39 protein-coding genes and 1 riboswitch are annotated in these 49,993 nt (G+C 72.9%); of the genes, 8 read left to right on the top strand and 31 right to left on the bottom strand.

Annotated features, from left to right (window positions below):
• Positions 1-128: 128 nt before the first annotated feature.
• From AB0P17_RS37190 to AB0P17_RS37125, 14 genes are all read right to left on the bottom strand, one after another.
• Complete coding sequence (locus AB0P17_RS37190) at positions 129-2,042, bottom strand: DUF2264 domain-containing protein (protein ID WP_365818357.1); 1,914 nt, start codon at positions 2,040-2,042, stop codon at positions 129-131.
• Complete coding sequence (locus tag AB0P17_RS37185) at positions 2,039-3,067, bottom strand: hydroxyacid dehydrogenase (RefSeq protein ID WP_365818355.1); 1,029 nt, start codon at positions 3,065-3,067, stop codon at positions 2,039-2,041. The genes AB0P17_RS37190 and AB0P17_RS37185 overlap by 4 nt, the downstream gene beginning before the upstream one ends.
• Before the next feature lie 69 nt (positions 3,068-3,136).
• Positions 3,137-4,045, bottom strand: a complete 909-nt coding sequence (locus tag AB0P17_RS37180) for a carbohydrate ABC transporter permease (RefSeq protein WP_365818353.1) — start codon at positions 4,043-4,045, stop codon at positions 3,137-3,139.
• The gene (locus tag AB0P17_RS37175; RefSeq protein WP_365818351.1) at positions 4,042-5,079 is read right to left on the bottom strand and encodes a sugar ABC transporter permease; all 1,038 of its coding nucleotides are present in this window, start codon (positions 5,077-5,079) and stop codon (positions 4,042-4,044) included. The genes AB0P17_RS37180 and AB0P17_RS37175 overlap by 4 nt, the downstream gene beginning before the upstream one ends.
• A gap of 53 nt (positions 5,080-5,132) precedes the next feature.
• The gene (locus AB0P17_RS37170; RefSeq protein ID WP_365818349.1) at positions 5,133-6,485 is read right to left on the bottom strand and encodes a sugar ABC transporter substrate-binding protein; all 1,353 of its coding nucleotides are present in this window, start codon (positions 6,483-6,485) and stop codon (positions 5,133-5,135) included.
• Between the two features lie 92 nt (positions 6,486-6,577).
• Positions 6,578-7,726 (bottom strand): substrate-binding domain-containing protein, encoded by a 1,149-nt coding sequence (locus tag AB0P17_RS37165; protein WP_365818347.1) that lies wholly within the window; start codon positions 7,724-7,726, stop codon positions 6,578-6,580.
• A 105-nt stretch (positions 7,727-7,831) separates the two neighbouring features.
• Entirely contained in the window at positions 7,832-9,838 is a 2,007-nt protein-coding gene (locus tag AB0P17_RS37160) for a hydantoinase B/oxoprolinase family protein (RefSeq protein WP_365818345.1), read from the bottom strand.
• A 58-nt stretch (positions 9,839-9,896) separates the two neighbouring features.
• Positions 9,897-11,984 (bottom strand): hydantoinase/oxoprolinase family protein, encoded by a 2,088-nt coding sequence (locus AB0P17_RS37155; protein WP_365818343.1) that lies wholly within the window; start codon positions 11,982-11,984, stop codon positions 9,897-9,899.
• 2 nt (positions 11,985-11,986) lie between these two features.
• Positions 11,987-12,925, bottom strand: a complete 939-nt coding sequence (locus AB0P17_RS37150) for an ABC transporter permease (RefSeq protein WP_365818341.1) — start codon at positions 12,923-12,925, stop codon at positions 11,987-11,989.
• Positions 12,918-13,796, bottom strand: a complete 879-nt coding sequence (locus tag AB0P17_RS37145) for an ABC transporter permease (protein ID WP_365818339.1) — start codon at positions 13,794-13,796, stop codon at positions 12,918-12,920. The genes AB0P17_RS37150 and AB0P17_RS37145 overlap by 8 nt, the downstream gene beginning before the upstream one ends.
• Positions 13,793-15,100: an ABC transporter ATP-binding protein gene (locus AB0P17_RS37140; protein WP_365818337.1), complete on the bottom strand. Its 1,308-nt coding sequence runs from the start codon at positions 15,098-15,100 to the stop codon at positions 13,793-13,795. The genes AB0P17_RS37145 and AB0P17_RS37140 overlap by 4 nt, the downstream gene beginning before the upstream one ends.
• Positions 15,067-16,197, bottom strand: coding sequence for an ABC transporter substrate-binding protein (locus AB0P17_RS37135; RefSeq protein WP_365818335.1), 1,131 nt, complete (start codon positions 16,195-16,197; stop codon positions 15,067-15,069). Before AB0P17_RS37135 ends, AB0P17_RS37140 begins: the two co-directional genes overlap by 34 nt.
• A gap of 177 nt (positions 16,198-16,374) precedes the next feature.
• Positions 16,375-16,496, bottom strand: a riboswitch (SAM riboswitch).
• A 224-nt stretch (positions 16,497-16,720) separates the two neighbouring features.
• Positions 16,721-18,064 carry a jacalin-like lectin gene (locus tag AB0P17_RS37130; RefSeq protein ID WP_365818361.1) on the bottom strand — a complete coding sequence of 448 codons (1,344 nt, stop codon included), beginning with the start codon at positions 18,062-18,064 and terminating at the stop codon, positions 16,721-16,723.
• Between the two features lie 230 nt (positions 18,065-18,294).
• Complete coding sequence (locus AB0P17_RS37125) at positions 18,295-19,173, bottom strand: alpha/beta hydrolase (RefSeq protein ID WP_365818333.1); 879 nt, start codon at positions 19,171-19,173, stop codon at positions 18,295-18,297.
• Between the two features lie 223 nt (positions 19,174-19,396).
• On the opposite strand from AB0P17_RS37125, the gene AB0P17_RS37120 reads away from it, so the two are divergent.
• A complete protein-coding gene (locus AB0P17_RS37120) occupies positions 19,397-22,831 on the top strand; it encodes a BTAD domain-containing putative transcriptional regulator (protein WP_365818331.1) in 3,435 nt (1,144 codons plus the stop codon).
• A 3-nt stretch (positions 22,832-22,834) separates the two neighbouring features.
• Here AB0P17_RS37120 and AB0P17_RS37115 read toward each other — a convergent pair whose 3' ends face one another.
• Positions 22,835-24,028 carry a helix-turn-helix domain-containing protein gene (locus tag AB0P17_RS37115; RefSeq protein ID WP_365818329.1) on the bottom strand — a complete coding sequence of 398 codons (1,194 nt, stop codon included), beginning with the start codon at positions 24,026-24,028 and terminating at the stop codon, positions 22,835-22,837.
• A gap of 325 nt (positions 24,029-24,353) precedes the next feature.
• Between AB0P17_RS37115 and AB0P17_RS37110 the strand changes: the two genes are divergently transcribed.
• On the top strand, positions 24,354-26,126 hold the full coding sequence (locus tag AB0P17_RS37110; protein WP_365818359.1) for an FAD-binding dehydrogenase: 1,773 nt from the start codon (positions 24,354-24,356) through the stop codon (positions 26,124-26,126).
• A 75-nt stretch (positions 26,127-26,201) separates the two neighbouring features.
• Here the strand turns inward: AB0P17_RS37110 and AB0P17_RS37105 are convergent, their stop codons facing one another.
• Together AB0P17_RS37105 and AB0P17_RS37100 are read right to left on the bottom strand one after the other, a co-directional pair.
• A complete protein-coding gene (locus AB0P17_RS37105) occupies positions 26,202-26,516 on the bottom strand; it encodes a hypothetical protein (RefSeq protein ID WP_365818327.1) in 315 nt (104 codons plus the stop codon).
• A complete protein-coding gene (locus AB0P17_RS37100) occupies positions 26,513-27,421 on the bottom strand; it encodes a phytanoyl-CoA dioxygenase family protein (RefSeq protein WP_365818325.1) in 909 nt (302 codons plus the stop codon). The genes AB0P17_RS37105 and AB0P17_RS37100 overlap by 4 nt, the downstream gene beginning before the upstream one ends.
• 109 nt (positions 27,422-27,530) lie before the next feature.
• Between AB0P17_RS37100 and AB0P17_RS37095 the strand changes: the two genes are divergently transcribed.
• Complete coding sequence (locus AB0P17_RS37095) at positions 27,531-28,424, top strand: helix-turn-helix domain-containing protein (RefSeq protein WP_365818323.1); 894 nt, start codon at positions 27,531-27,533, stop codon at positions 28,422-28,424.
• On the opposite strand, the gene AB0P17_RS37090 is transcribed toward AB0P17_RS37095, so the two are convergent.
• The gene (locus AB0P17_RS37090; RefSeq protein WP_365818321.1) at positions 28,405-29,655 is read right to left on the bottom strand and encodes a cytochrome P450; all 1,251 of its coding nucleotides are present in this window, start codon (positions 29,653-29,655) and stop codon (positions 28,405-28,407) included. The two genes, AB0P17_RS37095 and AB0P17_RS37090, sit on opposite strands and share 20 nt — an antisense overlap.
• 159 nt (positions 29,656-29,814) lie before the next feature.
• Here AB0P17_RS37090 and AB0P17_RS37085 point away from each other — a divergent pair, with 159 nt between their 5' ends.
• Positions 29,815-30,039: a ferredoxin gene (locus tag AB0P17_RS37085; RefSeq protein ID WP_365818319.1), complete on the top strand. Its 225-nt coding sequence runs from the start codon at positions 29,815-29,817 to the stop codon at positions 30,037-30,039.
• A 67-nt stretch (positions 30,040-30,106) separates the two neighbouring features.
• A complete protein-coding gene (locus AB0P17_RS37080) occupies positions 30,107-31,411 on the top strand; it encodes a cytochrome P450 (protein WP_365818317.1) in 1,305 nt (434 codons plus the stop codon).
• On the opposite strand, the gene AB0P17_RS37075 is transcribed toward AB0P17_RS37080, so the two are convergent.
• The 4 genes from AB0P17_RS37075 to AB0P17_RS37060 all read right to left on the bottom strand — a co-directional run bounded on the left by AB0P17_RS37075 (position 31,377) and on the right by AB0P17_RS37060 (position 34,907).
• Positions 31,377-33,074: an allantoin permease gene (locus tag AB0P17_RS37075; RefSeq protein WP_365818315.1), complete on the bottom strand. Its 1,698-nt coding sequence runs from the start codon at positions 33,072-33,074 to the stop codon at positions 31,377-31,379. The genes AB0P17_RS37080 and AB0P17_RS37075 overlap by 35 nt on opposite strands.
• Positions 33,075-33,253: 179 nt before the next feature.
• Complete coding sequence (locus AB0P17_RS37070) at positions 33,254-33,778, bottom strand: DUF6328 family protein (RefSeq protein WP_365818313.1); 525 nt, start codon at positions 33,776-33,778, stop codon at positions 33,254-33,256.
• A 196-nt stretch (positions 33,779-33,974) separates the two neighbouring features.
• Positions 33,975-34,406 (bottom strand): PPOX class F420-dependent oxidoreductase, encoded by a 432-nt coding sequence (locus AB0P17_RS37065; RefSeq protein ID WP_365818311.1) that lies wholly within the window; start codon positions 34,404-34,406, stop codon positions 33,975-33,977.
• A 90-nt stretch (positions 34,407-34,496) separates the two neighbouring features.
• Positions 34,497-34,907: a Fur family transcriptional regulator gene (locus tag AB0P17_RS37060; protein WP_365818309.1), complete on the bottom strand. Its 411-nt coding sequence runs from the start codon at positions 34,905-34,907 to the stop codon at positions 34,497-34,499.
• A 281-nt stretch (positions 34,908-35,188) separates the two neighbouring features.
• On the opposite strand from AB0P17_RS37060, the gene katG reads away from it, so the two are divergent.
• Both katG and AB0P17_RS37050 read left to right on the top strand, forming a co-directional pair.
• Positions 35,189-37,420, top strand: a complete 2,232-nt coding sequence (katG, locus tag AB0P17_RS37055) for a catalase/peroxidase HPI (protein ID WP_365818307.1) — start codon at positions 35,189-35,191, stop codon at positions 37,418-37,420.
• Between the two features lie 264 nt (positions 37,421-37,684).
• Entirely contained in the window at positions 37,685-38,380 is a 696-nt protein-coding gene (locus AB0P17_RS37050; protein WP_365818305.1) for a CBS domain-containing protein, read from the top strand.
• On the opposite strand, the gene AB0P17_RS37045 is transcribed toward AB0P17_RS37050, so the two are convergent.
• The 9 genes from AB0P17_RS37045 to AB0P17_RS37005 all read right to left on the bottom strand — a co-directional run bounded on the left by AB0P17_RS37045 (position 38,375) and on the right by AB0P17_RS37005 (position 47,706).
• Positions 38,375-40,810, bottom strand: coding sequence for a glycosyl hydrolase family 65 protein (locus AB0P17_RS37045; RefSeq protein ID WP_365818303.1), 2,436 nt, complete (start codon positions 40,808-40,810; stop codon positions 38,375-38,377). The genes AB0P17_RS37050 and AB0P17_RS37045 overlap by 6 nt on opposite strands.
• Positions 40,811-40,857: 47 nt before the next feature.
• Positions 40,858-41,157, bottom strand: coding sequence for a hypothetical protein (locus AB0P17_RS37040; protein ID WP_365818301.1), 300 nt, complete (start codon positions 41,155-41,157; stop codon positions 40,858-40,860).
• Between the two features lie 116 nt (positions 41,158-41,273).
• Positions 41,274-42,299: a 6-phosphofructokinase gene (locus AB0P17_RS37035; protein ID WP_365818299.1), complete on the bottom strand. Its 1,026-nt coding sequence runs from the start codon at positions 42,297-42,299 to the stop codon at positions 41,274-41,276.
• A 289-nt stretch (positions 42,300-42,588) separates the two neighbouring features.
• Positions 42,589-43,068, bottom strand: a complete 480-nt coding sequence (locus tag AB0P17_RS37030; protein WP_365818297.1) for a hydrogenase maturation protease — start codon at positions 43,066-43,068, stop codon at positions 42,589-42,591.
• The gene (locus tag AB0P17_RS37025; RefSeq protein WP_365818295.1) at positions 43,065-44,426 is read right to left on the bottom strand and encodes a nickel-dependent hydrogenase large subunit; all 1,362 of its coding nucleotides are present in this window, start codon (positions 44,424-44,426) and stop codon (positions 43,065-43,067) included. The genes AB0P17_RS37030 and AB0P17_RS37025 overlap by 4 nt, the downstream gene beginning before the upstream one ends.
• On the bottom strand, positions 44,423-45,274 hold the full coding sequence (locus AB0P17_RS37020; protein WP_365818293.1) for an oxidoreductase: 852 nt from the start codon (positions 45,272-45,274) through the stop codon (positions 44,423-44,425). Before AB0P17_RS37020 ends, AB0P17_RS37025 begins: the two co-directional genes overlap by 4 nt.
• 1 nt (position 45,275) lies before the next feature.
• Positions 45,276-46,085 (bottom strand): FAD/NAD(P)-binding protein, encoded by an 810-nt coding sequence (locus AB0P17_RS37015; protein WP_365818291.1) that lies wholly within the window; start codon positions 46,083-46,085, stop codon positions 45,276-45,278.
• Positions 46,082-46,537 (bottom strand): cyclic nucleotide-binding domain-containing protein, encoded by a 456-nt coding sequence (locus tag AB0P17_RS37010; RefSeq protein WP_365818289.1) that lies wholly within the window; start codon positions 46,535-46,537, stop codon positions 46,082-46,084. The genes AB0P17_RS37015 and AB0P17_RS37010 overlap by 4 nt, the downstream gene beginning before the upstream one ends.
• A complete protein-coding gene (locus tag AB0P17_RS37005; RefSeq protein ID WP_365818287.1) occupies positions 46,534-47,706 on the bottom strand; it encodes a 4Fe-4S dicluster domain-containing protein in 1,173 nt (390 codons plus the stop codon). Before AB0P17_RS37005 ends, AB0P17_RS37010 begins: the two co-directional genes overlap by 4 nt.
• A 457-nt stretch (positions 47,707-48,163) precedes the next feature.
• Here AB0P17_RS37005 and sulP point away from each other — a divergent pair, with 457 nt between their 5' ends.
• Complete coding sequence (sulP, locus tag AB0P17_RS37000) at positions 48,164-49,897, top strand: sulfate permease (RefSeq protein WP_365818285.1); 1,734 nt, start codon at positions 48,164-48,166, stop codon at positions 49,895-49,897.
• Positions 49,898-49,993 lie beyond the last annotated feature (96 nt).

The raw sequence follows: 49,993 nt of genomic DNA, 5'->3' as shown, positions 1-49,993 counted from the left end.
AGGTTTTTCCTGCCCTGTTCACCTGCAACGATGCACGGTCCCCGTCAGTTCCGATTTATTTCGAAAGACAGTGGCGGAGCGGCTACGACAGCAGCCGGGGGCACGGCGTCAGGGGCGGTTCCCCGTCCTCAGCCGTGACCGACCGTCAGCGGGTCGAAGGCGATCCGGGTCCGCGATCCGTCGTCGGTCCACCGGACCTCGATCGTTCCGCCGTCCACCGTCACCTCGCTCACCGCGCCGGACAGCGGAGCCGCGCCGGGCTCCGCCGTGAGTGTCGCGAGGGCGGCGAAGAGCGCCGTGCCCTCGGCCGGCCCGGTCAGTTCCGGCACCACCGCCCAGCGGGTGAACGCCGTTCCCTGCGGCGCCCGTCGCTCCTCCGGCTCCGCCGCCCAGCCGTGCAGCCCGCGCAGGGCGGACCGTACCTCCTCGCCGGGACCGGTCGCCCAGCCCGTCTGGCGGAGCCGCGCGCCCGGCGGGGCGCCCACCACCCGGTGCACCCGCAGCTCGTACCGCCCCCGGGCCACGGTGACACTCTCCACCCGCAGTCCGGGCACCATGGGCGCGCCGGAGGCGAAGACCGGGCGGTGCCAGGAGGCCGCCCAGCCCCAGCCGGCCCCGCCGCCCGCGCCCAGCGGGTGGATCCGGCGGCGGCCGCTGGAGCGGCCCGAGATCTCCAGCGCCACGTGGTTGTCGGCGACGTTGGCCGCGGCGGTGGGGCCGGTGCCGGTCGAGTAGGCGCCCCGGCTGTAGTGCGGATCGTCCGGCACCCCCGCCTCGCCCTCGTGCGGACGGATGTGGTCGCTGCCGTGGTTGTGCAGCCGTACGATCCCGTCCGCGCGGGTCGACTGGACGAGCAGGCCCGGTACGGGCAGGGCCAGCACCCGGTCGGGGCCCTCGCTCGGCGCGGGTTCCTCCGTGGCGGTCCACAGCGGATGGTCCTCGGGCGCGAGGAGCGCGACGAACGCCTTGGACGCCCAGTACGGGGAGGCGGGCCCCGAGTAGTACTGGAGCGTCGCGTCGTGCGGGCCGTGCCAGCCCAGGCTCAGCAGCCCGTCGTCACCGGTCGCCCCCCGGTCCAGGAAGTACCGCAGCGCCCCGCTCACCACCCGGCGCGACGCCCCGGGCGCGAGCGGCGTGTGTCCGGTGACGGCGCCGAGGCCGACCGCCGCGCCCGCCGCGAACCGGTAGGTGAGCGAGCGGCCGAAGTGCAGCGGCGCGCCGTCCGCGCCGAAGAGCAGGGAGAAGCCGTCGAGGTGGGCGCGGAGCCGGGCGCCGTGGTGCGCGGACGCCTCGGTGTCACCCGCGAGATGGGCGTCGAGCAGCGGATAGAGGTGCAGGGCCCAGCCGTTGTAGTGGTCGAAGGCGCGGCTGTCGCCGTCGGCGTACCAGCCCTCGCCCCGGTACCAGCTCTCCAGGAGGGTGAGCGCCCGTTCCCTGGCGCGCGCCGTCTCGGCGTCACCGCGGCCGACGGACTCCAGGAACCCGGCCACGGAGTAGGGGAAGAGATACCAGTTGTTGGGGGCGGGGGTGTGGCGCAGGGAGCCGCGCAGCCACTCCTCGGCGCGGTCCTGGACGCCGGGGTCCAGCCGGTCCCAGAGCCAGGGCGCGGTCAGCCGCAGGCCGAGGGCGACCGACGCGGACTCGACCATGGGCTGGCCCTGTACGTGGTGGTCGAGGATGAGCGGCCACGACTCGGTGTCGTCCCGGCCGGGGGTACGGGTGCCCGCCGCGAGCCCGTCCGCGTACCGTTCGAGCCAGCCGCCCGGGTCCTTGCCGCCCGCGCCCGCGACCCGGAAGGCGGCGGCCAGGAACGTACGGGCGTAGCCTTCGAGGCCGTCGGAGCGTACGCCGGAGCGCGAGGGCCGTCCCGGCAGGTCGAGCAGGGCGTTGCCGGGGGTGGCCCAGCGCCAGGCGGCGCGCAGCAGTCCGTCGGCGGCGGCCTCCCAGTGGGCCCGGGTGTAGCCGGTGCGGGGGCTCAGCACCCGGTCGTCGGAGGGGAGTTCGAAGGCGAGGGGGGTCGGGGTGACATGGGGTGCGGTCATGCGAGGAATGCCAGCCTTTCGCGTCGTACGGGGTGGACGAAGCCTTCGCCCGCCGCCCAGCGGGTGACCTCACCGAGCGCCAGGTCGGCGAGCCGGCGCAGCTCGTTGCCCTGCGAGCCCGCGAGATGCGGGGTGATGGTCGCGTTCTCGCACGTCCAGAGCGGATGTCCGGGCGGCAGGACCTCGGGGTCGGTGACGTCGAGGACGGCCCGGATGCGCTCGGCGAGCAGGACGTCGGTGAGGGCGTCCTGGTCGACGACGGCCCCGCGCGAGGTGTTGATGAGCACGCTGTCGGGGCGCATGGAGGTGAGGAGTTCACGGCTGACGAGGCCGCGCGTGGCGGGCAGCAGCGGGGTGTGGACGCTGACCACGTCGCTCTGTGCGAAGAGTTCTGCGAGTCCGACGGGGTGCGCACCGAGCGCGGTCGCCTCCGCGTCGCCGACGTACGGGTCGTGCAGCAGGATCCGCAGGTCGTACGGGCGGAGCAGTTCGATCACCCGGCGGCCGATCAGCGAGGCCGAGAGGATGCCCACGGTGCGGCCGTAGTTGCCGATGTGGGAGGGGATCCTCAGCCAGTCGCCGCGGTCGTGGGTGGCGCGCAGATCGCGGGCGCGCTCCAGCACCCGCTTGCCGGAGAGCAGGATCATCGCGACGGTGTACTCCGCGACGGGCAGGGCGTTGGCGGCGGCGGCCGAGGAGACCTCGATGCCGCGTTCCCAGCACTCCTCGGTGACATGGGAGCGGATCGTGCCCGCGGTGTGTACCACGGCCCGCAGCCGGGGCGCCGCCGCCAGCACCGCCGCGTCCAGGGGCGGGCAGCCCCAGCCGGTGACAAGGAGTTCCACGTCGGCGAGGGTGGCGCGGGCCCGGTCGGTGGTGAGGTCGTCGAGGACGGGTGGTGGGGTCAGCGCGCACACCGCGCCGAGGGCGGCCAGGCTCTCCGGATCGAGGACGGCCGCCGCGGCCTGGGGCGACATGGCGAGCGCGGCGCGCGGACGGGGGCGTGCGGTCGGGGTGGGGGGCATCTCTCTCTCCTGGTACGGGTGTACAGGACGGCGGTCCTGCCTGGCCGGGCGGCTGGTCCCGCGGCGCCGCTACTTGACGGAGCCCGCGGTGAGTCCGGACTTCCAGAAGCGCTGGAGCAGAACGAAGGCGACGATCAGCGGCAGGATCGCGAGCAGCGAGCCCGTGATCACCACGGGGTAGTACTCCGGGGAGACGGACGCGGAACTGTTCCAGGTGAAGAGGCCGAGGCTCACCGGATACAGGTCCTGGTCCGAAAGCATCACCATGGGGAGGAAGAAGTTGTTCCAGATGGTGGTGAGCTGGAAGAGGAAGAGGGTGACGAGCCCGGGGCCGAGCATCCGCAGGGCGACCCGTACGTAGGTGGTCAGTTCGCCGGCGCCGTCGACCCGTGCCGCTTCGAGGACTTCGTTCGGCACATACCCCTGGCTGAAGATCCGGCCGAGGTAGACGCCGAAGGGGTTGAAGAGCACGGGGATGAAGACGGCCCAGAAGGTGTTCACCAGGCCCGTGCCCGAGGCCATCAGGTAGAGCGGCAGCGCGAGGACGGTCTGCGGGACCATCACCGCGGCGAGGACCAGCCCGAACAGCTTCTCCTTGTGCGGGAAGTGGTACTTGTCGAAGGCGTAGCCGCAGGCGATGGAGATCAGGGCGCCGAGCGCGGCACCGACGACCGCGTACAGCAGGCTGTTGCCGTACCACCGCCCGTACAGCCCGCCGTCCATGGCGAACAGGTCCCGCACGTTCTGCACGAAGGAGAAGTTGCCCGCGCTGAGCAGGTCGCTGCTGAACAGGGCGTCGCGGTCCTTGCCCGCGGCCAGCACCAGCCAGAGCACCGGCAACAGGGTGTAGAGCACGGAGATGGCGACGACGAGGTTGACGACGGCCCGGCCGAGGAGCGGCGGGCGGGGCGGACCGCCGCGGGTGACGGCGGGCGGCGGGGTGCGCGGGGCGGTGCTCGTCGCGCTCGTGACACTCATCGGGCGGCCTCCTCTGGGGCGTTGGCGCGGTTGGTCCAGCGGGTGACGCCGTAGGAGAGGGCGACGGTGAAGACGAGCAGGACGACGGAGGCGGCGGCGGCCAGACTGTAGTTGTTACGGGTGAACGCCGCGTCGTAGATGTACATGCTGGGCGAGAAACGCGAGTTGATCATCGGTGTGGACTCGCTGAGCAGCATCGGCTCGGTGAAAAGCTGGAGGGCGAAGATGAGGGTGAACATGGCCACCATCACGATCGAGGGACGCACCAGCGGTGTCTTGACCTGGAAGGCGGTACGGACCGGCCCCGCGCCGTCGACGACGGCCGCCTCGATGACCTCGCGGGGTACGGCCTGGAGCGCGGCGTAGAAGACGACCATGTTGTAGCCCAGGTTGCTCCAGAGCGCGATGTTCACGATGGACGGCAGCACGGTGTTGACACCGAGGAAGTCGATGGTGATGTCGGCCTTGCCGAAGAACTCGATGATCGGGCTGATGCCGGGGGTGTAGAGGTAGAGCCAGATGAGGGCGGCGATGATGCCGGGCACGGCGTGCGGCAGGAAGAGGCCGAGCTGGGCCCAGGAACGCAGCCGTACCACCCCGGAATCGAGCAGCAGGGCCAGCGCGAGGGCGCCGATCACCATCAGGGGTATGTAGATCACGCAGTACAGGGCGACGGTGCCGAGTCCGCCGAGGAAGGTCGGATCGGTCAGGACGGCGAGGTAGCTGCGCAGTCCGACGAATACGGTCCGTTCGGGGCCGAAGCCGAGGCCCGGCTGGTCGTTGCTGAAGAAGCTCAGCCAGACGGCCGTGCCGACGGGGATCAGGAAGACCGTGACGAGAAGGGCGAAGAAGGGGGTCATCAGGACCCCGCACGCGCCGAGTTCACGGCGCCGGGCCGACTTCCGGGTGGAGCGGGCGGTGGTCGCGGGGCCGCCGGGGACGCCGCTCGCGGTGGACCGTGGGGTGGTGCCGGTGGCCGGGGGCGTGGGGGTGGCGAGGGGGCCGGACGCGGGGTTGGTCATGGGGGTGGTCACGAGGTGTCACCTGCCTCTCTGCTGCTGGGACGGGGATGAAGAGGGCGCGGTGCTCAGGTGCTGCGTTCGGTGGTGGTGAGGCCCAGGGCCTTGAGGTCCGGCATGGTGCCTTCCTGCGCCGCGCGCACCGCCGAGATCAGGGAGCCCCGCCCCCCGCTCGCCCGGGCGAACCCGTCCTGCATGACCCGCCCGGTGGCGGTCGACCGGGGGCCCCAGATCCAGCCGTCGCGGATCGTGTGCGCCTGCTGCTCGAAGAGGGTGTAGATGTCCTGACCGCCGTAGTAACCGCGGTCGAAAGCCTCGCGGCCGACGGCGATCAGACCGGGCGCCGCCGGGTACTGGCTGCTGGCGCCGCTGGAGAGCCGGGCCCGGAGCGAGTCGGGGTGGGAGATCTGCCACTCGATGAACTCCATGGCGGCCTCCGGGTGGCGGCTGTCCTTGGTGATCGCGAAGGTCGAGCCGCCGTGGGTGCCGACGGCGGGCCGGTCGACGTCCCACTGCGGGAGCGGGGCGATCGCCCACAGCCCCTTCTGGCCGGGCTGCTTGTTCATCTGCGCCCCGGCTTCCCAGGCCCCGGTGAGCCGGGTGAGGACGAGGCCGTTGCCGATCTGGGCGTCGCTCTGCCGGCTGTTGACGGCGTTCATGAAGACCAGGTCGTCGTCGATCAGCCGCTGCCAGTACGCCGCGACGCGGCGGGTCGGCTCGTCGGCGAGCGAGACGTTCCAGGCGCCGCCCGCCGTGTCGAACCACTGGGCGCCGGCCTGCCAGGACCACGCGCCGAACTGGGTGAAGCCGTCCGTGGGGAAGAGCACCAGCCGGCGGTCCCCGGCCTTGCGGCGTACGGTCCTGGCGAGGGACTCGAACTCCTCCCAGCTGCGGGGCACGTCGAGGCCGTACTTCTCGAAGAGGTCGACGCGGTAGTGCATCACCATCGGCTCGACGTCGAGCGGCAGACTGAAGGTCCGCTTCTCGAAGGTGGTCAGGCCCAGCGCCTGCGGCAGCAGCTTCGCCCGCAGCCCATCGCTGACCAGGTCCGTGATGTCCCGGGCGACGCCGTCGATGGCGAAGCCGGGGACCTGGGGATATTCCAGCGTCGCGACATCCGGGGCGTTGCCCGCCCGGGCGGCGTTGCTGAGCTTCGCGTAACCGCCGGCGTCCCCGGAAGGGATCTGCTGGAAGTCGACCTGGATGGTGTCGTGGGTCTTGTTGAACGCGTCCACGACTTCCTGGCTGCCGCGCAGCGCGGACCAGAAGGTGATGTGCGTGGCTTTTCCGCTGGTGCTGGTGGTGCTCGCGCTGCCCGATCGGGTGTCCGCGCCGCCCCCGGTGCAGGCGCCCAGGGCACCTGTCAGGGGCAGCGCGGCGATCGTGGCCAGCACGGATCGACGGCTCTGTCGACCAGGCATGGGGGCCTCCCGCGGCTCCGGTTCGAGACACGGGAATCCTGATCGGCTGATCACAATTGGTCAATAGACCGCTCAGAAGAAAGTTGAAACGGTCAAACGCTCACTTCTGTACGCGGATCGGGGACCAGGCGCTGCGTCGAGCCGCGTACCTTCAGCTCCGGCAGCAGCTCCATCCGGCGTACGGGGCCGGCCTCCTCGGGGCCCAAGGTGAGGCGGCGGACCAGGAGTTCGGCCGCCGCCCGGCCGACCGCCGCCTTCGGCGGGGAGACCGCCGTCAGCGGGGTGGAGCCCAGCGCGGCCACCACGTCGTCGTACGCCACCACGGAGCACTCCTGCGGCACCCGTACGCCCTGTTCGGCGAGGGCCTGGACGAGCATCAGGGCGTCCACGTCGCCGTGGAGCAGCGCGGCCGTCGCGCCGTGCTCGCGCAGCAGCGCCGCGAGGTCGAGCGGGGCGCGGTCGCGCGCGGCGGGGGCGGCGGGCGCGGGGCCCGCGTCGGGGGCGGAGAGCGCCACCGGCCAGCGGGTCACCTCCGGGCGGGCGGCGGCGATCTCGGCGAAGGCGGCGCGGACGCTGCGCGCCGTGGGGCTGTCGTCGCGGGCGGCGAGGACGATACGGCGGTGGCCGAGGCCGACCAGGTGGTCGACGGCGAGGTGCACCCCGTACCAGTGGTCGGAGCAGGCCACGTCGAGGGCGTGCAGCACGCTGCCGGGGCGCGGGCGGCGCTCCATCAGGACGGTCGGGACCCCGGTGGCGGCGAGCCAGCCGTAGTCGGCCTCCTCGTCGGCGGCGCCGCGCCAGCGCGGGGCGATCAGCAGCCCGCGCGCGCCGTTCTCCAGCGCCTGCTCCACCAGGGGGCGTTCACCGCCGGGTACCTTGGGGGCGATGTGCAGGGCGACCTGGAACCCGGCCGCCTCCAGGACCGGCCGGGCGCCGTGCACCGCCTCGTACAGGTAGGAGTGGCGCTCGGGGACGACCAGGGCGACCACGCCGCCCTCGGCGGGGTGCCCGGGCGGCCGGGGGTGCGGTGCGGTGGACTGCGGGGGCCGGGCGGCCCCGAGGGCGCGCGCGGTGCCGTGGGCGCGCCGCAGCCGGCCCGCCCTGGCCAGTTCCTCGACGTCCCGGCGTACGGTGACCACCGAGACCTCCAGCTCGGCGGCGAGCACCGTGACCTTGACCGCGCCGCGCGACTCCACCGCCGCGAGGATCCGCTGCCGCCTGAGTTCGACCGGCTCCCGCATATCGCCCTGCCCCCTTGCCCTCGCGCCGCCATCATCGCGCATCCGGTCGCCCGGGTGTTCGTTTGACTGTTTCGGATGAGCGCTTGGTGCCGCAGCATACGGGGGTCAGCCCGTGATCTCCTCCTCCAGGGCGGCGGTCCGCCGGTCGAGTACGGCACGGGCCTCGGCCACTTCGGCGGCGGAGGCGGCGGTGACCGGGAACCCGGCGGGCAGCGCGGCGAGCACGGCCGTGTGGACGGCGGCGCGGCGGGTGGAGCGGCGGGACGGCGGGAGCCGGAAGAGGGCGGCGACCAGCCGGTCGGCGGCCTCGGTGTCGTGGACCGCGTCCCAGGCGGCGCGCTCGGGTCCGGCCCCGGCGGGCGGGGCCGGCGGGGTGCGCCGCAGCTCCGCGGTGGCGGTCTCGTCGAGCACGGGACGGCCGTCGGCCCCGGTGGTGACGGCGACTCCGTACGTGGCCGCCGCGGCCCGTTCGGTGACCAGCCCGCGCCCGAGGTCGGCGAGGACGGCGCCCGGGTCACGGGTCCAGGGGTCCCCGTAGCCGCCCGCGCCGGAGGTGCGCAGGGTGACGGTGTCGCCGCGGCGCAGCGCGACCATGTCGATCTTGGTGTACCGGCGCTCGCCGGGCAGGCCCTCGTTGATGACGAGTTCGGCGGGCGCGCCCGGGCCGCCGCCCGCGGTGCCCCAGGGGCGGAAGCGCATCCGCTCCAGGCCGCGGGCGAGCAGCCTGCTGTCGTCGCCGAGGACGCGGAAGACGAGTTCGAGGCCGCAGCCGCCGCGCCAGCGTCCCGGTCCGCCGGAGTCGGGGCGCAGCGCGTAGCGGACGATCTCCGCGCCGATCTCGGTCTCGACGGTCTCCACGGGGTTGTTGGCGAGGTTGGAGATCCCGCTGTCGCGGCCGTCGACGCCGTCCGCGCCGTCCCGGGCGCCGGTGCCGCCGACCATGGGTTCGAGAACCTGGACGTTCTGGCCGCCGCCCGGCGCGCTCTCGGCGACGACGACGGGCACGACGAGGCCGCTGCTGGCGGCGGGCATCACCTCGGGCGCGGCGAGGCCGAGCGCCCCGCCGAGGGCGTCGTTGACGCGGGAGGCGGTGGCGTGCCGGATACCGACGGCGGCGGGCGGCGTGGCGTTGACGACGGAGCCCTCGGGGGCGGTGACGGTGACCGGCCTGATCAGCCCGCCGTTGAGCGGGATGCCCGGGTCGAGCGTGCAGATCAGGGCGAGGACGCGGGTGGTGATCCAGGCGTGGGCGCGGCCGTGGCTGGCGATGTTGAACGCGGCGTCGACCTGGGGGTCGGTGCCGGTGAAGTCGAGGTGCAGGGCACCCCGGTCGAGCGTGGCCGTGACCGAGATCCGTACGGGCACCGGGGAGACGGCGTCGTCGTCGAGGTAGTCGGTGAACCGGTAGGTGCCGTCCCGCAGGGTGGCGAGCGCGGCGGTGGCCTGGTCGGCGGTGTGGTCGACGAGGTCGGTGTGGGCGGCGGCGACATCGGCGGCGCCGTGCTGCGCGACGACCCGGGCCAGCCGCTCGCGGCCGGTGCGCAGGGCGGCGAGCATGGCGCGCAGGTCGCCGTCGTTGGCCTCGGGGGTGCGGCTGTTGGCCTGGAGGAGCGCGGCGATGTCGCGGCTGGGCTCGCCGGCCCGCAGGAGCTTGACCGGCGGTATCCGCAGGCCCTCCTGGTAGATCTCGTGGTTGGTGGGGGCCAGGCTGCTGGGGACCCGGCCGCCGATGTCGGAGCAGTGGATGAACGCCCACCCGTAGCCGATGATCTCGCCGTCGTGGAAGTACGGCTCGATGAGCTGGATGTCGGTGAGGTGGGTGGCCAGACCGCCCGAGGTGTACGGGTCGTTGGTGACGATGACGTCGCCGGGCTCCAGCGGTCCCACGTGGTCGACGGCCGTACGGACGTCGAGTCCGACGAAACCGGAGACGCCGATGCCGCGCGGGTAGGCGGTGAAGGCGCCGTCGGGTCCGGCGAGCGCGCAGCAGAAGTCGGCGGTCTCCTTGACGTACAGCGAGCGGCTGGTGCGCTGGAGGGTGAGGCACATCTCCTCGGTGAGGGCGCCGAGTTTGTTGCCGATGATCTCCAGGGTGACCGGGTCGAGCTTCATGGTCGGGGGTGTCCTTGCCTTGCCGTGGCCCGCTGTGCGGTGGCCTGCTGTGCGGTGGTCAGGAGTGCCGGAGCCGGAGGTTGCCGAGCGGGTCGACGGTGGCCGACCAGCGGGGCGGGACCAGCACGGTCGTGTCGTCCTGTTCGATCACGGCCGGTCCCGTGAGGGTGTGCCCGGTGTGCAGCGCGTCGCGCCGGTGGACGCCGGCGGTGAGGCGCTCTCCGGCGAGCAGGACGGTGCGGTGGCTGTCGGGCGCGGGCGGTGGGCCGCCGGCCGGGGCGGCCTCGGCGGGGGCGGTCGCGAGATCGGGTCCGGCGGCGCTGATGGCGAGCCGGGCGGTGCCGAGCCGGACGGCCGCGGTGGCGTCGCGGAAACCGTAGAGCCGTTCGTGTTCCCGGTGGAACGCCTCGGTGAGCGCGGCCAGGGTGAGCCGGGCGGGCAGCGGTACGCGCAGCTCGTACGCCTGGCCGGTGTAGCTCATGTCGGCGGCCGGGGTGAGGACGGGCGGGGCGCTCGCGGGGCCCTGTTCGGCGAGCCAGGCACGGGCCCGCTGCTCCAGCCCGGCGAGGATGTCGCGGAGAGCGGCGACGGTGGTGTCGTCGAGGTCGCGGCGCAGGCTGCGGGCGAAGTCGCGGCGCAGGTCGGCGCCGACCGCGCCGAGCGCGCAGAAGGTGGCGGCGGCGGGCGGGACGACGATCTCGGGGATGCCGACCTCCTCGGCGAGCACGGCCGCGTGGGTGGGTCCCGCGCCGCCGAACGGCACGAGGGTGAACTCGGCGGGGTCGAGGCCGCGTCCGGCGAGGGTCTTCTGGAGTTCGACGGCCATGCCGGCGGTGGCGACCCGCAGCGCGCCGTCGGCCGCCCGGTCCGCAGCGGCGCCGGGGTCGGCGGTGGTGAACCCGAGTTCGTCGCCGACCAGGCCAAGGGCGCGGGCGGCGGCCGGCGCGTCGAGGGTCATCCGGCCGCCGAGGAAGGTGGCGGGGTCGATGACGCCGGTGTGCAGATAGCAGTCGGTGACGGTGGGGCGGGTGCCGCCACGGCCGTAGGCGACGGGTCCCGGGTCGGCCCCGGCGCTCTGCGGGCCGACCTTGAGGGCCCCGTATGCGTCGGCCCGTACGACCGAACCGCCGCCCGCGCCGATGGCGTTGACCGCGACGACGGGCAGGATCAGCGGGAGTCCGCCGATGGTGGTGTGCGTGGCGAACTCCGGTTCGCCGTCGACGGCGACGGCGATGTCGCTGCTGGTGCCGCCCATGTCGAAGGTGACGAGCCGGCCGATCCCGGCCGCGCGGCCGAGGCGGGTCGCGGCGGTGACGCCCGCCGCCGGCCCGGAGAGCACGGTCTCGATGGGGCGCTCGGTGGCCGAACGCAGGCTGAGCGAACCGCCGTTGGACGCGGCGATGTAGACGGGGGCGGTGACGCCGAGCCCGTCGAGCAGGCTTTCGAGCCGGTCGAAGTAGCGGTGCATCAGCGGCTGGATGTACACGTTGAGGCAGGTGACGAGGGCGCGTTCGAACTCGCGGACCTCGGGCCAGATCGTGGCGGACGAGGTGAGCGGCAGTCCGGGGACGAGCGCGGCGAGCCGCCGGGTGATCTCCGCCTCGAAGGCGGGGTCGGTGTGGCCGTGCAGCACGAGGACGGCGGCGGCCTCGGCGCCCGTGGCGCGCAGTTCCTCGGCGACCCGGGCCAGTTCACGGTCGTCGGGGACGCGTACGGGGCGGCCGTCCGGGCCGAGCCGGGCGGGGATCTCCACGATCCGGTCGCGGGGGACGAGCGGTTCCTCCTTGGCCGCGTGCAGGTCGAAGGAGGACGGCATCCGGCTGCGGCCGATCTCCAGGATGTCCCGGTAGCCCTCGGTGACGACCAGGGCGATCCGGGCGCCGCGCCGCTGGATGATCGCGTTCAGCCCGATGGTGGTGCCATGGGTGACGGCGGCGAGATCTCCGGGGTGCAGTCCGGCCCGGTCGAGGACGGCGGCGAGCCCGTCGGCGACGGCGCGCGCCGGATCGCCGGGGGTGCTGGGCTCCTTGTGGTGGAGGAGAGCGCCCCGGTCGCCGGGCACGGCGAGGACGAAGTCGGTGAAGGTGCCGCCCACGTCGATGCCGACTCGGGCACGCGGGGCCGCCGTGGTGGGGTCAGCGGGCACGGTCAGAGCACCTCCGAGAAGTTGGTGAACCGGTCGACGGCCACCAGGACGAGCACGCTGACGAGCATCAGGAGCGTGGAGACGGCGGCCACCGACGGGTCGAGCTGGAACTGGACCGCCGAGAAGATACGGACCGGGACGGTGGTCGTGTTGGAGCCGGAGACCAGCGCCGAGACCGCGACCTCGCCGAGCGAGGTGACGGCGGCGAAGACCGCTCCGGCGAGGATGCCGGGGCGCAGCAGCGGCAGGGTGACGGTGAGGAAGGTACGGACCCGTCCGGCGCCGAGCGTGGCCGCCGCGCGTTCCAGGGTCGGGTCGAGCGCCTGGGCGCTGACCATCACCGTACGGATGACGAAGGGCAGGGCGACCAGGGAGTGCGCCAGCCAGAGCCCGGGCAGGGTGTTGACCAGGCCGAGGCCCTGGAAGTAGTAGAGCAGCCCGAGGCCGATGATGATCTCGGGGACCATCAGCGGGGCGAGGGCCAGCCCGGAGAGCACACCGCGGCCCGGGAAGTCGCCGCGGACCAGTCCGTACGCGGCGAGCGTGCCGATGGTGACGGTGGTGAGGACGACGAGCAGCACCAGGACGCCGCTGAGCCGGAAGGAGACCAGCCAGTCCGGGGAGGACAGGACCTCGGAGTACCAGCGCAGGGAGAGCCCGCTGGGCGGGAAGCTCAGTGAGCTGGTGGAGTTGAGGGAGCTGAGGGCCAGCACGGCGAGCGGGGCCAGCAGGTAGAGGAAGACGGCGACGGCGGGGAGCGCGGCCGCGGTCCGCCCGGCGCGGCGCAGCAGGGCGGAGCCCCGGCCCGCACGGGCCTTCGCGGACGGGCCCCGGGGCGCGGACGCGCCGGCCTCCGTGTCCGCGGTGGGGGTGCCGGTCCCCGCGGGCGGCCCGTCGGGGGCGGGGTGGTGGTGCGTACGGTCGACGGCGGGGTCAGCCATGGAGCCTCCGTTCCCAGAAGCGGAATCCGGTGCCGAGGGCGGAGACGCCCAGCAGGGTCAGCAGGAGCAGGGTGAGGCTGAGCGCCGCCGCCACCGGATAGTCGAAGACGCTGGTGATCTGGCTGTAGACGCGCAGCCCGGCGAGCGGCTGGTTGGCGCCGCCGACCAGCAGCGGGGTGATGTAGATGCCCATGGCGAGCGGGAAGACGACGGTGGCGCCCACCGCGACGCCGGGCAGGCTGAGCGGCACCGTGACCTTCCAGAAGGTGCGTACGGGCCCGGCGCCCAGGCTCCGCGAGGCGCGGGAGAGGTTGTCGTCGATGGAGCCCAGCGCGGTCGTCAGCGGCAGGATCGCGAACGGCAGCAGGACATGGGTGACGGAGACGACGACCACGAGGTAGCTGGTCAGCAGCGGCGCGGGCTGGTCCAGGATGCCGAGGCCCATGAGGATCCGGTTCACCGCGCCGTTGGCGGAGAAGAGCACGACCCAGCCGTAACTGCGGACGACGACGCTGGTGAGCAGCGGCGAGACGACCGCGACGAAGAGCAGGGTGCGCACCACTCCCTTGCGGGCGCGGGCCAGCGCGTACGCGGCGGGGAAGCCGAGCAGCACGCACAGGACGGTGACCAGCAGCGAGGTGAGCAGGCTCTGCCACAAGGACTCGGAGAAGAACGCCTCGGTGAAGACCCTGCGGTACTGCGTGAGCGAGTAGCCGTCGAGCGGATAGCCGTTGGCGTCCGACGGGTGGAAGCTGAGCGCGAGGACCCGCACCAGCGGGATCACGAACAGGGCCAGCAGGAAGACCACGACCGGCGCGACGGGCAGCAGCCCGCGCAGCCGGCGCGGCGCGCGGGCGGCGGGCGCGCTCATCCGGACGTCGCCTCCTTCGTGGCGGCGTCCCGGGCGCCCGCTCCGGCCGCGCCGCCGGTTCCGGGGACTCCCCCGGCCCCGGCGACTCCCCCGGCCTCTGCGACTCCCCCGCCGCCCTGACCGGGGCCGAGGAGGATGACGTCGGCGGCCGACCAGCCGAAGCTGACCCGCGCGCCGACGGCCGGGGGCTCCTCGGCGGTCCTGGCGTTGACCGCGACGCCCTCGGCGACGACGATCTGCGCCTGCCACGCCTCGCCGGTGAACGCCCGGTAGCCGACGATCCCGGAGCCGCGGACGGCCCCGGTCGGGACTCCGGCGTCCGCGTCGGCCGCGGCTCCGGCGTCCGCGTCGCCGTCGCTCCCGGCAGCCGCCTCGGCCTTCGCCTCGGCGGCCCGGACCGTGACGCGTTCCGGCCGTACGGCGAGCGTGACCGGGGCCCCGTCGGGCAGCGTGGCCAGGCCGGAGTCCAGCCGTACCCCGCCCACGTGGAGCGTCCCGTCGCCGGCTCCGGTGCCCTCCAGGATGTTGGCCGCGCCGATGAACTCGGCGACGAAGCGGGTCGCGGGCGTCCGGTACACCTCGGTGGGCGTGCCGAGCTGTTCGACCCGGCCGCCGTTCATCACGGCGATCCGGTCGGAGAGCGACATCGCCTCTTCCTGGTCGTGCGTGACGAAGACCATGGTGATGCCGAGGCGCTGCTGGAGCTCCCGCAGCTCCACCCGCATCTCGCGGCGCAGCTTGGCGTCGAGGTTGGACAGCGGCTCGTCGAGCAGCAGTACGGCGGGCCGGGTGGCCAGCGCGCGGGCCACGGCGACCCGCTGCTGCTGGCCGCCGGAGAGCTGCCGCGGCCTGCGGTCCGCGTACGCCTCCAGGCCGACGAGGCGCAGCGCCTCGGCGACGCGTTCGTCCCGCTCGGCGCGCTCGGTGCGGCGCACCTTCAGGCCGTACGCCACATTGCCGGCGACGGTCATGTGCGGGAAGAGCGCGTAGTTCTGGAAGACGAGGCCAAGCCCCCTGCGGTGCGTGGGGATGTCGGTGAGGTCCGTGCCGTCCAGGGTGATCCGGCCCGCGGTGGGCCGGACGAATCCCGCCAGGCTGTTGAGGAGGGTCGTCTTGCCGCAGCCGCTGGGGCCGAGGACGGAGAGGAACTCGCCGCGCCTGATGGAGAGCCGGCCGACGTCGAGGATGCGCTGTCCCTCGTACCCGGCGGCCAGGCCCTCGATCTCGATGTGCGCGGCGGTCCCGCCGCCGGCGTCGTCGCGGTGCCCGGTCACTTGAAGATCTGATTCCACCGCTGCTGCCATTCGTTCAGCTTGGGGGTCGCCGTCTTGTAGTCGACCCAGGTGAACGTCTTGTAGACGTCCTCGCCGTACTTGACCTTCGCCTTGAAGTCGGGGCTGTAGTCGATGGTGTCGTTGCCCGCGCCGTAGAAGGTGCCCTCGGCGAAGGGCTTCTGGTACTGGGCGGCGCTGAGGTAGTCGAGGAACTTGTAGGCGGCCTCGGTGTGCGCGCTGCCCTTGGGGACGTAGTACGAGGTCAGCGCGCCGACGGCGCCGGAGGCGGGGTAGCTGAAGCCGATCGGCTGCCCCTCCTTGGCCATGGCGAAGGCGCGGCCGTCCCAGAAGGGCACGATCCAGGCGTCGCCGTTCTGCAGGACGGTGGAGACGCTGCCCGCGTCCGCCGGGTACGCCGAGACGCAGTCCTTGAGCTGGGCGAGCTTCTCGAACGCCCGGTCGACGGCGGCGGGGTCGGAGAGCTTTCCGCCGTCCTGGGAGACCAGCGCGGAGAAGAACTCCAGGCCCGCGTTGTAGGTGAGCGGCGGCAGCGCGACATGGCCGCAGTACTTCTTGTCGAAGATGTCGGTCCAGTCGCGGGGCGCCTGCTTGATCTTGTCGGTGCGGTACAGCAGTCCGTTGGAGCCGGTGGTCAGCGGCACGCCGTAGGCGGAGCCCTCGACCGTGGACTGCTGGGTGAGGACCGGGTCGAGCTGCTTCCAGTGGCTGAGGTCACCGGTCTTGAGCGGCTGGAGGAGACCGCCGCCGACGGCCTGGTGCAGGGAGCCGGGGGTGAGGGCGACGACGTCGAACGGCGCGTCCTTCCCGCCCGCGGCACGGAGCTTGGTGAGCCAGGCGGAGTCGGCGCCGTAGACGAGGTTCACCTTGATGCCGGTGTCCTTCTCGAACGGGGCGACGAAGGACTTCTTGAACAGCTCTCCCCAGGGGCCCGCGAAGGCCGTGACGGTGATCTGCTCCCCCTTGGAGCCGGACCCTCCGTCGCCGGAGCCCCCGCCGGAGCCACCGGTGTCGACCCCGCAGCCGGCGACGGCGGCGAGGACGGTGGCGGCCGAGGCGAGGGCCAGCAGGGGGCGTCGCCCGCGTGGGCGTGACAGGGCAGCTCTCATGAGGGGAGGACTCCTCGGTGCGGGGTGACGGCGAACGGCGCGCCGGCCCGTGGGTGATGGTTCGCCGGCCGCTCGTCGAGCGGGGGCCGCTGGGCGGGGCACCATGACGACGTGCCCTGGGGCATCACGTCCGCTGTCATCTCGTGCTCCCGTCACAGGTACTGGACCTGGGTGACAGGTCCGCGCTTGCTCCCGGCACATCGGTGTGCGCGTGGAGCCGTGTCATCACCCGGGGCACCCCACCGCAGAAGGAGGGTTGCCGCCCAGCAAGCCGGGGCTTGTCGCTGGGACTCGTGACGGCCAAAAACGTAACACTCTGTGGCTGGATTCTGAAGACGAGGCGGATCACATGGTGGTCACACTCAGATCGCAGAACCGGATGAAATTGAGCAAGTATGGACAAAATTTCGCGTGAGCGTCTCGGCATCCGGTCACCGGGCCGTCTCCCTCCCCCCGGCGCCCGCGCCCGCCACGGCGATCCGCGCCACCGGTCCGGCGGCGCTCGGGTGACGTACCCCTTCGGCTACTTCGGCGCGTAGACGACGCCGAGCTTGTCGATCTCGTCGTCCGCGCGGCCGGTGAAGCCGACGATCCGCCATCCCGGCGGAGCGGTCCGGGTCACCGCGTCCGAGGTGGGGGTGCCCGCCGCGAGGGTGCGGCCGGCGTCGGTGGTGAACGCGGCGGAGAAGATCCGGGTACGGCCGTCCTTCTGCCCCTTGGTCAGCTTGACCGAGGTGAGGTGTTCACCGGCGGCGAGGGTGAGCGAGGACGCGGTGCCGCCCGTGCCGCCGTGGTTCAGCACCGTACCGCCGTCGAAGGTGAGGCCGACGGCGTCCAGGCGGCTCCCGCCGCGCAGGGTGAGGGTGCGGGGCGCGGGGGTGGCCGGAAGGGCGCGGGCGTCGTTGAACGCGGTGCCGTGCGGGCCGCCGAAGAAGTCGGAGGCGCGGCGGTCGGCGGGCAGCGACCAGGAGAGGCCGACGGCGTGCGGGTAGTGGTCGGAGAGGTGCTTGCCCGCGCCGTCGAGGAAGGCGCGCCAGTCGTTGGTGAAGGAGGTGGCGTCGAGGCCGACCAGCGGACCGCTCCGGTAGAGGACCTTGTCGACGACCTCGCAGGTGTCGGTGGGCGCGGCGGAGTCGCAGACCAGCGCCTCACTGCCGGGGGCCGGGGCGGAGCCACCGCGTACCAGCTCCACCCAGGCGTCGGTGAGGCCGTTCTCCGAGAGGAGCGTGCGGATGTTGTCCCCGGTGCGCGTGTAGCGGGTGTTGGTGTCGCCCATGACGATGACGGCGTTGCCCGCGCTGTACGTCCGGATGAAGGACGAGAGCTGGACAATGTTGGCGCGCCGGGCGGCGAGCGCGGCGTCCGTCGTGTCGGCGTTGGTGTGGACGTTGTAGAGGTCCACGAACACGCCCTCGGCGAGCCGGACCCGGGCGAGCGAGAAGCCCTTGGGGGTGAGGCAGTCGGTGCCCGTGCAGTCGTTCCAGCGGACCCGCTCGAAGTCGTCGAAGGGGTGGTCGGACAGGGTGTTGAGGCCGTCGCCGAAGGCGGCGCCGCCGCTGGTGGCGGTGCGGTACGGGTGGGCGTCGTTGGCGTACAGCGAGGCGTGGTAGTTGAAGTCCTCCTGCACGTTGACGATGCCGTACGGGCCCAGGCGCTGCCCGATGAGCGGGGTGTTGGTCTGGGGATCGCTCTGGCCGAGGCCGAGCGGGAGCCCGGCGATGTTGTACGTCAGCAGCGTGAGGGAGCCGGAGTCGGCCGCCGGGGCCGCCTGGGCCGCCGGAGCCGCGGCGACCGGTGTGGCCGCGCCGGTGGCGAGGCCGGTGAGCGCCAGCGCGCCGGCGGCGAGGACACCGGCCAGCGCGCGTATCGGGGTTCGCATGTGGGGGCCTTCCCGAGAGGGCGGGAGAAGAGTACGGAGAAGTTACCGCGCAGTCATCATCTACGGTCAAGTGCCTTGACGTACAAGGGCAGTTGCCCGATCGATCCATGGGATCGGCGAGTCCGCCGTCCCGCCGCGCGGCGGTTGCCCGCCGATCGTCCCGGGATCGCCGGGTGTTCATCCTTCCCCCGGATCCTCTCGGTTTTCCCTGACGGGGGTTACCGGTCCAGCAGGCTCCGCAGCGCCTCGACGACCTCGGCGGGGGCCTCCTCGGCCATGAAGTGGCCCAGGGCGACGGAGGAGTGGACCAGATCGGGGGCCCACGCCTTCCACAGGGCGGCGGCGTCGAAACCGAGGGCGGCGCCCCAGTCCTGCTGGAGGACGGTCACCGGCATCCGCAGCCGGCGGCCGGCCTCGCGGTCGGCCCGGTCGTGGGCGACGTCGACCGTGGCCGAGGCCCGGTAGTCGGCGACGATGGAGACGACCGCCGCCCGGGACGCCCTGAGGTAGGCGGCGCGGAACTCGGCCGGGATCGCCTCCGGCTCGCGGGCCCAGATGTCCAGGAAGTGGCCGAAGAAGGCGTCGGGGGCGGCGCCGATCAGCGTCTCGGGCAGGCCGGGCGGCTGGGCCATCAGATAGAGGTGGAAGCCGACGGCGGCGGAGGTGCCGTGCAGCACGTCCCACATGTCCAGCGTCGGCAGGACGTCCAGCGAGGCGAGGTGGGTGACCGCCCCGGGGTGGTCGAGGCCCGCGCGTACGGCGACCAGAGCGCCCCGGTCGTGACCGGCCAGGGCGAACCGCTCATGGCCGAGGGCACGGGCGAGGGCGACGATGTCGGCGGCCATGGTGCGCTTGGCGTACACCGACCCGTCGGTCTCGGCCGGCTTGCCGCTGCCGCCGTACCCCCGCAGGTCGGGGCAGATGACCGTGTGGTCGGCGGCCAGGTCTGCGGCGACGTGCCGCCACATGAGATGGGTCTGGGGGAAGCCGTGCAGCAGCACGACGGGGCTGCCGGAGCCGCCCACGGCGACGTTGAGGGCGACGCCGTCGGCGACCGTGACGCGGCGGTAGTCGAATCCGGTGATCCTGGGCTCCATGGTGCGGACCTTTCACTCGGTGTGTTGTCCCGTCGGGTACGCGGTGTGCCGGCCCCCGGGTACGCGGCCACTCTGCGGGCCGTCGATCAGCAACCGGTCAGCAACGGCTGACCAAGGCGCACGGACGGGTGTACGGGCCGGGGTACGAGCGGGTCGTACGGCCAGGTCCACGGGCCGGTGGTACGGCCGGGGCCCACCGGCGCGGGCCCGCTACATTGGCCGGATGACCAGCGAGGCGGCCCCACCGGACGTGACCTTCGGGGTGCTGGGCCCGCTGGAGGCGGCGGACCGGCACGGCCCCCTCGCCCTGAAGGGGCCCCGGCACCGGGCGGTGCTGGCCCGGCTGCTGATCGCCCGCGGCAGGGTCGTCCCCGTGGACCGGCTCGCCGCCGACCTGTGGGAGCGGCCCCCGGACGGTGCCGCCGGGGCGATCCAGACGTTCGTCGCCGCGCTGCGCCGCGCCCTGGAACCCAACCGCCCGCCCCGCGCCCCCGCGCGGCTGCTGGTGACGGACTCCCCCGGCTACGCGCTGCGCGCCGCCCCGGACGCGGTGGACGCCTGGCGGTTCGAGGCGGTGGCGGGCGCGGCCGGTCCGCTGCTGGCGGCGGGGCGGGCCGGGGAGGCGCTGGCCCGGCTCGACCGGGCACTGGCGCTCTGGCGCGGACCGGCGTACGCGCAGTTCACCGCGGAGGCGTGGGCGCACGGGGAGATCACCCGGCTGGACGGGCTGCGGCTGCTCGCCGTGGAGCGGCGCGCGGAGGCCCTGCTGGAGCTGGGGCGGGCCGCCGAGGCGGTGCCGGAACTGGCGGCCCACGCCGGGGCCCATCCACTGCGCGAGGACGCCTGGCGGCTGTGGGCGCTGGCGCTGTACCGGTCGGGGCGGCAGGGTGACGCCCTCGCGGCGCTGCGCCGGGCCCGGGAGACGCTGGCCGAAGAGCTGGGGGTGGACCCCGGCCCCGGGCTGCGCGGGCTGGAGGCGGACATCCTCGCCCAGGACCCCCGCCTCACGGCGCCCGCCGCGGCCGCCGGGGAGAGCGGCGGGCCGGGCAGGGGCACGGAGATCCCCCGGGTCACCGTGCCCCCGGCCGGGGAAGCGCCCGCCACCGCGGCGCCCGCCGGACGGCCGTTCGTGGGCCGCGCCCGGGAGCTGGCCCTGCTGGAGGAGGCCGCCGCGACGGCCGTACGGCGCGACGGCCTCGCCCTCGCCCTCGTCTCCGGCGACCCGGGCGCGGGGAAGACCGCGCTCGCGGAGACCCTGACCGGCGCGCTGACGGCGCGGGGGTGGACCGCCGCGTGGGGCCGCTGTCCGGAACACGACGGGGCGCCGGGCGGCTGGCCGTGGACACGGATCGTGAGCGCTCTGGCCGCCTCGGGGGCCGGGCTCCCTCCGGACTCCCGGGCCGCCGGCCGCTTCCGCGCACATCAGGAGGCGGCCTCGTACCTGAGCGGGGTGGCGGCCGGCCACGGCCCCGTGCTGCTGGTCGTCGACGATCTGCACCGGGCGGGAGAGGAGACCCTGGACCTGCTGACCGCCCTGGTCACGGCGTCCGTCGCGGGCCCGGTGCTGCTCGTCGGGACCTACCGCGCCACGGAGATCTCCCCGGGGCTGACCGACGCGCTCGCCCGGTTCGCCCGCGCCGAACCGGCCCGGGTGTACGTGGGCGGCCTGCCCGAGACGGCCACGGACGCCCTGGTCCGTACGCTCGTCCGGCGCGACGTGGACCCGCGGACCATCCGCGCCGTCCACCGGCGCAGCGGCGGCAACCCCTTCTTCGTACGGGAGTTGGCCCGGCTGGTCGACACCGAGGGGCGCGCGGCGCTGGACGCCGTCCCCGCCGGGGTACGGGACGTGATCCGGCACCGGCTGGCGCGGCTGCCCGACGCGGCGCGCGCGGTGCTGCGGCAGGCGGCGGTCGCCGGCCCCGAGGTGGACGTGGAGGTGCTGCTCGCCCTCGGGACGGACGAGGACGTGGTGCTCGACGCGCTGGAGTCCGCGCTGGCGGCGGGCTTCCTCACCGAACAGGGCCCCGGCCGGACGCGGTTCGCCCACGCCCTGGTGCGCGACACGCTGTACGACGACGTCTCCGGGCCGCGCCGGGCCCGCTGGCACGCCGCGGTCGGCGAGGCCGTCGAACGGCTGCGCCCCGACGACATCACCGCCCTCGCCCATCACTTCGGCCGCGCGGAGAGCCGGGCCACGGCCACCAGGGCGGCGCGCTACGCCCGGGCGGCGGCCGTCGAGGCCGAGCGGGGATTCGCCCCGCACGAGGCGGTGCGGCTGTGGCGGCAGGCCGTCGCCGCCCATGACCGGGGCGGCGAGGGCGATGTACGGGGCCGGCTGGAGGCGGTCATGGGGCTGGTGCGCGCGCTGGCCGTGACCGGGAGCCTGGAGGCCGCGCGGACGCACCGTGCGGAGGCGGTCGCCACGGCCGAGGCGCTGGGTGATCCGGCGCTGACCGCGGAGGTGGCCGGCGCCTTCGACGTGCCCGCGATCTGGACCCGTAACGACGACGAGGACCTGTCCCGGCGGATCGCCGGGACGATCGGGCGGACCCTGGCTGCGCTCCCCGGGGACCAGGTGGCGCGGCGTGCCCGGCTGCTGGGCGCCCTCGCCCTGGAGCTGCGCTCCACCGCCACCGGCCGGGGGGACCGGGCGGCGCGGGAGGCGGAGGCCGCCGCCCGCCGGCTGGACGACCCCGCCCTGCTCGGCCTGGCGCTCAACGGCCGCTTCCTGCACTCCTTCCAGCGGGCCGGGCTGGCCCCGGAGCGCGCCCGGATCGGCACGGAACTCGTCGAACTCGCGGGCCGCCACGGCCTGGTGACCTTCGAGGTGCTGGGCCGCCTGGTCCTCGTCCAGGCCCGCTCGGCACTCGCCGACCTCACCGCGGCCGACGCGCACGCGGCCGCCACGGACCGGCTCGCGGAGCGGTACGACATCCCGCTCGCGGGCGTGTTCACCCAGTGGTACGCCGCCCTGCGGCTGACCGTCGCGGGGCGAAGGGCCGGGGCGGAGGCCGCGTACCGCGCGGCCGGCCGGGCCCTGGCCGGCAGCGGTATGCCGGGCCTGGCGGAGGGCATCCTCCCGCTCGCGCTGCTCTGTCTGCGCCTCCAGGCGGACGGGTGGGCCGCGGAGACACCGGCGGGCGAGGAGACACCGGCGGGCGAGAGGACGCGGTCGGCCGCCGACGCGGCGGAGGAGGGCGACGCGGCGGCGGAGGAGGGCGACGAGGCGGAGTGGGGGCCCCACGCGCCCTGGGTCCGCCCGCTGGCGCTGCTCGCCGCGGGCCGCCGCGAGGCCGCCGGGGCGGCCCTGCGCGCCGTCCCCGAGTCGCCCCCCGACCTGCTGCTCGAAGCCCGGCTGTGTCTGGTCGCCCGGGCCGCCGTCGCCCTCGGGGACCGCCCGGTGATGGCGGCCACGTACGAGCGACTGCTGCCCGCCGAGGGCGAGTTGGCCGGGGCGGGCAGCGGTCTGCTCTGTCTCGGCCCGGTGGGACGCCACCTCGGCGAGCTGGCGCTCGCGCTCGGGGAGCGCGGGCGGGCGGCGGCGCACTACCGGCGGGCGCTGGAGGTCGCGCGGAGGGCCGGCGCGCCGCACTGGGCCACGGCCGCCCGCGCCGCGCTCGGCACCCTCGGCCTCCCTGTCCAGGAGCGTGCGTAGGCCTTACCCCGCGTCCGGGCCCGGGCCGGGATCCGGGCGCAGCCAGGTGGTCAGCGCCCACCACCAGTGCAGGGTGGCCAGCGGCCCCGGCCGGCCGTCGTAGCGGGGGTCGGTCAGCGACTCCCCCGTGATCTGCTGGAGCCGGCCGAGCCGGTAGCGGACGGTGTTGGGGTGGGTGAACAGGGTCGCCGCGGTCTGGTCGAGCCGGCGCCCGTGGTCCAGGAACGTCAGCGCGGTGAGGGCGAGCTGGCGGTGGAACTCGTCGGAGGGGTCGAGGGATCCCAACAGCCCGCGGGTGAGGTACGTGCCCAGGAGCGGCTGGTCCGCCAGGGCGATCTCGGCGGCGAAGTCGGTGAGTTCGTACATCCCGTGCCACCCGCGCCGGGCCCCGAGGTCCAGGGCGCGGGCACAGAGCCGGTACGCGGGGCGGAGCGCGTCCAGCGGCAGGGCCGGCGAGAGCACGGCGAGGGCGCCCGGCGCGATCTCGTCACCGCTCGGCGGCCGGGCGCACAGGCCCACCAGGCACCCTTCGACCCGTGCGAAGTCACCGCAGGGGGAGCCGGGTCCGGCGGCGGCCCCGGGGGTGGGCGGCCGAGGGTGCCCGGGTCCCGCGGCCTCCATGACGAGGCAGTGGCGCACGCTGCCGGGCCGGAGGCCGGCCCGCGCCAGTTCGTCGGGGCCCGGGGGCGCGCCGCCGGCCAGGAGTTGTCGCAGCACCCGCGCCCGCGCCCCGTCCGCCGGGTGCGGCGCGCCCTGTTCGGCGGTGCGGTAGCCGTGGACCACATGGCGCTCGACTGCGTCGCCGTACTCCTTGAGCCGCAGGACCGCCGGGATCAGCAGGCCGTCGGTGATCCCGGCGGCCCGGCCGCGGTCGACGGTGATCTCCACCGCGCGGGTGAGGGCGGCCTGCACGCCGCGCAGGACGGCGGTCACCGGGACGGCCTGACCCGCCCGGTCGGCGCCGAGGAGCAGGGCGGCGGCGAAGTTCTGTTCCTCGACCCGGTCGAAGGTGGCGGCCCACTGGCCCGCGGCGGTGACCAGGGCGGTGACGTGGCGGCGGTTCTCCGCCTCGGCGAGCCGGGCGACCTCCGGCGAACGGCTCCGCGCCGCGTGGACGAGTTCGCCGCACACGGCCGGGTCGAGGGCCATGGCCCGCAGGATCCCGGTGACCGGCTCGCGCTGATGGGTGACCGTCATGAGCCTCGCCCTTCTGCGTTCTCCGTCGGAGCGCTGTCGCGGAGCACCGTCGCGGGAGCACTGTCGCCGGGTGACAACGACGGGGCGGATGCGTTGGCGTCCGGCTACTACCGCGCTTCTATGGCGACCTGATTATCTGTGAGCTACCGCACGGTAACAGCAGGGTCATCGTGACAACACCTCCCACGCGCCCCCTTTCGGAAGGCCCCCCATGGAGACGCCGGTGAGTCCGGAGAAGCCGCACAGCACGGAGAAGCCGCACAGCACGGAGAAGGCGCACAGCACGGAGAAGGCGCAGGAGCCGGAGAAGCCGGCGGAACGGGCCGTGTTCAGCCGCCGCCGCGCGCTGACGGTGGCGGGCGGGGTGATCGCCGGCGCGACCGCCTTCTCCGGGACCGTGCCGGCCTTCGCGGCCCCCGGCTCCGCCTCGTCCTCGGAGGCCGACGCGATCGTCGTCGGCGGCGGTCTCGCGGGGCTGGTGGCGACCGCGGAACTGGCGGCGGCGGGGCGGAAGGTGCTCCTCCTCGACCAGGAGCCCGAGTCCAATCTGGGCGGGCAGGCGTTCTGGTCGTTCGGCGGCCTCTTCTTCGTGGACTCCGACGAGCAGCGGCTCATGGGGATCAGGGACTCGCACGAACTGGCCTGGCAGGACTGGCAGGGCGCGGCCGGCTTCGACCGGGGCGTGGACGATCCGCGCGGCCAGGACCACTGGGCGCGCAAGTGGGCCGAGGCGTACGTGGACTTCGCCGGCGGCGAGAAGCGGTCCTGGCTGTACGGGCTGGGCGTGCGCTGGTTCCCCATCGTCGGCTGGGCCGAGCGCGGCGGGGGGCTCGCCGAGGGGCACGGCAATTCGGTGCCCCGCTTCCATGTCACCTGGGGCACGGGGCCCGCCGTGGTCGAGCCGTTCGAGAAGAAGGTACGGGCCGCGGTCGCCTCGGGCCTGGTGACGTTCAAGTTCCGGCACCGGGTCGACGGGCTGGTGCGGACCGGCGGCGCCGTCACCGGCGTACGCGGCTCGGTCCTGGAGCCCAGCACCGCGGCCCGCGGCAAGGCCACCTCCCGCACCGTGGTCGGTGACTTCGAACTCCGCGCCCCGGTGGTGATCGTCACCTCCGGCGGTATCGGCGCCAACCACGATCTCGTACGGCAGAACTGGCCGGCCCGCCTCGGCTCCCCGCCGAAGACGATGATCACCGGTGTGCCCGCCTACGTGGACGGCCGGATGCTCGCCATCACGGAGCAGGCGGGCGGACGGATCGTCAACCCCGACCGGATGTGGCACTACACGGAGGGGCTGCGGAACTACGACCCGATCTGGCCCGGCCACGGCATCCGGATCCTGCCGGGCCCCTCGTCGATGTGGTTCGACGCGACCGGGAAGCGCTTCTCCGCACCCGACTTCCCCGGGTACGACACCCTGAACACCCTGAAGTCGATCACCGCGAGCGGATACGACTACTCCTGGTTCGTGACGACCCAGAAGATCCTGGCGAAGGAGTTCGCCCTGTCGGGCTCGGAGCAGAACCCCGACCTGACGAACAAGGACATCCTGAAGCTGCTCTCGCGCATCTGGCAGACCCCCGAGCCGATCGAGAAGTTCAAGAAGAACGGGGTCGACTTCGTCGTCGCGACAAGCCTCTCCGAACTGGTCACCGGCATGAACAGGCTGACCGGGAACAGCCTCATCAACCTGGCGGATCTGAAGCGCCGGATCGACGCGCGGGACCGTGAGATCGACAACCCCTACACCAAGGACGCCCAGGTCATGGGCATCCGGAACGCTCTCGCCTACCCCGGGGACACCCTGAGTCGTACCGCCTCGGCGCACAAGATCATGGACTCGGGCGCGGGACCGCTGATCGCCGTACGGCTCAACATCCTCACCCGCAAGACCCTCGGCGGGCTCCAGACGGACCTCTCCGGCCGGGTGCTGGACACCTCCGGCGCGCCGGTTCCCGGTCTGTACGCGGCCGGTGAGGTGTCCGGGTTCGGCGGGGGCGGAGTGCACGGATACCGGTCCCTGGAGGGCACGTTCCTCGGCGGCTGCCTGTTCTCCGGCCGCCAGGCGGGCCGGGCGGCGGCCGCCGCCACCGCCTGACGACGCCCCGTGGCACGGCGGAAGCCGGGTCCGGCCCCCTGGAAGGGCTGGGCCCGGCTCCGCGCGTGCCGTCCGTCAGCCGGTGGCGATGAGCTTCTCGAAGAAGAACTCGTGTTTCAGGAAGGACGTCTCGTACTCGTGCCCGGGCTGCGGGGGCAGCAGCGGGGACGCCTGGAAGAGCCGCCAGCCGTCCTTGAGGGCCGCCACCCCGGTGTCGTACGGCGGCACCTCGCTGTCGCCGGTCGTCGGGGAGGTCTCGCCCGTACCGTCGTAGACGGCCCAGCCGATGACGTCCGAGTCGAGCGCGGAGGTGGACAGGTAGAGGACCAGGACGCGCTGGCGCAGTGCCGGTTCGGCCGCCGGGGTGGTCGGGGTGGTCGGGGTGGTCATGCGTGGCTCCCTGCGGCTTCGGACGTCACGGACGGGGCGGACGGGACGGACGGGACGGACGGGGCGGACGGCGGCCGCGGTGCGACGCGCCGCGGACGGTTGGTCACCCGGGTCACCCAGTAGGCGGGGTCGTAGGTGGGGTCGCCGGTCAGGGCCCACCACAGCCGCGTCCGGTTGTACACCTCCAGGCGCGCGGCGGCCTGTTCGTACCACGGGAAGGTGACGCCCAGTTCGTCCGCCACGGCCGGGTCCGCGAGGTCCGAGGTGTCCCAGAGCCGCACCTGACGGACCGTCGGGTTGAAGCGGATCTTGAACATGTAGCGGTCGGCGTCGCTGTCGTTACGTCGTCCGCCGTGCCAGAGCCCATGGTGCACAAACACCACGGTCCCCGCCGGGCACACCAGCCGGGACTGGCCGCGCAGATTCTGGTACCGGCCGGTGTCCGACTCGTTCGTGCGCCGCAGATGGCTGCCGGGAACGCTCAGCGTGCCGCCCATGTCCAGGGTGACCTCCTGCGGGTAGTACATGAGCTGGACGTCGAACGCGTCCGTACGCGTGTCGATGATCGCGTCGGCGTGCAGCGGCTGCGCCTCGCCCTCGTGCGCCCGGCGGATGTGCACCGCGTGGTGGTCCACCAGCGGCGACGGTCCGACCAGACTGAGCAACGCGCCCGCCACCTGCGGAATCTCCACCAGGCGCCGGGCGAAGGAGCCTTCCGCGTACGCCTCGTCGAGCGGGGTGCCGGCCGGTGCGCCGGGGATCCCGGTGGCGAGGATGTCCAGCGCCTCGGTGTTCATGGCTCCGGGGACGACGGCGTCGAGCCGCAGCGAACCGTGGGCGACGAATCGGGCCATCCGCACGGAGCTCAGCAGAGGGTGACGAGCGTCGGTCGGTGTGGTTGTCATGCGTCCCAGGCTAGGAAGCCGGGGCCCGGCGGCGCGTGGCCCCGGCTCACCACTACTGGTAGATTCTCGCCCTCGCGGGGAGACTCCGGGTCTCCCGGGAGGGAGCCGTGTGCGGACGGTGGAGGTACGGCTCGACGAGCCCCCCGAGGTCGTCAACATCGGGATCGGTGTGCACGGCGCCGAGGGCCGGCTGAGCGATGTGTTCCGCCTCCCCGACCTGTGGCAGCTCCATCTCTACCGGTACGCGGCCGAACTCACCGTGGACGGCACCGCGCACCCGGTCCGGCCCGGTCATGTCAGCCTCGTACCGCCCGGCGCGACCGTCCGCTACCACTACCGGGGCCGCTCCGAGCACCTTTACGCGCATCTGCGGCTCACCGGGGGCGGTACGGCCCGTACGCTCCCCGTCGTCCAGCCGTCGGGCGCGCAGTTCCCCACGCTCTCCGCCCTCCTGCTCCAGGCGGTGGCCGCCGCGCCGAGCACCCCCGCCCGGGTGACCGCCGAGGTCTGGGCCGTGCTGTGGCGCGTGGCACTTCTCGCGCCGCCGGAGAGCCCGGCGGGGCCGCACCCCGCCGTGACGGCGGCCATCGTCCATGTCGAGGCGCGGCTGGCCGATCCGCTGACCGTCCCGGAGATCGCGCGGGCCGCCGGGGTCTCGCACAACCACCTCACGCGGCTCTTCCGCGCCGAGACCGGTGACACCGTGATCGGCTACCTGCGCCGACGCAGGCTGGAGCGCGCGCGGCATCTGCTGCGCGAGTCCACCCTCTCGATCCCGGCCGTCGCGGCGTCCGTCGGCATCCCCGACCTCCAGGCGTTCAACAAGGCGTGCCGCCGCGAACTCGGCGCCTCCCCCCGCGCCGTGCGCGCCACGCGCCACGCGGGGCCCGCCGCGTCACCCACGCCCACGCCCGCGGCGTCGCCATCGCCCGCCGGGGCCCCACCGTCCGGCGGCCGCCCCGAGCCGGACGGGGACGCCCCGCTCAGTGCTTCTCGGGGGTGAAGACGAGCGGCAGCCGGACCACGCCCCGTACCTGGGTGGCGTGCGAGACCACCCGGTCCTCCGGGTCGATCCGGTAGTCGGGGATACGGCGGTGGATCTCCTCCAGCGCGATGCGCAGCTCGATCCGGGCGAGATGCGAGCCGAGACACCGGTGGGGCCCCGACCCGAACGAGAGATGGCGGTTGGGCGTACGGTCGACCCGCACCTCGTCCGGGTCGGTGAACTCGCCGCCGTCCCGGTTGGCGCCGTTCAGCAGGAGCAGCAACTGGTCGCCCGCGCGCAGCCGTACACCGCCCAGTTCGGTGTCGCGGGTGACCCGGCGGCCCGCCGAGACGGCGGCCTCCAGCCGCAGGATCTCCTCGACGGCGCCCGGCACGAGCGCCGGGTCGTCCACCACGCGCCGGCGCTCCCCCGGGTTGGCCGAGAGGTGCGTCAGCCCCCACGCCAGCGAGCCCTGCACCGTGTGCAGCCCGGCGATCAGCAGCAGGAAGAACATCCGGCACAGTTCGTCGTCGGTCAGCGGGCGGGTCGTGTCGCCGATCCTGAGCGGGGTGTTGATGATGGCCGCCGTGACATCGTCGCCCGCGTCCGGCCGGCCGCGCCGCTCCGCGATCACCTCGGCGAAGTAGCCGAACATGCGCTGCGCGGCCTCGGCCCGCGCGGCGTCGGACTCCTCCTCGCTCGCGCCGGGCCTGCCCTGCAACGCGGTGTCGGTGCACTCGGTGAACATCGACGCGTCCCGCTGCGGCCATCCCATGAGCGCGAGGAACACGGCGGTCGGCAGGGCGTGGGCGAACTCCTCGACGAACTCGCACGTCCCGCGCCCCGCGAACCGGTCGATCAGCCCGTGCACGATCCCTCGGATCTCGGGTTCGAGGGCCTTCATCCGTGGCGGGTTGAACAGCGGCTGGAGCGCCTGCCGGTACGGGGTGTGCTCCGGCGGGTCGAGTTCAAGCGGCAGGAACTTGCCGTCCCCCGCGTTGACCAGGTTGTTGGGGTGGCTCGAATAGGTCCCGGGGTTCCGCAGCACCTCGTGGATCTCCGCGTACCGGGTCACCAGCCAGTGCCCGCCGTGCGCGCGGGAGAACACCACCGGTCCCAGCGCGGCGAGTTCGGCCACCCGCTCCTGGAGGGTGTCGACGGGAGCCGCGACGGACGGATCGTAGATGTCGAAGTCCACGCACAGGTGTTCCGGCAGGTGTTCCGGTATCTCTGTGGCTCGCACGGTCATGCGGTCGCACCCCTGTCCGGTCGCTGGAATCGTGAACGCGCATGCTACAAGGCCGAGTTGGGGAGGAGGCTGGTTCGCCGCCGGGCATTGGCGGCCGTTCCGCCCTCCCGGTGGGTGACAGGAACCCCTTATAGTGCCCGGAACACCCGGAGGGCCGTGATGACCGTACGAATCAGCGTCGACCGGCAGGCGTGCGCCGGACATGGCCTGTGCTACGGCGCCGCGCCGGAGATCCTCGACTGCGACGACCAGGGCGACCCCGTGGTCACCCGCTCGCCGCTGCCCGAGGACATGGTGGGCGCCGCGCGCCACGCGGTGGACCTCTGCCCGGAACGGGCCCTGACCCTCACCTTCGAGGACACCGGCCGGCCTTCCGGTCCCTGAACCCGCTGGTTGAACCGGCTGGTGACCCCCAGCCCCGGACGTACCCGACCCCGGAGACACAACAGCAATGACACCGGCCGAACCCACCGCCCAGACCCCCGGGGCGACCGCCCCACCGCCCGGGTGCCCCGCGCACCGCGGGGACGGGGGACGCGGCTCCGCCGTGCCACTGAGCGGACCCCGCTTCCAGACCGAACCCAGCAGCCTCTACCGGGAGATGCGGCGGGACCACGGCGCCGTGGCCCCCGTCCTCCTCGACGGCGGCATACCGGCCTGGCTGGTCCTCGGCTACCGCGAACTCCACCAGGTCACCGGCGACCCGGTGCTCTTCAGTCGCGACTCGGAACTGTGGAACCAGTGGGACAACGTCCCCGAGGACTGGCCGCTGGCGCCGCTGATCGGCCGCGGCCAGCCGTCCATCCTCTACACGACCGGGGAGCGCCACCGCGAGCGCGCCACGATGGTGAGCGATGCCCTGGAGGCCGTCGACCCGTTCGTGCTGCGGTACTTCGCCGAGCAGCTCGCCGACGAGCTGATCGACGGCTTCTGCGCCGAGGGCGGCGCGGACATCATCGCCCGGTACGCGATGCCGTTCCCGGTCCGGGTCCTCGCCAAGATCTACGGTTTCCCCGACGACCAGGGGCCCGGTCTGGCCGCCGCCGCGATCGATCTGGCCGAGGGCGGCGAGCGGGCCCAGGCGGCGCAGGGCTATCTCTTCGAGGCGACCATGTCGCTCCTCGCCGCGAAAAGGGACGGCGCGGGTCCTCCCGACGTCGCGTCCCGGCTGCTGCGGAACACCGCCGGGTTCACCGAGGAGGAGGTTCTCCACGACCTCATCGTGCTGGTCATCGCGGGCCATACACTGACCGCCGACTGGATCGGCAACTCGCTGCGGCTGATGCTCACCGACGACCGGTTCACCGCCTCGCTCTCCGGCGGCCGGCACAGCGTCGCCGAGGCCATGAACGAGGTCCTCTGGGAGGACACCCCCGCGCAGAACGCGGTGGGCCGCTGGGCCAGCCGCGACACCAGTCTCGGCGCCCGCCACATCAAGGCGGGCGACCTGCTGCTCTTCGGGATCGCCGCCGCCAACAACGACCCGCAGGTCCGCACCCACAGCTCCGCGCTCACCGGCGGCAACAACGCCTACTTCTCGTTCGGGCACGGCGAGTACCGCTGCCCGTTCGCCGCGCAGGAGATCGCCGAGACCATCGCCCGTACCGCCATCGAGGTACTGATCGACCGGCTCCCCGACGTCGACCTCGCGGTGCCCGCCGACTCACTGACCCGGCGGCCCTCCCCGTGGGCGCGCGGTCTGACGTCCCTCCCGGTGAGCTTCAGCCCCTCGCACGCCATGCGCTCCGCGGGCTGACGGGATCGGCGGGCAGGACGTGATCGCCGAGCCGGTCGGTGCTCAGGCAGAGCGAGCAGACCACCGCGTCATGGGTGCGGCAGGCGGCCAGGTCGGGCCGCTCGAACTCCTGGCGGCAGACATGGCAGGGGTAGGTGCGCGCGCTGGGGTTGCCCGTGGCGTCGAGCAGCGGCTCGTCGATCCCGTCGTCGGCGCGCCGCAGGTAGTAACGGCCCTTGGTGGCCACGGCCATCAGCGGGGTGAGGACGAAGGCGATCAGCGCGGCGGCGACGGGTGAGTAGGGCTGGAGGGTGTCGCCCAGGGCGTGGAAGTACAGGGCGATGGAGAGCCCCGAGGCGGCGACGAAGGAGACCACCCCCACCGGGTTGACGGCGTACAGCATGCCCCGGCGGAACTCGGGGGCGTGCGGGGAGAGTTTCAGCAGATATTTGTTGATCATGATGTCGGTGGCGACGGTGACGACCCAGGCGATGGCGCAGTTGGAGTAGAAGCCCAGGAGGCTGTTGAGGAAGCTGAACATGTCGGCCTCCATCAGGATCAGCGCGAACGTCAGATTGACGAGGACGAAGACCATCCGGCCCGGGTACCGCTTGGAGACGCGGGTGACGGAGTTGGTCCAGGCCAGCGAGCCGGAGTAGGCGTTGGTCACATTGATCTTGATCTGGCTGATCACGACCAGGACCACCGCCAGCGGGACCACCAGCCAGGACGGCATCATCGCGTCGAAGGCGCCGCGGAACTGCTGGATGGGCTCGGTGGCGGCCACCGGGCCGACCTCGGAGAGGATGTAGACGGCGAGGAAGACACCCATCGCCTGCTTCAGCGCGCCCAGCACCACCCACCCGGGACCGGCCATGACCACGGCCGCCCACCAGGAGCGGCGGTTGGCGTCGGTCTTCGGCGGCATGAAGCGCAGGTAGTCGATCTGCTCGCCGATCTGCGCGATCAGCGACAGACACACCCCGGCGCCCAGCAGTACGGACGCGGTGTCGACCGCGCCGTCGCCGTCGGTCCCCGCGTACGCCAGCCAGCGGTCCACCGTGCCCGGGTCGGTGACGATCAGGTGGATCAGCGGGCCCGCCATCAGCAGCAGCCACACCGGGGTCGTCCAGACCTGGAGTTTGCTGAGCGCCTTCATGCCGTAGATGACCAGCGGGATCACCAGCAGCGTGGAGACCAGGTATCCCGCCCACAGTGGCAGCCCGAAGCCGAGTTTCAGCCCCTGGGCCATGATCGAGCCTTCGAGGGCGAAGAAGATGAAGGTGAAGCTGGCGAAGATGACGCTGGTCAGGACGGACCCGTAGTAGCCGAATCCGGAGCCGCGGGTGATCAGGTCGAGGTCGATGTTGTACCGCGCCGCGTAGTAGGCGAGCGGAAAGCCGGTGAGGAAGATGACGGCCGCCGCGAGGGCGATCGCGGCCAGCGCGTTCCCGGTGCCGTGGGTGAGGCCGATACCGGCGCCGATGGAGAAGTCCGCGAGATACGCGATCCCGCCGAGCGCGGTGGTCGCCACGACCATCGGCGTCCAGCGGCGGTAACTGCGCGGGGCGAACCGGAGGGTGTAGTCCTCCAGCGTCTCGTCGGCCGCCGGAGCGGCGCCCTGTGGTGCGGTGGGCGGCTCGTGGTCACCCGTGGGAACTATGAGCTGTGGCTCGCTGCTCATGCCGCGCCTCCTGGGGGGAGTGAGGGCCGCGGCGGTCCCGTGGGACCGGACGGCACGGCGGGCCCCGCACCGGACGGCGCGTACCGGCCCGTATCCATGACGTGGAAGGGTAGGAAGGACCTGTTTCCCCCAGGAGCCCGCCGCGTGAAGCGGCTGTTACCGGGTGTTCCCGTCCCCGCTCAGGGCGCGGATCCGCGCCGCGCGGTGGTGTGGCGGTGCCGGGCCCAGAGGGGCAGGACGAACCAGCAGTACGTGTACCAGGCGACGACCGCGGCCACGATCCACGGCGCATACGGGTCGTGGGTGGCGACGCGCAGGATCAGGAGGAGCGCCGACGTCATGGTCGCCAGCAGCAGGAGCAGCCCGACGAAGGTGAGGCGGGAGGCCGACCGTACGGCCTGCGGCTTGATGTGCCGCCCCACGACCATCCGGTGGAAGGAGACGGGCCCGATCAGCGCTCCGGTGGCGGCGGCGCCGAACAGGACGGTGACGACGTAGATCGTCTTGTCCGTCCGGGCGAGACCTTCGTACGCCGGGGTGAACGCGACGGTCAGCAGAAAACCGAAGAGGATCTGTACGCCCGTCTGGGCGACCCTCACCTCCTGGATGAGTTCACCCCACTTGCGGTCGGCACGCTCCTCGTCCGACTCGTGGCGGCCGTTCGCCGCGCGGGGCCCCGCCCCGCCACCGTCCGTGGGCCTCACGCCGCTTCCCCGCTCTCCGTCCCTCGTCACGTTCCGAAGCGCGGCGCCGGGGGCGCCGCGCTTCGGGCGGTACCGGCCTCCGGCGTGCCCTGCCCGGAAAGCCGCCGGTTCGCCCTCTCCTCACCGTGCCACCCGTCGCTCCGGGGTGAAACCGCACAGGGGGCGTGGGGGTGACGGAGGGCGGCTCGGGGCGCGGTCAGCCGATCCGGGCGCCGTACACGTGGTCGACGGTCATCGTCATCAGCACCCGGCGGTCGGAGACCATCACCGCCCGGTACTCGTCCCAGTCGGGATGCTCACCGCCGGCGAGGCGGTAGTAGCGCACCAGTGCCTCGACCTCGGGACCGTGGGGGTCGGTCCCCGGCCCGGTGAGGATCACGGCGCCCTCGGCGGTGGCCCAGGACCGCCCGTCGGGTGCGGTGACCTCCAGGGCGGCTCTCGGGTCCCGGCGCAGGTTCGCCGTCTTGGCCCGTCCCTCCGTCATGGACACGTGGAGGACTTCGGTCCCCCGGTCGTAGAAGGGCGTGACGGGAGAGAGCTGGGGACGGCCGTCCGCCTTGATCGTGGCGAGGACACCGAGCCGGCTCTCCGCGAGGAGTGTGCGTGGATCGAACGGGGTGACAGTCATGTCCGGGGCCAAGTCACGGCGGGGCGCCCGTTATTCCCGTCCCCGCGGGGCGAGCGGCCGTACGGGTGACGTACCGCGGCCGAACGGACCTCAGGCGCAGGACGGGCACAGTCCGCGGTAGGTGACCTCGACCTCGGAGACCGTGAAGCCGAACCGCTCCACCGCCGGGAGGTCCGCCAGCGGGTTGCCCGTCGGGTGGACGTCGCGGATGGTCCCGCAGACGGAGCACACCAGGTGCTGGTGCGGGTGATGGGCGTTGGGGTCGTAACGCTTGGCCCGGCCGTCCGTGGAGACCTCGATGACCTCGCCGAGGGTGACCATCTCGCCCAGTGTGTTGTAGACGGTCGCCCGGGAGATCTCCGGCAGCCGCTGTGCGGCGCGGGCGTGCACCTCGTCGGCCGTGAGGTGGACGTGGTCGCCGTCGAGGACCTCCGCAACGACGCGCCGCTGGGAGGTCATCCGCCAGCCACGTCCTCGCAGTCGTTCCAGCAGGTCACTCATGTCGGTTCACCTATTCAGGTTTGGTGGGATACCCGAAGTTTACCGGTGGGTGCCCAGGGTTCCGTTCCGGCCACGTACGTGGCGTTCTTCCGCTTGGCGTTCTTCTTGACTAAGACTCTGTCCATTGTAGGATCGGATCCGGCAATAGCCAAGGGACAGGAAGACTCCAGTGGCGCGGGAGGCCCTCGCGAGAGGCCCTCGCCGCATCCGCCGGGCCCCGGCTGTTCCACCGCCCCCAGTGTTCCTGAGCACCATGATCGACCTGGTCCGGAAGGATTCCGATGTCTGAGAACCATGATGAAATCGTCGTAGACGCGAAGGCTGAGGGCGGAGGCGGTTGCCCGGTCGTGCACGGACGTGCCCCGCACCCGACGCAGGGGGGCGGCAACCGTCAGTGGTGGCCGGAGCGGCTCAACCTGAAGATCCTTGCCAAGAACCCCGCCGTGGCCAACCCCCTCGGTGAGGAGTTCGACTACGCCGAGGCGTTCAAGACCCTCGACCTCCCGGCCGTGAAGCAGGACATCGCGGCGGTGATGACGGACTCGCAGGACTGGTGGCCGGCCGACTTCGGGCACTACGGACCGTTCATGATCCGTATGGCGTGGCACAGCGCGGGCACCTACCGGATCAGCGACGGCCGCGGCGGCGCGGGCGCCGGGCAGCAGCGCTTCGCCCCGCTCAACAGCTGGCCGGACAACGGCAACCTCGACAAGGCCCGCCGTCTGCTGTGGCCGGTCAAGAAGAAGTACGGCCAGGCGCTCTCGTGGGCCGACCTCATGATCCTCGCCGGCAATGTCGCCCTGGAGACGATGGGCTTCAAGACCTTCGGCTTCGCCGGTGGCCGCGCGGACGTGTGGGAGCCCGACGAGGACGTGTACTGGGGCCCCGAGACCACCTGGCTCGACGACGAGCGCTACACCGGCGACCGCGAGCTGGAGAGCCCGCTCGGCGCGGTCCAGATGGGCCTCATCTACGTCAACCCCGAGGGCCCGAACGGCAACCCGGACCCGATCGCCGCGGCCCGCGACATCCGTGAGACCTTCCGGCGGATGGCGATGAACGACGAGGAGACGGTCGCCCTGATCGCGGGCGGTCACACCTTCGGCAAGACCCACGGCGCGGGCCCGGCGGACCACGTCGGCGCCAACCCCGAGGGCGCCTCCATCGAGGAGCAGGGCCTCGGCTGGAAGAACTCGTTCGGCACCGGCAAGGGTGGCGACACGATCACCAGCGGTCTGGAGGGCATCTGGACCAACACCCCGATCACCTGGGACAACAGCTTCTTCGAGATCCTGTTCGGCTACGAGTGGGAGCTGTTCCAGAGCCCGGCGGGCGCCAACCAGTGGCGGCCGAAGGACGGCACCGGGGCGGGCACGGTCCCCGACGCCCACGACGCGTCGAAGACGCACGCCCCGACGATGCTCACGACCGACCTCTCGCTCCGGTTCGACCCGGCGTACGAGCAGATCTCGCGGCGCTTCCTCCAGGACCCCGACGCGTTCGCGGACGCCTTCGCCCGCGCCTGGTACAAGCTGACCCACCGCGACATGGGCCCGGTCGCCCGCTACCTCGGCCCGGAGGTCCCGGCCGAGGAGCTGCTGTGGCAGGACCCGCTGCCCGCGGTGGCGCACGAGCTCGTCGGCGCCGAGGACATCGCCGCCCTCAAGGCGCAGATCCTCGGCCAGGACCTGTCGGTGTCCGAGCTGGTCTCCACGTCGTGGGCGGCCGCCTCGTCCTTCCGCGGCAGCGACAAGCGCGGCGGCGCCAACGGCGCGCGCGTCCGTCTGCAGCCGCAGAGCGGCTGGGAGGTCAACGAGCCCGACCGGCTCGCGGCGACGCTGCGCGCCCTGGAAGGAATCCAGGAGTCCTTCAACGCCGCCCAGACCGGCGGCAAGCGGGTCTCGCTCGCCGACCTGATCGTCCTCGCCGGCGGCGCGGCCGTCGAGAAGGCCGCGAAGGACGCCGGCGTCGACATCGAGGTCCCCTTCACGCCGGGCCGCGTGGACGCGTCGCAGGAGCAGACGGACGTGGAGTCGTTCGCCGCGCTCGAACCGGCCGCCGACGGGTTCCGCAACTACCTCGGCAAGGGCAACCGGCTGCCGGCCGAGTACCTGCTGATCGACCGGGCCAACCTGCTCAACCTGAGCGCCCCCGAGATGACGGTCCTCGTCGGCGGTCTCCGCGTCCTGGGCGCGAACCACCAGCAGTCGTCGCTCGGTGTCCTCACCGCGACCCCCGGGTCCCTGACGAACGACTTCTTCGCCAACCTGCTCGACCTGGGCACCACGTGGACGGCGACGTCCGGGGACGCGAACACGTTCGAGGGCCGCGACGGCGCCACGGGCGAGGTCAAGTGGACCGGCAGCCGCGCCGACCTCGTGTTCGGTTCCAACTCCGAACTGCGGGCGCTCGCGGAGGTCTACGCGAGCGACGACGCGAAGGAGAAGTTCGTGAAGGACTTCGTCGCGGCGTGGACCAAGGTCATGAACCTCGACCGGTTCGACCTGGTCTGACCTACGGCGTCCGGGCCGGCCGGCATCCGGCCGGCCCGGACGTTCCCGCCTCAGGGGATCACTTCGGTGGTCCCCTTTCCGCGTGCGCCCCCGGGACGGGCGTACCGGAACCGCCCGTGCCCACAGAAATTCACGGGGCTCCCCTGTTGCCCCGTACGGACTCGGACCGTGGACCGTTGGACCCTTTGCCGCCCCGCAGCGCGGGTCCACACTTTTCTCCGGAGAGGCGGTTCACGCCCAGGGGGCTGTCGCCCAGGAGGGATCATGTACCACACTCCCCATCTCGTGAGTGATGTGATGTCACGGCCCGTGGTCGCCGTAGGACCGGACGCCGGATTCAAGGAGATGGTCGAGACCATGGGCCGGTGGAAGGTGGGCGCGCTGCCGGTTCTGGTCGGTGACGGGCGGGTGGCCGGGGTGGTCTCCGAGGCCGACCTGCTGCCCAAGGAGGAGTTCCGGGACGCTGATCCGAGCCGCGCGGAGCAGATGCGCCGGCTCGCCGATCTGCGCAAGGCCGGGGCGGTCACCGCCGAGGAGCTGATGAGCGCTCCCGCCGCCACCGTCCGGGAGGACGCCACCCTGGCACAGGCCGCGCGGACCATGGCCGTACGACGGCTGAAGCGGCTGCCGGTGGTGGATTCCGCGGGCATGCTCCGGGGGATCGTCAGCCGTCGTGACCTGCTGAAGGTGTTCCTGCGGTCCGACGAGGACATCGCGGAGGAGGTCCGCGAAGAAGTCGTCCGGCGTCTCTTCGAAGTACCCGGGGAGAGCGTTCGGGTCACGGTGGTGGACGGTGTGGTGACCCTCAGCGGCACGGTTCACGACACCGCGCTCGTGCCGATCGCCGCGCGTCTCGCGCGGGCGGTCGAAGGGACGGTGGACGTCGAGTGCGATCTCGCCGGCCCGGCGGCCCGGCGGCCCGAACCGCCCCCGGCGGAAGCTCGGTTCCGACCGTCATGACGGTCCGGCGGGGCGTACGCCGTCGTCGGCCGGCCCCCGCGGATCGATCCTGCGGACCGTGCCGGGAGCGACCGTGGCCTCCCGGCCGCGGATCATCACACGTACGGGATCCGCGTCGGACTGCGCGACCTCGACGCGCACCCCCTCCGTCCGGAACCCGAGCGCCACGTCCCAGTGGCCCCGGTAGCGGATACGGAACCCGAACTTCGACAACTGCGGCAGTGGCGAGGGATCCAGCAGCAAAGCGTCGGCACGGGCCTCCAGCCCGGTCAGACCACGCTGCACGAGATCCACGGTGCCGGCCATCGCGCCGAGGTGGACACCCTCCGGGGTGGTCCCGCCCTGCACGTCCGCCACGTCGCCGGTGAGGGCCTCCTCCATGAACGTCCACGCGTCGTCGTGGCGGACCCGGGCGAGCACCCACGCGTGGACCAGCGCGCTGAGCGTGGAGCCGTGGCTGGTGCGGCGCAGGTAGTAGTCGACGGTGGTCCGCCACATGTCGTCGTCGAGACGGTGTCCGAGCCGCCGGAACAGGTCCGCCAGTTCCCGGGGCGGGAAGAGGTATCCCAGCATCAGCACATCGGCCTGCTTGGACGCCTGGTAGCGGTTGACCGTGTCGCCCTCGGCCTCCAGGATCCGGTCCAGTCTGCGGATGTCGCCGTACCGCTTCCGGTATCCCGCCCAGTCCAGCTCCGCCAGCTCCCCGTAACCGGCGAACTGGCTGATGACCCCGCGGTGGTACGGCACATGGAGCCGGTGGGCGATGTCCGCCCAGCGCTCCGGATCATCGGCGGCGAGCCGGAGCCGCTCGGACAGCTCGCTCCGCCCTGAGGCGGGGAGCGCGCGCCACACCTCGCGCGCCTTCATCAGCACCCACGACGCGGTGACGTTCGTGTAGGTGTTGTCGTCCAGTCCCGGCGCGGCGGCTCCCGGATAGCCGTCGTGATATTCGTCGGGGCCGACGACGCCGTGGATACGGTACCGGGCGAGTGACGGGTCCCAGACCGCGCTGTCCGCCCAGAAGCGGGCGACCTGGAGCAGCGTCTCCGCGCCCTCGGCCTGGAGGAAGGCGGTGTCACCGGTGGCCTGCCAGTACTGCCACACGTTGTAGGCGACGGCGGAGCCGACGTGGTGCTGGAGCCGCGAGTGGTCGGGCAGCCACCGCCCCGAGCGCGGATTGAGGTGCAGCTCCTGGGTCTCCTCGCGGCCGTCGCTGCCGCTCTGCCACGGAAACATCGCCCCCTTCCGGCCGGCCTCACGCGCCGCGTGACAGGCGGCGGGCAGCCGCCTGTGGCGGTAGCCGAGCAGGGCGCGGGAGACCTCGGGGAAGTGCAGGTTCAGATACGGCAGGACGAACAGTTCGTCCCAGAAGACATGGCCGCGGTACGCCTCGCCGTGCAGCCCCCTGGCGGGGACGCCGACATCCAGCTCGGCCGTGTGCGGGGAGAGGGTCTGGAGTACGTGGAACAGGTGCAGCCGCAGGATCCGGCCCGCCTCCCCCGGCACCTCCAGCTCCGCCCGGCGCCACAACCGCTCCCAGGCGTGGTGGTGCGAGACCAGCAGGTCGGTGAAGCCGGGCGCGTCACGCACCGCTGCCACGGCGGCCTGCCGGGGGCTGCCGATGGCCGGGGTGCCCGAGGTGTACAGGGCGACCGTCCGGTCCACCGCGACGGTCTCCCCGGCGGCGACCGGGATCGTCAGGGTCCGGAACGCCCGCCGCTCGGTGAGCCGGGCGGTGGAGGTGACCGCGGGGAGAGCGGCGGCCCGGGTGCGGGCGGCCAGCGCGATCCGGATGTCGGAGTTCACCGTACGGCAGCGGAGCCAGTCGGTGTCGTCCCCCTCGGCTCCGGTGAGCCAGTGGGTGAGATGGCGGTTGGCGAGCCCCCGGTAGCGCTCGACCCCGGTGTTCCGCACTTCACCGTCCAGTCCCGATTCCACCTCCACTTCCCCGGCCCATCCCTCGGCGGTGAACGAGGTGCGCTGGGCCGCCAGATGGGGCTCGTCCATGTGGACGAGCCGGCACTGTTCCACATGCAGGCGCCCCGAGCCTTCATGGAGCGCGTACGCCGACTTCCGGGTGAGCGTGCCGTGCCACAGGTCCAGTGTCTGCGCGTGCGCCACCAGCAGTCCGCTGTCCGGGGAGAACCAGGGCCCCGGATCCGCCCCTCGCGGACGTACGCGGTAGCGCAGGGGCAGCCAGTTGGGCAGATTGACCAGGTCCTCGTTCTCGGTCCGGTGTCCCGCCACCGTGGACTCCAGCCGGTCGTAGCAGCCGGCCACGTACGTACCCGGGTAGTGCGCGGGACCCTCGGGCGACTCGGACGCGGCGCCGCGGGTGGCGAAGTAGCCGTTTCCCAGCGTGCACAGGGTCTCGCGCAGCCGTTCCGACCGTGGGTCGTAGCCCTCGTACGTCCAGGTCCAGGCTCGCACGGTCGGCCCTCCTCTCGGGGGACACCGGGTCGGGCACCCGGCGGGGGTCAGGCGATGGTGACGGCGTCGTCGAGGTACCGGGGGTTGGCCTCGAACGCCGACGCCGCGGAGTGCTCGATGCCCTGGCCGACCGGCAGGATCGACACGTAGCCCGTACCGGCCGGCCGACCGTGGTCGAAGAGCGACTGCAGGTCGCGGAGCACCTGGGGTGAGCGGTCGGTGCCCGCCACGATCCGGTCGACGAAGTCACGGCCGGGCAGCACCAGGTGCTCCTCGGGGATTCCCCGGGCGGTGTGGGTCAGCAGGTCCTCGGCCTCGTCGGCCGGCAAACCGTGGATACGGGTCATTGTTCCGCCTCTCCTGTCCCCGGGAACATCGGCGTCCCGCCCGGCCGCACCCGGTGCGCGGCCTGCGGGACCCACACCCTCGGGCCCCGTGCCGGGGGTTCCTCTCCGGCAGGGGGTCAGCCGAAGAACACCCCGAACTCGTCGTACAGCGACGGATCCACCACTCTGGTCCCCGTTCCGGCCTCGGGCAGGGGAACGCGGACGACGTCGGTGCCGCGCAGGGCCACCATCGTGCCGAAGTCACCGTCCCTGACGGCCTCGACGGCGTGCAGCCCGAAGCGTGTGGCCAGCCATCGGTCGAAGGCGCTCGGGGTCCCTCCGCGCTGGATGTAGCCGAGCACCGTCGTGCGGGCGTCGGTGCCGGTCCGCTGTGAGATCTCCTGGGCCAGCCACTCGCCGACGCCCGACAGCCGCACATGGCCGTACTCGTCCCGTGAACGGTCCTTGAGGATCATCCGGCCCTCCCGCGGCACGGCTCCCTCGGCCGCGACGACGATCGGCGCGTAGTTGAACTCGAACCGGCTCTTCACCCAGGAACAGACCTGATCGATGTCGAACGGCCGCTCCGGAATGAGGATCACGTTGGCGCCGCCCGCGACACCGGCGTGCAGGGCGATCCACCCCGCGTGCCGCCCCATCACCTCCACCACCAGGGTGCGCCGGTGCGACTCGGCGGTGGTGTGCAGGCGGTCGATGGCCTCGGTGGCGACGCCGACGGCGGTGTCGAAACCGAAGGTGTAGTCGGTGCCGGGAACGTCGTTGTCGATCGTCTTCGGCACGCCGACCAGACGGATCCCGTGCCGGCTCAGCTCGGCCGCCACGCCGAGCGTGTCCTCGCCGCCGATCACGACGAGGGCGTCGACGCGGTGCTCGGCGAGCGTGTCCTGGATACGCCGTACCGCGTCCTCGTGCTGGAAGGGGTTGGTGCGGGACGAGCCGAGGATGGTACCGCCGCGGGGCAGGATCCCCCGTACGGTGGATACGTCCAGCGGCAGGACGTCGTTGCGGAGCGCGCCGAGCCAGCCGTCGCGCAAACCCACGAAATCGAAGGCGTACTCCTGGACGCCCTTGCGGACCACGCTGCGGATCACCGCGTTGAGGCCGGGACAGTCACCGCCGCCGGTCAGCACTCCCACCCTCATGGTCTCCTCCTCTCCGCGCACCGCTCGGCGCCGGGCCTCCGCGGACCGGTGCCGGAATCGAAGCCACTCCCGCACGGACCGTGCACCGCGTCCTGAAGCGGCCATCCCTTCCAGTGTCGGCTCCGCTTCTCCCCGGCGCATTCCCGGGGAGCGTGCCCGGGCAGTGCGCCGCCGTCGTGGCCGGGCGACCATGGGCGCGGCGCGGAACCACCCTGGTCGCGGCGCGGCGGACGGAACACCTCGGCCGGGCCCTCGTCACCGGTCGAAGGGCGCGCCGCCCCGGTACCCGTCACGTCTCGCGCAGCAGCGCGTGGGCGTCGTGGACGGCCCGATCCACGCGTTGGATCAGCCGCGGGAGTGCCGCTTCCACCGGGGCGCTCAGCCCCGTGCCGAAAGCGAAGTCCCCGCCCTCCACCGCGTGCACGACGAGCGAGCACGGCATGCGGTCGAGCGCCTCGGCGAGCGCGGCGGTCTCGCCGAGTCCCAGGGCGTGGGTGCTGCCGGAGCGGAGCGCGAGCCCCGCCACCCGTTCGGCGGACAGCGTGTGCAGCCGCCCCGGACGTCCGGGGTGCGTGTGCACCACCTCCACGATCACCACATGGTCGTGCCGGTTCCACAGGGTGAGCAGGCGGCCCGGTTCACCGTCGCTCCCGGCGAGCAGGGTGCCGGCGGGCACCCGGGGACGTACCGCCTCGATCACGGCGGGCCCCGCGCCGTCGTCCCGGCGGAACGGATTGCCCACCCCGATCACCACCACGCGGCCGGTCATCTCCGGTCCACCGTCAGGTCGAGGAAGTGCGCGGCGCAGGAGATGCACGGATCGTGGTTGCGCACGGCCCGCTCGCACAGCCTCGTCAGCTCGTCGTCACCGGCCGGCCCGCCGGGCCTGTCCAGCAGGGACTGCGCGAGCCGGCGTACATCCCCCTCGATGGCCGCCTGGTTCTGGGCCGTGGGCGGCACGATCCGGGCGCTGGTGAGGGTGCCGTCGGCACGCAGGGTGTAACGGTGGTAGAGCAGTCCGCGCGGCGCCTCGGTGGCGGCGCAGCCGGTGGCCCGGCTCGGCGGGACCTCGGTGTACGGATGAGGAGGCTGCTCGTAGGCGGCGATGATCCGCAGGGCGTCGGCCAGCGCGTGCGTCACCTCGACGGCGCGGACGATGATGCTGCGGAACGGGTTGCGGCACACGGTGCCGGCGGCCGGATCACCGAGCCCCGCCGCGCGCGCGGCCTCGGCGGCGACCGGATGCAGCCAGCGCCCGCTGATCGCGTACCGCGCGAGCGAGCCCGTCAGGCAGGGGCGGCCGTCCAGAGTGGAGTGGAGCGCGGTCGAGTACGGCACCTGCCGCTCGCCGACCCGCTCCTCGAACCGCTCCACCGCGAAGCCGTGCACGGCGGTGGCCCGCTCCGGGTCCGCGCCCGAGAGGGCGGCCATGACCGCCGGGGCACCGGAGTCGACGGCGTAGTGGCCCGGGTCACGCAGGGCCAGCAGCGCGTAGTCGCAGGCGTAGTCGGGGAAGTCGAAGCCGGCCACCCAGCGCACCGTCTCCAGGGCATCGTCGCGGGCCCGGCGCAGCCGCTCGGCCAGCGGCCGGAGCTGGGCGGGGGAAGGGACCTGGTAGAAGCCTCCGACGCGGACATTGACCGGATGGACGGCCCGGCCGCCGAGCTGCTCCAGGATCGCGTTGCCCGCCTGTTTGATCCGGAGCCCCCGCTCCACCGCGGCGCGCTGTTCGCGGGCGAGTTCGATGGCGCTGGGATGGCCGAGGAAGTCCGGGGCGTGCAGCAGGTGGATGTGGAGCGTCTGGCTCTCGATCCACTCGCCGTAGTAGAGAAGCCGTCGCAGCGCGGCCAGTTGGCCGTCCACGGTGGTTCCGCAGGCCCGCTCGATCGCCTGGCACGCGGTCATCTGGTAGGCGACGGGGCAGATACCGCAGATGCGCGCGGTGATGTCCGGAGGTTCGGTGTGTCCCCGGCCCCGCAGGAACGCCTCGAAGAACCGAGGGGGCTCGTAGATGCCGAGCCGCGCGGCCGTCACACGTCCGTCGCGCACGGTCAGGTGGAGGGCGCCCTCGCCCTCCACCCGGGCGAGCGCCTCCAGACGCAGCACACGTGATCCGCGGTGGCTCACCGCTCCTCGTCCTCCTCGTGCTCCCGCGGATCGTCCTCGTGTTCCTCACCCACGAGCCGGGGAACCGGCCCGTACTCCGGCGAGGCCGCGTTGAAGGTGCGGAACACGCGCAGGATGTCCCGGTCGCTCATGCCGTCGTCGCGCAGTTGGGGCACCATCGAGTCCAGGTTGGTCCGCTCGGCCGGCCCGAAGCAGCCGTAGCAGCCCCGGCCGTAGGCGGGGCAGAGTGCGCCGCAGCCGGCATGGGTGACCGGTCCCAGACAAGGGATCCCGCGGGCCACGGTGACGCAGGTGGTGCCGCGCCGTTTGCACTCGAAGCAGACGCTGTGGTGCGGGATGTTCGGTTTTCGCCCGGCCAGTTGAGCCGTGATCACTTCGAGGAGTTGGCGCCGGTCGATGGGGCAGCCGCGCAGTTCGAAGTCGACGGGGACGTGGGCGGAGATCGGAGTGGAGGTCTCCAGTGTGGAGATGTACTGGGGGCTCGCGTACACGGCGTCGAGGAAGTCCGTGACATCGGCGAAGTTGCGCAGGGCCTGCACTCCGCCCGCGGTGGCACAGGCCCCGATGGTGACGAGCCGCCGGGAGATCCGCCGGATGTGCTGGATGCGCCGGGCGTCCTCGGGTGTGGTCACCGATCCCTCCACCAGGGAGAGGTCGTACGGCCCGGTGCCGGCGAGTGCGGCGGGGCCGTCCGCGCCCTCCGTCCCCGACAGCTCCAGGAAGTGGGCGATACGCACCCGGCCGGAAAGGGGGAGCAGTTCGTCCTCGCAGTCGAGGAGGGTCAGTTGGCAGCCGTCGCAGGAGGCGAACTTCCATACCGCCAGAGTGGGCCGGGCATCCGTGTCCATGTCACAGTTCCCTTACGGTGAGCAGGGGTTCCGCCCGGTCGTGACGGATCACCGGTCCGTCCCGGCACAACAGGAGGGGCCCCAGCTGACAGTGTCCGCAGTGCCCGGTGCCACAGCGCATGGTGCGCTCCAGCGAGATCTGGATGCGGTCGCCGGAGACCCCTCGGGCACGCAGCGCCCGCGCCGTGTGCCGCATCATCACCTCGGGTCCGCAGACCAGTGCGTGGGTTCGGGGGCACAGCGGTTCCATCCGGTCCAGCAGGGCGGTCACCACGCCCACTCCGCCATGCCAGGCGAGCCCCGCGCGGTCCACGGTCACCTCGACCCGGGCTCCCGTCCGCCAGGAGGCGAGTTCCCGTGTGTAGAGCAGGTCCTCCGGGGTGCGCGCGCCGATCAGGACACCGAGGCGGCCGTACCGTCCGGGCCGGGCGAGCACGTGGTGTACCACGGGACGCAGGGGTGCGATCCCCAGGCCGCCGGCGATCACCAGCAGATCGGAGCCGGCCGGCGCGTCCAGGTCCCAGCCGTTGCCGTACGGCCCGCGCAGCCCCACCGTGTCCCCGGTCCGAAGCCGGCACAGTGCCGTGGACACCGCGCCCACCGCGCGTACGGTGTGGACGAGGTGCCCCGTGTCCTGGACGGCGCTGACCGAGATCGGTACCTCGCCCACACCGAAGGCGTACAGCATCGCGAACCGGCCGGGCGCGAACGCGGGCGCCCGGTTCCCGAGCGGTTCCAGTGTGAACGAGACCGTGTCAGCGGTCTCCCGGGCCGTGGCGGTCACCCGGTGGGGCAGGGGCACGGCGGTCATCCGGGGCCGCCCGGGCGGGGTGCGTACAGATCGAGCAACCGGATCCGTGTCGCCTGGAGCCGCTCGGCGACGACCGCGGCGCAGCACCTCATGAGCTCGTAGCCGAACTCCGTCTCCCCGACGCACAGTTCACGTACCTTCGCCGCGTCGAACTCCCAGGTGTCCACCGAATCGAGAGCCTGGGCACCCAGATGCCATCGGTAGGGTGGGAAGATCCACGACCAGCCGAGCTGCTGCCCCGGTCCCAGCGTTTCGATGACGGGTGCCCGTTGTCCGGGGACATGGAGGTCGAGGGCGATCTCGCCCTGCCGGATCAGCCAGAAGCGGTCGGCGTCGCCTCCTTCGTCGAACAGCCGGTACCCGGCCGGGAAGGTCCGGGAGCGGGCGAGCGCGAGCAGTCGCGTGCGGTGGGCCGCCGGGAGGCTCCGCAGCAGCGGGGACGGGCCGGTCACGGCGACTCGGTCTCCGCGCGGAGGGTCCAGTCGTGCAGGGCCGCGGCCTCCTCGGTGATGTCGATGCCAACCGGGCACCACACGAGGCACCGGCCGCAGCCGACACAGCCGGAGGAGCCGAACTGGTCGTACCAGGTGCCCAGTTTGTGGGTGAGCCACTGTCGGTAACGGCTCTGCGGCGAGGAGCGGACCGGGCCGCCGGACAGCAGGGAGAAGTCCAGGTCGAAGCAGCTGTCCCAGAGCCGCCACCGTTCGGCGTGGTCCCCGGTCAGATCGGTGACGTCCTCCGTCGTGGTGCAGAAGCAGGTGGGACACACCATGGTGCAGTTACCGCAGCTCAGACAGCGCGCGGCCACATCGTCCCAGCGAGGGGCTTCCAGTGTGTCCGCCATCAGACGGCGCAGATCGGTTCCGGGCATGGCCCGGCCCATCCGGTCGGCGGCGGCCCCCACGGCGCGCCGGGCGGCCGCGCGGGTCGTCTCATCCACCTCCCTCGTGGGCAGCTCGGCCAGGACCTCCGCGCCCTCCGGGGTGCCGGCGCGCATCCAGAAACGGTGGTCCCCGGGGTCGGCCAGCTCGGTGAGCACCAGGTCGTATCCCGGGCCGGCCGCCGGTCCCGCGCCCATCGACACGCAGAAGCAGGTGCCGCCGGGTTCGGTGCACTCGACGGAGACGATGAACGCCCCGGATCGTCTGCTCCGGTACACCGGGTCGGGGTGCGGCCCTGTGCCGAGCACCCGGTCCTGCACCGCGATGGCTCGCAGATCACACGGCCGGACTCCGAGAAACGCGAAGCGAGGCGCCGCGGCACTGTCCGCCTCGACCGTCAGTCCGTCCTCGGTCCTCTCGGCCCGCCACTGCCGGACGCGGGCGGGATGGAGGAAGGTCTTCCAGGACTGCGGGCCCGCCGAATTGGCGAAGGCCGCTCCGTCGGTACGCCGGCACAGCCGGTACTTCCCGGCGTCCAGCTCGACCCCCCACCCGTAGGGGAGCTGGTCGGCCGACTCCAACTCGGCGAGTACGAGGGCCTCCTCCCGCAGGGTCGGGCCGATCACGGTCAGCCCACGCGCTCTCAGAACACCGACCAGTCCTCTCATCCCGTCCCGGTCGATCACCGCCTCGCCGAGCGGGTCGACGGCAGGCGCGCTCCCTCCGTCAGACCGGTTCATCGGCCATTGCCCGACGGTCGGACCGTGTCTCGCTCCGTGCCATGAAGGGAACCTTCCTCGTGTGCCGGGCCGGTCCACTCACGATCGGCCGCGTGGTGCGGGTTTCCTCAGGGAATCAGCTCCCGCGGGTACCCGCATCTCCGGCTGCTCCTCCGCACAGCGCCCCCTTCACCGACAAGCCCGCTCCCGGGTGGGACCGGGACGCCCCGACAGGTCCAGATGGTCCAAACAGCCGGGATGGGTTGGAGCACGGGCGCCACAATGAGAGCACTCGCCTCCGGGACCCGTACTCCTCCAGCGGTACGAGGCCCGGGACGTCGAGCGGGAGAGCCGCCACGGACCCGGAACAGGCCGATGGCCTGCGCGGCGAGGGCGGCCCCCGGGACCACCGGTTGGTGGGCCTTCGCGGGCGCGCGCCCCGGCGCGATGCCCAGGGCGGCGTGGTGAAAGGAGACCCGTGCCCCGGCGCACCTGCGACGGCAGTGGGAGGCGGAAGTGGCCTCGGTCCCGGTTGCCGGGTGTCGCGCTGCTCACCGGCTACCGGCGCTCGTGGCTGCCGGGTGACCTGCTGGCCGGGGTCACGGTCGCCGCGTATCTCGTGCCCCAGGTCATGGCCTACGCGAGTGTCGCCGGGGTGCCGCCGGTCACGGGCCTGTGGGCGGTTCTGCCGGCCCTGGTGCTGTACGCGCTGCTCGGCTCGTCCAGACTCCTCTCGGTCGGTCCGGAGTCGACGACCGCGCTGATGACCGCGGCGGTGGTCGGTCCGTTGGCGGCGGGGGATCCCGGGCGCTACGGCGCGTTGGCCGCGGCGCTCGCCGTCACGATCGCGCTGTTGTGTCTGGCGGCATGGGCCGCCCGGCTCGGGTTCATCGCCGATCTGCTGTCCCGACCGGTCCTGGTCGGCTATTTGGCGGGCATCGCCCTGCTCATGACCGTGGATCAACTGCCCAAGCTCACCGGTGTCCCGGCGACGGGCTCCGGCTTCTTCCCCCAGTTGTTCTCCTTTCTGGGCCACCTCTCCGACGTGGAAGCAGGGACTGTGGCCTTCAGCGCCGCTCTCCTCGTCCTTCTCTTCGTCGCCCCCCATGCGGGGGCGACGGTCCCCCGGCCACTGCTCGCCGTGGTGCTCGGCACCGGCGTCGTCGCGCTGTTCGGCTGGGGGGACCACGGCATCGCGGTGGTCGGAACCATCCCGTCCGGGCTGCCCCGCCCGGCCCTGCCCGACCTGGGCGAGGTTCCCCGCCTGCTGGTGCCCGCGCTGGGTGTCCTGCTCGTCGGCTACAGCGACGTCATCCTGACGGGACGCGCCTTCGCCGAACGCGACGAGCGCGGGCGGCTCGACCCGAACCAGGAGTTGCTCTCGCTGGGCGCGGTGAACTTGGGCGCGAGCCTCCTCCACGGCTTTCCGGTGAGCAGCAGCGCCAGCCGGACGGCCCTCGCCGCGTCGACGGGCGCACGCACCCAGGCGTACTCGCTCGTGGCCTGCGCGGCAGTCCTCGGCGTGCTGCTGTTCCTCGGCCCCGTCCTCGGCCGCGTCCCGGTCCCCGTGCTGGGGGCGCTCGTCGTCTACGCGGCGGTCCGGCTGATCGACGTGGCGGGATTCCGGCGGCTGGCGGCCTTCCGGCGCCGGGAGTTCCTTCTGGCGGCAGGCTGTCTGGTGGGTGTGCTGGCCCTCGGCATCCTCTACGGGGTACTCGTCGCGGTGGGCCTGTCCGTGGCCGAACTCCTGAGCCGGGTCGCCCGCCCGCACGACGCCGTCGAAGGGCTGGTGCCCGGGGTGGCCGGCATGCACGACGTCGACGACTACCCGAAGGCCCACACCATCCCCGGACTGCTCATCTACCGTTACGACTCCCCGCTCTTCTTCGCCAACGCCGAGAACTTCAAGCGGCGTGCCCTGGCCTCCTTGGACGAACAGACCCAGCCCGTGTACTGGTTCGTCCTCAACACGGAGGCGAATGTGGAGGTGGACATCACCGCGCTGGACTCCGTGGAGGAACTCCGGCATGAGATGACCGAACGGGGCATCGTGTTCGCCATGGCCCGGGTCAAGCAGGACTTGCGCGACCAGCTGGACGCCTACGGGCTGTCCGGGTCCGTCGGCGACGGTCTGATCTTCCCGACCCTGCCGACCGCCGTGGCCGCCTACCGGAGGTGGTGCGGACGGGCGGATGGTGATGCGGGCGGTTAGCGCGTGTTTCGAAAGTCCCGCCTGGCTCGCGACGCCTGGCACGCACGCTCGCTGCGTTGTCGGAGTCGTCCACGTACGGCCAGGCCATCGAGGGCG

Source organism: Streptomyces sp. NPDC088124 (assembly GCF_040685895.1).
Lineage (GTDB): Bacteria > Actinomycetota > Actinomycetes > Streptomycetales > Streptomycetaceae > Streptomyces.
This window is presented reverse-complemented; position numbering and strand designations above follow the sequence as displayed.

Coding starts and splice junctions, on each gene's coding strand:
- AB0P17_RS37170 (WP_365818349.1), bottom strand. CDS start 6,485: ATGCCTGGTCGACAGAGCCGTCGATCCGTGCTGGCCACGATCGCCGCG.
- AB0P17_RS37160 (WP_365818345.1), bottom strand. CDS start 9,838: ATGAAGCTCGACCCGGTCACCCTGGAGATCATCGGCAACAAACTCGGC.
- AB0P17_RS37145 (WP_365818339.1), bottom strand. CDS start 13,796: ATGAGCGCGCCCGCCGCCCGCGCGCCGCGCCGGCTGCGCGGGCTGCTG.
- AB0P17_RS37115 (WP_365818329.1), bottom strand. CDS start 24,028: ATGACGGTCACCCATCAGCGCGAGCCGGTCACCGGGATCCTGCGGGCC.
- AB0P17_RS37135 (WP_365818335.1), bottom strand. CDS start 16,197: ATGAGAGCTGCCCTGTCACGCCCACGCGGGCGACGCCCCCTGCTGGCC.
- AB0P17_RS37085 (WP_365818319.1), top strand. CDS start 29,815: ATGACCGTACGAATCAGCGTCGACCGGCAGGCGTGCGCCGGACATGGC.
- AB0P17_RS37090 (WP_365818321.1), bottom strand. CDS start 29,655: ATGACCGTGCGAGCCACAGAGATACCGGAACACCTGCCGGAACACCTG.
- AB0P17_RS37015 (WP_365818291.1), bottom strand. CDS start 46,085: ATGACCGCCGTGCCCCTGCCCCACCGGGTGACCGCCACGGCCCGGGAG.
- AB0P17_RS37125 (WP_365818333.1), bottom strand. CDS start 19,173: ATGGAGCCCAGGATCACCGGATTCGACTACCGCCGCGTCACGGTCGCC.
- AB0P17_RS37050 (WP_365818305.1), top strand. CDS start 37,685: ATGTACCACACTCCCCATCTCGTGAGTGATGTGATGTCACGGCCCGTG.
- AB0P17_RS37120 (WP_365818331.1), top strand. CDS start 19,397: ATGACCAGCGAGGCGGCCCCACCGGACGTGACCTTCGGGGTGCTGGGC.
- AB0P17_RS37005 (WP_365818287.1), bottom strand. CDS start 47,706: ATGAACCGGTCTGACGGAGGGAGCGCGCCTGCCGTCGACCCGCTCGGC.
- AB0P17_RS37100 (WP_365818325.1), bottom strand. CDS start 27,421: ATGACAACCACACCGACCGACGCTCGTCACCCTCTGCTGAGCTCCGTG.
- AB0P17_RS37140 (WP_365818337.1), bottom strand. CDS start 15,100: ATGGCAGCAGCGGTGGAATCAGATCTTCAAGTGACCGGGCACCGCGAC.
- AB0P17_RS37150 (WP_365818341.1), bottom strand. CDS start 12,925: ATGGCTGACCCCGCCGTCGACCGTACGCACCACCACCCCGCCCCCGAC.
- AB0P17_RS37080 (WP_365818317.1), top strand. CDS start 30,107: ATGACACCGGCCGAACCCACCGCCCAGACCCCCGGGGCGACCGCCCCA.
- AB0P17_RS37190 (WP_365818357.1), bottom strand. CDS start 2,042: ATGACCGCACCCCATGTCACCCCGACCCCCCTCGCCTTCGAACTCCCC.
- AB0P17_RS37040 (WP_365818301.1), bottom strand. CDS start 41,157: ATGACCCGTATCCACGGTTTGCCGGCCGACGAGGCCGAGGACCTGCTG.
- AB0P17_RS37065 (WP_365818311.1), bottom strand. CDS start 34,406: ATGACTGTCACCCCGTTCGATCCACGCACACTCCTCGCGGAGAGCCGG.
- AB0P17_RS37035 (WP_365818299.1), bottom strand. CDS start 42,299: ATGAGGGTGGGAGTGCTGACCGGCGGCGGTGACTGTCCCGGCCTCAAC.
- AB0P17_RS37165 (WP_365818347.1), bottom strand. CDS start 7,726: ATGCGGGAGCCGGTCGAACTCAGGCGGCAGCGGATCCTCGCGGCGGTG.
- AB0P17_RS37030 (WP_365818297.1), bottom strand. CDS start 43,068: ATGACCGGCCGCGTGGTGGTGATCGGGGTGGGCAATCCGTTCCGCCGG.
- AB0P17_RS37060 (WP_365818309.1), bottom strand. CDS start 34,907: ATGAGTGACCTGCTGGAACGACTGCGAGGACGTGGCTGGCGGATGACC.
- katG (WP_365818307.1), top strand. CDS start 35,189: ATGTCTGAGAACCATGATGAAATCGTCGTAGACGCGAAGGCTGAGGGC.
- AB0P17_RS37020 (WP_365818293.1), bottom strand. CDS start 45,274: ATGGACACGGATGCCCGGCCCACTCTGGCGGTATGGAAGTTCGCCTCC.
- AB0P17_RS37105 (WP_365818327.1), bottom strand. CDS start 26,516: ATGACCACCCCGACCACCCCGACCACCCCGGCGGCCGAACCGGCACTG.
- AB0P17_RS37075 (WP_365818315.1), bottom strand. CDS start 33,074: ATGAGCAGCGAGCCACAGCTCATAGTTCCCACGGGTGACCACGAGCCG.
- AB0P17_RS37185 (WP_365818355.1), bottom strand. CDS start 3,067: ATGCCCCCCACCCCGACCGCACGCCCCCGTCCGCGCGCCGCGCTCGCC.
- AB0P17_RS37180 (WP_365818353.1), bottom strand. CDS start 4,045: ATGAGTGTCACGAGCGCGACGAGCACCGCCCCGCGCACCCCGCCGCCC.